Below are 57671 nucleotides of genomic sequence, written 5' to 3' on the forward strand. Positions count from 1 at the left end.
AGGAAAACGAATAAAGCGCGGCATATATCGTTCAGCAAATAAAACTTTAATTAATGCAGATGTAAATGCTGCGGCTAACATTTTACGAAAAGTAATCCCAAATGCATGGACAAATGGGATAGAGGGGTTAGGCGTGAAACAGCTCGCTAATGTGTTAACTCCCCTGACGTTAATCGTCCGTTAGGTCGAAACGTTAGAAACCCCCACTTCAAACTTTGTTAAGTGGGGGAGTGTTCATATGTTATAATGTAGAAACATATAGCTATAAGGAGATGTACGAAATGATTCCAGTAACAATATTAACTGGTTTTCTTGGATCGGGGAAAACGACATTATTAAATCGTATTTTATCAGAAAATCACGGTAAGAAATTAGCGGTGATTGTAAATGAAATAGGGAAAATTGGCATTGATAATCAGTTGATTATGAATGTGGAAGAAGAAATTATGGAAATGACAAATGGCTGTTTATGCTGTACTGTACGTGAAGACTTACTTGTTGCTTTAAAACAGTTATTGGACGTAAAAGCAGAAGGGAAAATGGATTTTGATGGTTTAGTAATTGAAACGACTGGCCTTGCAAATCCAGGCCCGATTATTCAAACATTCTTTTTAGATCCAGTCATCCAATCTGCTTACCAAATTAACGGTGTTGTAACGGTGGTAGATAGTTATCATATACATAAACATTTTGAAAAAGGATTAGAAGCAAAAGAGCAAATTGCGTTTGCTGATGTTGTTTTAGTAAATAAATTAGATTTAATTGAAGAGAATGAGAAAGAAAATCTCTTGCATGAAATTCAAGGAATTAACCCGACTGCAAAGTTAATTGAGGCGACTAACTGTGAGGTAGATATACCATCTTTATTACAAATCCAAACGTTTAAAACGAAAGATACGTTGCAAATTTACCCTCATAAAGAACATAACCACTTAGAAGGTGTGAAATCATTTGTATTACGTGAAGAACGTCCGCTGGATTTACAAAAGCTTAATGAGTGGATGTCAGCTGTCGTGCAAGAGCTAGGGGAATATTTATATCGTTACAAAGGAATTTTATCGATAGACGGAGTAGATAAACGTATCGTTTTCCAAGGTGTACATACGTTATTTGCTGCTTCGTACGATAGAGAGTGGCAAGAGGGCGAAGAGCGAGTAAGTGAAGTAGTTTTTATCGGAAGAGATATTAATAAAGAGTGGTTCCAAGAACATTTCGAGGAGTGTGTGAAATAAGTCTGCGTAAATTGTAGGCTTATTTTTTATGAGCATTCTATTAGATTGCAAAACAGAATTAAATAAGGGAAAGAAACTAAAAATTGATGACTGTATAATAAAAAGCCTGTTTTCACAGGCTTGTATTTTCGTCTATTAGTAACTCCATTACAACACCTACAACTGGACCTTCATCATCAATATCCCCATTTAAGCGGAAACCAAATGATTCATACAGTCCCATTGCAAGTTTGTTGTCTGGATGTAAACTTAAGTAAATTATTTTACATTCAAATTTTTCTTGTAAGACTTGAATAAGTAAGCGAAGGAAACGTTTTGCGTATCCTTTTCCTTGATATTGTTGGTCAATCATAAAGCGATCGAGCCATACACTTTTATGTTTTACTGAATACCATCCATACATTGCGTATCCTACAAGTGTTTCGCCATCATATAAACCTACTGACGTTCCGTTTCCTTCATATAATGATTCTGCTAAAGAAAACGCGTTACTTTCAATAAATTGTTGCTGATCTTTTGCGACGTCTAAAGCAACTACTGAACGCCAATTTTTTGCTGTTACTTCACAAATGTGAAGATTCATAATTCCAACTCACCTTCTAAATTAATATAGCTTTCAAGCTAATATGGATAATTTTACTTGTTATTTTGGTCAAGTCAAGGATAAATACATAAAAAGGCAGCTGAATAACAGATTCAGCTGCCTAGAAAATATAATGGATTAGTTTGTTGCTTCTTTCAATGTATTTACGTTTTCTTCCATTAAAGTGAAGTAATCTTTATTATTTTTTGCATCATCTTCAGAAATAGTAGCTAAGTGATTTAAGCGTAAAACTTTTGTACCAGTTTCTTTTTGAATTACGGATGCTACTTTTGGAGTAGAGAACGTTTCGAATAAAATATATTTTAGATTATGTTCTTTTACTGTTTTTGTAATGTCAGCAAGCTGCTTTTGAGATGGTTCATCAGAAGCTGAAATTCCAGCGATAGGAATTTGTTTTAGGCCGTATCGTTGTTCCCAGTAACCATAGGCAGCATGAGAAACTAAAATTTCTTTCGTTTTTGCGTTCGCTACAGCTGCCTTAAATCCATCGTCTAAATCAGTAAATTTAGTTTGAAGTGCTGCAAAGTTTTTTTCGAATTCTTTTTTATGTTCAGGTTGTAATTCTACAAGTGCATTTTTAATTTTTTCTGCTTGTTTCATTGCTAGAGTAGGATCTAACCAAACATGTGGGTCTTTATCGTGATGATGTTCATCTTCTTTATGGCCATCTCCATGATCATGATGCTCTTCTTCAGTAGAAGCACGAAGCTCAATACCTTTAGATGCATTTACAATTTTAACATTTTCTTTTTGTAATGTTTTTTCCATTTTTTCAGCAAATGGTTCTAATTCAGCGCCGTTATAAACAAATAAATCGGCTTTTGCAACTTGTACTGTTTGTTTTTGACTTGGTTCAAATGTATGTGAATCTGCACCAGGTGGGTAAATTGCTTCAACATTTACATAGTCGCCACCAATTTTCTTTGCGAAATCAGCAAGTGGGAAAATCGTTGTATAAACTGTTAGCTTTCCATCTTTCTTGGCATTACTTTCTTTTTTATTTGAGCAGCCAGCGAAAATTAAGGTAAAAATAAGTAAGAATGAAAATATAGTCAATCTTTTAGGCATGAAGTTCTCCTCTTTTCTTTTTTACGGATATATTTTCCCCAATTATAGAAGAAAAATATCATTTTAATACAAAACGGAATAATTACGTTTTAGTTTGCGAACTTAGTATAATACATCTTTAATAAAGTTGCAATAAATAATAATCATTCCGATTTGTTTTTGTTATAAAGTTGTCAAATATAGGTGTATTATTTTTGCAAATGCATGCATATGTGACAACGCTGTTTTCATATATTGAAAAGGAGGTAAAGAGGGGGATGAGCGCTTGGGTTACTTAATGGAAGCTATTTTATTAATATTAGCGGTAGTATTGCCATTATCTTTCGTATTAATTTTTTTAAGAAGATTAATAAGTAATTTAGGGGACGCTACAACAATAACGAAATTACAAGAGAGAAATGAGAAAAAAGAGTGAGTAAAGCACTATGCGTACGCATAGTGTTTTACTTGTGGTAAAATAAGAGCAGGAAACTCCTAAAGGTTGTATTTTACTGAAGGAGAGAAAAGTAAAATAAGAGGTATATGTATATATGAATAAGCGAACAGCGTTAATACTTGGTGCAAGTGGTTTAGTTGGACAAGAGATAACGCGTCTATTACTTGAATCAGATTACTACGATTCGGTTACTATTTTTGTAAGAGAGCCAATGCAATTGCAACATGAGAAGTTACAGCAGAAACAAGTTGATTTTTCGGTATTAGAGGAATATAAAGAGTTCTTTGCTGTGGATGATGTTTTTAGTTGCTTAGGAACAACAATAAAAAAAGCAAAAACAAAAGCAAATTTTAAAAAAGTAGATTATGAATATACGTTACGAGCTGCTTGTTTAGCTGAAAAACAAGGGGTACAAAATTTCCTTGTCGTGTCTTCTATGGGAGCGAATCCTAAATCATTTTTCTTTTATTCACAAGTGAAAGGGAAAATGGAAGAAGAATTGCAAAAGTTAGTGATCGGTGGTATTCACATTTTTAGACCATCATTATTAGTAGGAAATCGACAAGAATTTCGTTTCGGCGAACAAATGGCTGAAAAGTTATCTCGTATTATTCCTTTTATCTTTAAAGGGGCTTTCAAAAAGTATAAACCAATTTCAGCTAAAGATGTGGCGAAAGGGATGTATATAACCGCGCTGCGAGAAGAATCGGGTATCCATACTTATAATTCAAATGAAATTACAACGATAGAATAAATAAAACCGAGAAGAATGACTTCTCGGTTTTATTTATTCGTATGAATTTTCCCTGGCGCTCGCTTGTATTGATATGGTTCTTGCAATTCAAAGCCAAGTTCATTGGCCGCTATTCTCGGGAAGTACGGATTGCGAAGTAACTCACGTCCGATGAAAATTAAATCAGCTTCGTTATTGTTTAAAATTTGCTCTGCTTGTACTCCGGTCGTAATTAATCCAACTGCACCAGTTGCAATGTTAGCATGCTCTTTAATATGTTTAGCATATTGTACTTGATACCCAGGATAAACATCGATGTGTGCAGGGACAACAGCTCCAGAGCTACAATCGATTAAATCTACTCCTTGTTCTTTCATCCATTTTGTATACTGAACATAATCTTGAACTGTTAACCCTTCAGGATGATAATCATTTGCTGAAATACGGACAAATAACGGTCCGTTCCAAACTTCATTTATCGAGTCAATGATTTCGCGTAAGAAACGATAGCAGTTTTCAGGTGAGCCGCCGTATTCATCCGTCCGTTTATTAGTAAGTGGTGATAGGAATTCATTGATAAGGTAACCGTGAGCGCCATGTATTTCAATAACATCAAATCCAGCTTGTTTTGATCGTACTGCAGCTTGCTGAAAAGCTAATACAGTATTTTTAATTTGGTGTTTGCTCATTTCTATTGGCATTTTCATTGTTTCATTAAATGGAATGGCTGAAGGAGCTAACGCATCTGTTTCTAATTCTGCTTTTCTTCCGGCGTGAGCGAGTTGAATGGCAGCTTTTGCGCCGTTATCATGTATAAAAGTAGTCGTTTTATGTAAGCCTTCAATTAGGTTGTCATCCCAAATACCTAAGTCTTTGTTAGAAATTCGTCCTTCAGCTAACACCGCAGTTGCTTCAAGCATAACTAAACCTACTTGGCCAGCAGCGCGAGTTCCATAATGAATGAGATGAAAATTCGTAACGCTGCCATCCTCATTCCCCGAGGAATACATACACATAGGCGACATAACGATACGATTTTTTAGTGTAACGTTCTTAATTGTATAAGGTGAAAAAAGCTTGGAATTCATCAAATAGCCTCCTTGATTGAATTTTCTTATATTTTACCATTCTCTTTTTTGTTTCTCTAATAAAACGCTTATACGAAAAATTTTGTATATTCGTGTTACAATGACTAATATGAACTAAATTGGAGGATGGCATATGTACCAGGCTTATTATGAAAGCGAATTAGGTTTGCTTGAAATTACAGCGAATCAAGAAGGAATTACGTCTGTTATATTTGTTGATGAACGACAAGAAGAAAATAAAAATGAAATGATAGAACAATGTATAAATGAGTTAGATGAATATTTTAAAGGGAAAAGAAAAGAGTTTACGGTCCCGCTGTCTGCGGAGGGAACAGCATTTCAAAAAAATGTATGGGATGCACTTTATACTATTCCATACGGCGTAAGTGCTTCATATTTAGATATTGCAGAGAAAGTTGGAAATATAAAAGCTGTACGGGCAATAGGAGGGGCAAATAGTCGGAATCCAATTTCAATAATTGTTCCATGTCACCGTGTAATAGGAAAGAGTGGAAAGCTTGTTGGATATGCTGGTGGTTTATGGAGGAAAGAGTGGTTATTAAAACACGAAGGTATTTTGAAATGACGTATGGATGGGAAGAGGGATTGTTTTGAAATGTATAAATTGTGGGCAACCTTGCGAGGAGGAACAGTTAAATTGTGCAAGTTGTCAGCGAAACTTGGATAATGAACAAGAGGAAGGTAGCTCGTTAATAGATAAAGAACTGGAAGTATATGTAGGGAGACAATATCCGTATTACAAAAGGAAATGGGATCTTGAGAATAAGCGGATTGCTAGGTGGAGCTGGAATGGTTGGGCTGCTATTTTCAATATAGGCTGGCTAGGATATCGTAAGTATTATGTACCAGCTGCTTTATTTATGTTGTTATTAGTAGCGTGTGATGCATTTTCGTATTATATGGGATTTAATGTAGCGTTGCCAATCATTAATATGGTGCCTCTTACGTTTTTATTACTCATTTTTATTCTGTTTGGAATGGGGATTTTTGCAAATGGATTATACTATCAATTTGCGGAAAGACGTATATACCGAATAAAAGCAAGAGAAATAAAAGATAAATCAGTTGAAAACTATCTAATCAATGATAGCGGCGGAACGAGCAAAATGGGAGCGACAATTGTTACTATTTTAGCAGTTGCTAGCATATTTTTTAGTCATTTCTTTTTTCCGACTGATCGAGACGTTATTCAAAAGGTTCGTACAAGCTCGCTTTATGAATATCCTTTCTTTTCAATAGGTGAATCTTTCGAAAATTATTTTCAAAATTCAGGTTGGATATATTATCGTGGAACGGAAGGGTTAGAATTAGTAGAATTCCAAGGATATAACACCGGAACGCCAAGACAAAAGGTGAAGATTCAATTTGTTGTCGATTATAAATTAGGTGAAGTGGAACCATACTCACTTATGGTTAATGGTGAATCTAAAACTGAAGAAGAGTTTTTGAAGCTGATGGAAGAAATATTTAAAGTTCAAAATCCATTTGATATAGAGGATGGATTACAAGTAAATGCTATTCAAGAAAGCGGCTGGAAAGAAATTTCCGATCGCTTTTTTCTATGTTTGTTAAAATAAATATTTAAAATAATCAGAATCTTTTGTATAATGAAATATATTATATAGGATTTAACTTATACATATAGATTGGGGGAAGGAAGAATGAAGAGAAAGACAACAACAATTGCTGCACTTGCGTTAACGACAAGTGTATTGGTTGCAGGATGTGGGAATGGTGAGAAGGCTTCGACAACGAAGAAAGAATCGAATAAGGGAATGGCCGATAAACAAGTTTTAAATTTGCTAGAAACAGCTGAAATTCCTTCAATGGATACATCTAAATCAACGGATTCTGTATCTTTCCGTGTATTTGTAAATGCAATGGAAGGTTTATATCGTCTAGATAAAGATAATAAACCAACACCAGGTATGGCAAAAGATGTGAAGATTAGTGAAGATAAAAAGACATATACATTTGAATTACGTGATGCGAAATGGTCAAATGGTGATCCAGTTCGAGCACAAGATTTTGTATATGCATGGCAACGTACATTAGATAAAGCATTAGCGGCAGAATATGCATTCATTTTATTTGATGTGAAAAATGCACAGAAAGTAAATAAAGGTGAATTACCAGCAGATCAATTGGGTGTTAAAGCGAAGGATGATAAAACGTTGGTAGTAGAATTAGAGCAACCAGCACCTTATTTTCTTGAGCTTACGTCGTTCCCTACATTTTTCCCATTAAATGAAAAATATGTGAAAGAGCAAGGAGATAAATACGGATTAGAAGCAGATAAATTAGTATATAATGGACCATTTACAATGAGTCAATGGAAACATGAACAAAATTATCAGTTGAAGAAAAATCCTAATTATTGGGATAAAGATACTGTAAAATTAGACGAAATTAATGTAAGTATTGTGAAGGAAACAAGCACGGGAGTAAATTTATATGATAGTGATCAAGCAGATCGAGTTATTTTAACTTCTGAATTTGTTGATAAATATAAAAAGAATAAGCCAGATGAATTTAAAACGAAGTTAGATCCACGCATATATTTCTTACGTTTTAACCAAAAAAATGCAACATTTAAAAACCAAAAAGTACGTGAAGCGATTGATTTAGCATACGATAAAAAAGGAATTGCTGATGTCATTTTAAATGACGGTTCATTGCCAGCATATTTCTTAGTACCTGAAAAATTCACGACAGGTCCGGATGGAAAAGATTTCCGCTCTGTAAATAAAAACTTCCGTGATAGTAAAGATAATGCAGAGAAAGCAAAAAAATTATGGGAAGAAGCGAAGAAAGAGCTTGGTCAAGATACAATTACGGTTGAATTACTAAACGATGATAACGGTAGCCGGAAAAAAGTAGGCGACTTTATTAAGGAAGAACTAGAGAAAAACTTGCCTGGTATTAAAGTAAATTTGAAACAGCAACCATACAAGCAGAAGCTAGATTTAGAAAAGAAATTCCAATACGAATTCTCATTATCTGCATGGAGCCCTGATTATCCGGATCCAATGACTTATATTGATATGTTTGTTACTGGAAGCTCATTTAATGAAATGGATTATTCTAATCCGAAGTATGATGATTTAGTAGCGAAATCAAAAGGAGAGCTATTAAAAGATGATAAAGCACGCTGGAATGCACTTGCGGAAGCTGAAAAAATCTTAATTGGTCAAGACGCAGCAATTTCTCCTACGTACCAACAAAGTACAGCTTATTTAGAGAAGCCGTTTGTAAAAGGCATTGCTAACCATACGTTTGGCGGGGACTTCAGTTATAAATGGGCATATATTACAAAAAAATAGTATAATAAAAGGTGAGTGAATTTTCGCTCATCTTTTATTTGTATAAGGAGGAATTATAGTTGTTAAGGGGAATCAATCATATTTGTTTTTCGGTATCTAATTTAGAAAACTCTATTATGTTTTATGAAAAAGTATTAGAAGGAGAATTATTAGTTAAAGGAAGAAAATTGGCTTATTTTAACATATGTGGAGTATGGATAGCGCTTAATGAAGAGACGCATATTTCGAGAAATGAGATTCATCAATCTTATACGCACATTGCATTTTCTGTTGAACAAGAAGACTTTAAATGTCTAATACAGCGATTAGAAGAAAATGATGTTCATATTTTACAAGGAAGAGAACGTGATGTAAGAGATTGCGAATCTATATACTTTGTTGATCCTGACGGTCATAAATTTGAGTTTCACTCAGGGACACTGCAAGACCGTTTAAATTATTATAGAGATGAGAAACCTCATATGACATTTTATTAGGGAGGGATAGCATTTGCATGCACTTGTAATTGGTGGAACAGGAATGCTAAAGAAAGTTTCTATGTGGTTTTGTGAGAAAGGATTTTATGTTTCTATTATCGGGCGAGATGAAGTGAAATTAGAAAATGTTAAGCGAATGAGTTCTGCACCAGAAAATATTACATGCCTTTCGTTAGATTATCATAATGATGAAGATGTAAAGCTAGCTATTAAAAGTACAATTGAGAAAAATGGCCCAATCACATTAGTTGTTGCATGGGTACACACAAGTGCAAAGCATGTACTATCAAATATTTGTAAAGAACTAGATTTGTCGTCTAAAACATATAGTTTATTTCATATTTTAGGTAGTAAAGCATCACGTATGCCTGCACAAAAAATAGGGAGTACGCGATGTATTTATCATAGAATTATTTTAGGTTTTATTTTAGAAGATACATATGGAAGATGGCTTACTCATGAAGAGATAGCTGATGGAGTTATAAAAGGGATTGAAAGTAAACGAGCGGAGTGGATTGTAGGGAGAGTTGAACCGTGGGAATTACGACCAACATGGTGAGGGGGAGTAAGAAATGAAAACAACTATATATGTAACAAGGCATGGTGAAACAGAGTGGAATGTAGCGAAGCGAATGCAGGGACGGAAAAATTCTGCTTTAACTGAAAATGGTATAGTTCAGGCGAAACAATTAGGGAATCGAATGAAAGATTTACCAATCCATGCGATCTATAGTAGTCCGAGCGAAAGAACACTTCATACGGCAGAGTTAATAAAGGGGGAACGTGATATACCCATTATAGCGGATGAGCATTTCTATGAAATCAACATGGGTATATGGGAAGGACAAACAATCGCGGATATAGAAAACCAATTTCCAGAAGAAGTGCATCTGTTTTGGAATGAGCCACATCTTTTTCAGTCAACATCAGGCGAAAATTTTGAGGCCGTTTATGAAAGAGTAATTGAAGGGATGCAGCTTCTTTTAGAGAAGCATAAAGGACAAAACATATTGATTGTTTCTCATGCGGCAGCAGCAAAATTACTTGTAGGGCATTTCGCGGGAATTGAAATAGAAAATGTGTGGGATGATCCATTTATGCATAGTGCCAGTTTGAGCATAATAGAATTTGAAGAGGGTATTGGTAAAGTGAAACAATTTGCAGATATAAGTCACTTTCAATAAATGTAAAAAAGGCCGCAAAACGGCCTTTTTTGGGTGGTATAAAAACTAGCAGTTACGTTTTTTATACCAGAAGTGATCGAATTTCTTATTTTTGCAAGATGGGAATTTATGTCCGCCTTTGCAATCATTCCATTTGTGCCCGCTATCGTGACAGTCTTTACCATGATCACATGAATCATCGCAAGAGTGACCGTGTCTGTTAGGGAAGAATTCGCATTTTTTACAGAAACTTCGTTTTGTCCAGAAAAATTTCTTTTCAAAGCGTATGCATTTTGTAATGAATGTACAATGTTTTCTGCGAGTACGTTTTGTAACTAATACGCATTCTTTTCTACGCGTTACTTTCGTAACGAACGTCCATTTTTGAACACGTACACGTGTACATTTCGTAACAAATGTCCATTTTTTTACGTGCGTACATTTTGTAACGAACGTACAATGTTTCACGCGAGTACATCTTGTTCTTGGACATTTACCCCCAGTTGTACATTTACATCCAGTTGTACAATGATGATGAGTGAATTTATCATCATCGCATTCAAAAGTACTTGGATCTTGGTGTAAGAAATCCTCCATCCCAGCACTTTTGATTTCTTCAACAGCTTTTCTAATATCACGTTTCATAGAAATCCTCCTTATCATGTATTAAAGTGAAAAGGTATTCTTTTTCCTTAACATGATATGTATGTAGGCATCTTTCTGAACAGGACAAGAGTGTAATTTTATATAAATAGATGATTGCGGATGTATGGACAAGACAAGGCGCATACATTGAATGAAGAGAACTGAGAAGGGATGAGAAAACATGCTGCCTTCATATGATTTTTTTGTTCATCCAATGTACTTAGTGGAATTGAAAAAGGACATTTGGTCAGATAGTCCAGTGCCAGCAAAATTAACTTATGGAAAAAAGAAGTATGATATTGATATCGTATACCGAGGAGCTCATATTCGCGAATTTGAGAAAAAGTCTTATCATGTTATGTTTTATAAGCCTAAAAAATTTCAAGGTGCGAAAGAGTTTCATTTGAATTCGGAGTTTATGGATCCGTCTCTCATACGAAATAAATTATCTTTAGATTTTTTTCATGATATTGGTGTACTTTCGCCAAAATCACAACATGTATTTATAAAAATTAATGGTCAAATTCAAGGTGTGTATTTACAGTTAGAATCGGTTGATGAAAATTTTTTGAAAAATAGAGGATTACCGAGTGGTTCTATTTATTATGCGATAGATGATGATGCGAATTTTTCATTAATGAGTGAACGAGATAAAGATGTTAAGACAGAGCTCTTTGCGGGTTATGAATTTAAATATTCGAATAAAAATAGTGAAGAACAACTGAGTGAATTTGTATTTCAAGCGAATACTTTGACGAGGGAAGCCTATGAAAAAGAAATTGGGAAGTTTCTACATGTAGATAAATATTTACGATGGTTAGCAGGAGTTATTTTTACGCAAAACTTTGATGGTTTCGTTCATAACTATGCACTATATCATAACGATGAAACAAATTTATTTGAAGTTATACCGTGGGATTATGATGCGACTTGGGGGCGAGATGTACAAGGGAGACCACTTAATCATGAATATATTCGCATTCAAGGGTATAATACGTTAAGTGCAAGATTGCTAGACATACCTGTATTTAGAAAGCAGTATCGAAGTATTTTGGAAGAAATATTAGAAAATCAATTCACAGTTTCGTTTATGAGGCCGAAAGTAGAAGGGTTGTGTGAATTGATTCGCCCATATTTACTACAAGATCCATACATGAAAGAAAAATTAGAAACATTTGATCAAGAGGCTGATATGATTTATGAATATATAAATAAAAGAAGAAAGTATATACAAGACCACTTACATGAATTAGATTAATTTTGAAAGAGATTGAAACGTTATCAATCTCTTTTTTTTGTATAATAAAGATGTATCAATAAAAATGAAGTAATATATTTGATAGAGAATGGGGATGCGGATATATGACGATTAAATGGATTGATTGGGTAAAACAAATACAATCTATAGCTCAAGCGGGTTTAACGTATTCTAAGGATGTGTATGATATTGAGCGTTTCCAGCAATTACGAGATATTTCTATTTCAATGATGTCACATTACACGAAAACAGATTGGGAAGTCGTAGAGAAATTATTTGCACGTGAGACAGGCTATCAAACACCTAAAGTTGATATAAGAGCGGTTGTTTTTCAAAATGAAAAGTTATTATTTGTGAAAGAAAAAAGCGATGGGAAATGGGCATTGCCAGGTGGATGGGCTGATGTCGGTTATACGCCAACCGAAGTTGCAGCAAAAGAGGTTTTCGAAGAGACTGGTTATGAGGTAGATCATTTTAAGTTACTAGCTATATTTGATAAAGAAAAACATCAACCCTCTCCATCGGCGACGCATGTATATAAGATTTTCATTGGATGCGAGATTATTGGTGGAGAAAAGAAAACTAGTATTGAAACAGAAGAGGTGGAGTTTTTTGGTGAAAATGAATTGCCTAATTTATCAATTGCTAGAAATACAGAAGACCAAATTAAAGAGATGTTTGCCTACATGAAGGACCCGCAGAAAGAGAAATTAATAGATTAATCCTGCTTGAATTGTACATATTGTTAAAATGAAGATATTGGCAGATTGCAGCCTTTATGTAATAATGGGATGGTATGTGAAGAAAAAAGGAGATAAAAAAGAACATGTTAGCAAACATAATAGATCAGTTATTGCAATTTTTTGCAAGCTTAGGTTACTTTGGAGTAGCTCTTGCTTTAATGATTGAAGTAATCCCGAGTGAAATTGTACTTTCGTATGCTGGCTTTTTAGTAGCGAATGGTAAAATTAGTTTTGTGGGTGCAGTTATCGCCGGAACGATTGGTGGTACTTTAGCGCAAATCTTTTTATACTGGCTTGGATACTACGGAGGGCGTCCGGTTGTAGAGAAATATGGGAAATATCTACTTATTAATAAACATCATTTAGACATAGCGGAAGGTTGGTTTAAGCGTTATGGAGCAGGCGTAATATTTTCTGCGCGCTTTATCCCAGTAGTACGTCATGCGATCTCTATTCCAGCAGGGCTAGCTAAGATGCCATTAAAACTATTTACACTTTATACGGTTGTAGCGATCATTCCATGGTCAATTCTATTTATATACTTAGGTGAAAAACTTGGTGGGAATTGGCGACAAATTAAAGAGTATGCATCTGATTACACACATTACATAATTATAGGAGCTGTTCTTTTTATTGCTCTATACTTTGGTTTAAAGTATTTCAAAAAGAAAAAAGCAGCGCGTTAAAGTCAATGATTTTTCATTGGCTTTTTTTGTTTGTTTCGGTTCTAAAGAAAAGGAGTTGTCCATAATGTGTAATAATAAAGCGTAGCGGAGGAATGTGATGAAAGGGTCACCGTTTATACGTGGAACGATATTTTTAACGATGGCAACGATGATATCAAAAATGTTAGGGTTTATATATGTTATACCATTTACAGCGATGGTCGGTACGAGTGGTTACGTTCTATACACATATGCATATCGTCCTTATACCATCATGCTCAGTATAGCAACAATGGGATTACCGCTAGCTGTTTCAAAGATGGTATCAAAATATGATCAACTGAATGATTATCATACGGTTAAGAGAGTGTTGAAAAGTGGAATCGTGTTTATGTTTATAATGGGAGTCATTTCGTGTTTTACGTTATATATGCTAGCTCCGCATTTAGCTAAACTTGTCATCGATGGGAATGATCAAACGGGGAATAGTGTAGGAGCGGTTACTACTAATATTCGAATTGTAAGTTTTGCGTTAATACTTGTGCCAGTAATGAGTTTATTAAGGGGCTTCTTTCAAGGATTCCAATCGATGGGGCCTTCTGCATTAAGTGTAGTTGTAGAGCAATTTTTTCGGGTTTTAACCATTTTAATAGGAAGCTTTGTCGTTTTATATGTTTTAAAAGCTTCTGTTTCGCTAGCAGTTGGTATTTCAACGTTCGGTGCATTTATGGGAGCTGTAGGTGGATTAACTGTTTTAAGTGCGTATTATATAAGAAGGAGAAGGCACTTAAAGAAAAAAGAGATGGAAAGTATACCACAAACAACGAAATCTTTTTTCTCATTGTATAAGGAGCTCTTTACATATTCTATTCCTTTTGTTGTGGTGGGCTTAGCAATTCCGTTGTATCAGACGATTGATACATTTACAATTAATAAACTACTTATACAAATAGGGTATATGCAAGGAGAAGCGGAAAAAATTAATGCGATAATTGGTCTTGTTCAAATGGTTGTGCTTATCCCGGTATCCGTTGCGACAGCTTTTAGTATGTCTCTCGTACCAGAGATGACGAAAGCTTACACAGCAGGAAATACGAAGCTATTGTACAAACATTTTACGAGAACAAATGTATTAGTAGTAGCAATTACGGTACCGGCGGCAATTGGAATGATGGTGTTAGCCAAACCTGTATATACTCTTTTATTCGGTGCTGGAAATGATCCAGAGATGGGGAGAATCATTTTACAGTATTATGCTCCTGCTTGCATACTATTTTCTCTTTTTACAGTAACGGCTGCTATGCTACAAGGAATCAATCAACAGCAGAAGACGGTGCTAGGACTAGTGATTGGAATTATTGTGAAGATAGTTTTAAATATTGTATTGCTTCCGTATTTCGATTATGTAAGTTTTATCATTTCAACATACGCGGGCTATACGATTTCAGTCGGGTTTAACTTGTGGATGCTTTCTAAATATGTTATAAAGGCAACATAAGCTTTTAAGGCAGAGAGCACTCTGTCTTTTTCTATGTTTATCCCGCTTTAACGGGCAGTGAGACCCTCACCTCAAAATTCAGCGAAAAAAAGAAGTTTGGTTGGGGGCGGATAACCCGTAAAAGCCCGATTTGTAAGGGCTAATAATTGGTGAGGATGAAGCCCCCCACTGATTAAAGTTTCACTTTATAATATTTTTCTTATAAAAACGTTTTCAAAATAATTTTTCTATTGAAATTTAAACGTATGTTTCATATGCTGAGAATGGCGGTTTAAAAACTGTGATTTAAGAGAGGTAGATTCCTACATGTAAAAAGAATCGGGGTGATAGTATGTTAAATATATATTTAACAGACCGAAACGGAAAACTACAAGAGATTGAGGAAATGCAAAAGGGGTGCTGGATTAATGTACTTCATCCAACAGAAGAAGAAATTCAATATCTAGTACAAACTTTAAATGTAGACTTAGATTTCATTAAAGACCCTTTGGATGATGAAGAACGCTCTCGTATTGAAAAGGAAGACAATAATACTTTAATTATCGTGGATATTCCGACAGTTAGACATGATGAAGAAGGAAATTCGATTTATGACACGATTCCAATAGGTATGATTGTGATGCCGGATTGTTTTGTTACAATCTGCTTAGAAGAGAATCCAATTTTTGAACGTTTTATTAATCAACGTATTAAAGAATTTTATACGTTTAAGAAGACGCGCTTTGCACTTCAGCTCTTATATACGATTTCTACTTATTATTTAAGATACTTAAAGCAAATAAATCGAAAAACAATTGATTTAGAGCATCAATTAAATCAGTCAATGAAAAATAAAGAGATTTTCACATTGTTAGGCCTTGAGAAAAGTTTAGTATACTTTACAACGTCATTAAAGGCTAATAAAATTGTAATTCAAAAGTTAATGCGTAATAGTACATTTTTAAAAATGTATGAAGACGATCAAGATTTATTAGAAGATGTATTAATTGAAAATAAACAGGCTATTGAAATGGCGGAAATATATAGTCACATTTTAAGTGGAATGATGAATACTTTTAGCTCCGTTATATCAAATAATTTAAATAGTGTTATGAAACTGTTAACGTCAATTACGATCATTTTATCTTTACCGACGATGGTTTCTAGTTTCTTTGGAATGAACGTAAAGGTTCCGTTTGAAGGGGAAGCCCACGGTTTTGTAATTGTACTCATCATATGTGTAACACTATCTTTCACGTTAGCTTTTGTTTTTTGGAAGAAACGTTACTTTTAACGATAAGAAAGCTGCTCTAGCATAGTTATATAACTACGCTAGAGCAGCTTTTTTGCTATGAAATCTCAAATTTTGAATAGAATATAACTTGTACAATGTAATGTATATAAAGGGTATGTATGCCATATAAACCTTGTTCAATTAATGAAATGGGGTTAAAATTACATATTGTTAATGAAAAGTTGGAGGAAATACATCATGGAATTGTTTCAATTACCGAAAGCATTCCTGCAAATGAATACAATTTTTATCTCCATATTGATCGAAGCACTTCCTTTCGTGCTCATTGGTGTATTTATTTCAGGATTCATTCAAATGTTCGTGACAGAAGATATGGTGGCAAAATGGATGCCGAAGAACCGATTTCTGTCTGTTTTATTAGCTACTTTTTTAGGTATGTTGTTTCCAGGTTGTGAATGTGGAATTGTTCCGATTGTAAGACGATTAATTGGAAAAGGCGTTCCACCATACGCAGGGATTGCATTTATGTTAACTGGACCTATTATTAATCCAGTTGTATTATTTGCTACTTATGTTGCCTTTGGGAGTAGTATGCACATGGTATGGTATCGTTCTATTGTAGCGATTATCGTAGCCATTATCGTTGGAATTATATTATCCTTTATGTTTAAAGAACATCAATTAAGAGATGATCACTTCCCAGAAGTGAATAATAAGCGTCCACTGCGTAAAAAAATGTGGGATGTATGTACACACGCTGTTGAGGAATTCTTCTCAATGGGAAAATATTTAGTACTAGGTGCGTTAATTGCAGCAGCGGTACAAACGTTTGTACAAACTTCAACACTTCTTGCTATTGGACAAGGTCCGTTTTCTTCATCAGCTGTTATGATGGGACTTGCTTATATATTATCACTTTGTTCAGAGGCAGATGCATTTATCGCTTCTTCGTTCCAAAGTACGTTTTCAACAGCTTCACTTGTCGCGTTCCTCGTTTACGGACCGATGGTGGATATTAAAAATATGTTTATGATGCTTGCGACATTTAAAACTAAATTTGTAATTGTTGTTATAGTTACAGTTACTCTTGTTGTTTATGCAAGCTCACTACTCATTTATGCGATGGGGTGGTAGGTTATGTTTCGAGCATATATATTATTAGGTTTTACAATATTAATTGCGCAGCTTCATATTTCCGGTAACATTACGAAGTATATCAATATGAAGTATGCCTATTTATCAACAACAGCAGCAATTATTTTAGGTTTCTTAACGATTATACAAATTATCGTCGTTTTCCAAAAAGAGCACCAAAAGGAAAAAGAGAAAAATGATTGCAGTTGTGACCATGGTCATTGCGGACATGATCATTCAAAAGATGAGAATACATGGTGGAAAAAAGCATTTTCGTACTCCTTGTTTTGTTTTCCAATTATCTCAGGGTTATTTTTCCCAATTGCGACGTTAGATTCGGATATTGTTAAAGCGAAAGGATTTCACTTTCCTGTTGCACAAGCAGAAAGTAAGGATCCATTTATGACAAGACAATTTCTAAGACCTGATACGAGCATTTATTACGGGAAAGAAGGATACCGTGGTGTAATGGAAAAAGGGAAGAAAGAGTTTGTTACGAAAGACAATATTAATTTGAAAGATGAAGACTTCCTAAAGGGTATGGAAACAATTTATAATTATCCTGGCGAGTTTACTGGGAAAAAATTATCTTTTAAAGGGTTTGTTTTTAGGGATGATTCTTCTAAAAAAGAACAATACTTCTTATTCCGTTTCGGTATTATACATTGCGTAGCAGATTCTGGTGTGTATGGTATGTTAGTGAAAAAGCCAGAAGGCGTAGAGTGGAATAATGATGACTGGATTCAAGTAGAAGGAGAGATAACTACTGAGTTTTATCAGCCGTTTCATGCGAATATTCCTGTATTAGAAGTAACAAAATGGAATAAAGTTGAACAGCCGAAAGAACAATATGTATTTAGAGGAGCCGATTGATAAAATCGGTTCTTTTTTGTGGACTAAAAGTTCTGAATGTTGTTAATATTAAACGTGTAGTTCATTTAGTATAGTGATTATTGAAATATTAGGGATAAATCATTAAAGGGGTGATAACAATGACAGAAGTAAAGGGGAAAACAGCCAATGAGTCAAGGGTGTTCAAAACGAGCCGAGTATTCCCAACAGATTTAAATGATCATAACACGCTATTTGGTGGGAAGATATTAGCGGAGATGGATATGGTTGCTTCTATTTCAGCATCCAGACATTCGAGAAAGGAATGTGTCACAGCATCTATGGACTGGGTCGATTTCTTACATCCTGTTCGTTCTTCAGATTGTGTTAGTTATGAATCTTTCGTAATTTGGACGGGAAGAACTTCGATGGAAGTGTTTGTGAAGGTAGTAGCTGAAGATTTAATTTCAGGTGAGAAGCGTATAGCGGCAACGTCATTCGTTACTTTTGTGGCACTTAGTAAGGAAAATAATCCAGTTCCAGTACCGCGTGTTATCCCTGAAACAGAAGAAGAGAAAGAATTACATCGTATTGCTGTGTTACGTGCAGAACAGCGTCATATACGTAAGGCAGAGAGTAAGAAAGTAGCCACATTGTTAACCTTTTGAGATGAATATTTAGCCATTTAAGTTACTATAGCAGTCGGAAATGGTTTTAAAATGAAAAGCGGACACCTAAAAATAGGTGTCCGCTTTTATAGTTTTTTCATCCACATATCATATGACAGTAGCTACTTAGCAGAAGCAAGCAGCACCGACGATGATTAAGAGGATAAATAATACGACTAATAGCGCAAATCCATTACCATGTGCGAAGCCCATTGTTATTTCCTCCTTTTATTTTAAGATACAACATACAATATGCAAATGAGCTATTGTTTGATATGGACATATATCATGCAATGACATATTTTCTTGAATGATAATGTAATAAAAAAGGGAAGATATAGAAATAACAGTAAGTGGAGAAAGGAATTTATCCATGAAGCACTTTTTCGCTATAATCCTTTGTTTAATAGGTGTATTCATTTGGATGAACATCGATGTGGAAATGGGGAAGGAAATGGCTAGTGAATATGAATTAGGACAAGTTCGATTAGGTGAATTTCAATTATATACGAACGGTGAAGAGTTATATAGAAAATTATTTGAGGATATAAACGATGCAGAAAAGTATATATATATCCATTTTTATATTGTAGGAAAAGATGAAATAAGCCAAGAGTTTTTACAGTTATTAGAGAAAAAAGCATCTAGCGGAGTAGAAGTGAAATTGTCAGTCGATCGGATAGGTGGATATAAGCTGAAGAAAAAGGTAATTAGCCGATTAAAGGAAAACGGTGTGAAGTTTACATTTAGTAAAAAACCGAAACTGAAAAATGTGTTCTATTCTTTGCATCAACGGAATCATAGACGTATTGTTACGATAGATGGAAAGGTATCATACGTCGGTGGTTTTAATATCGGAAAGGAGTACCTTGGACAAAATCCAAAGTTTGGGCCATGGCGTGATTATCACGTGCGCATCCATGGTGAGGGTGCAGCGGATATGGAAAGAAAGTTCGCCGAAGATTGGAAAGAAGATACAGGAGAAAAAATGCCTATACATGAAAGTATACCTACATTAGGGAATGTGAAATATCAATATTTATTTTCAAATGGAAAAGGCTTATGGGAAAAATATGGGGCACTTTTAAAAAAGGCTAAAAAGTCTTTAATTATCGCTACACCATATTTTGTACCAAGTAAAGAAATGGTGAAAGAGTTAAAAGCTGCATTAAATCGTGGTGTTAATGTGAAAATTCTCGTGCCATTTAAAAGTGATGCCATATTGTTAAAACAAGCTGCCTATCCATATTTGAAAGATATGTTACATGCTGGAGCGGAGATTTATCAATATCGAAATGGATTTTTTCATGGGAAAGTAACAATTATTGATGGAGAAATTGTTGATATTGGGACAGCGAATTTTGATAATAGAAGTTTTTATTTAAATTGTGAGTCTAACTGTATCATATATGATAAAACAGTTGTTGATGAAGTATGGAGTCGATTACAGTTAGACTTTCATAAATCAAAACGATTTTCTGAAGAAGATTTTGAGAAAATTAGTAGATGGGATTGGTTTTTAGCGAGAATAGCGAATGTTTTAGCATCATATTTATAGTATATGGACAAAAGAGAAGGGAGGCGCTTTAATGGACTGTATGAAAGAATTAATGAAATATAGTTATATGCTAATATACAAGGTTGGAGAGTATGCTGGAAAGGTCAGAGACGAAGAATTAAAAAATCTATTACAGCACCATTTACCATATATGTTACAAGCATATAATGAACAAGTAAATTTTCAAGAAGGAGAGAATGTGCAGCATATAACCTGTGAAACAATGGAGTTTGATTTGCATGAAATGGGAAAGGAAACAGTTAGTAAATATACAGGGGATATTCATATTGCAACCAGTTATATTGCGCATTTGAAACGATTAGCTTTAAAGTTTGCTCAAGTTGCAGTGGAAGTTGCTAACCCAGAGTTTCGCTCATTTTTGGAAAATTGTTTCCTGAAAATGAACCGTTACGCTTATAGTGTGTGGCAATATGTTATGAAGAAGGAATATAAGATTACACATCTATATGAAAATGAAAAGTTTGCATGAGAAACTAAGGCGAAATGGTATGCGCCTTAGTTTTTTTTACGTCTATTGAGAGAAAAAACTAGTTTTATTGTGTATCGATTGGAAATGAAATATATAAATTAAAATTAGGTTTTGTTATCGGAAAATTTACAAAAATTTACCGTATATTTACTGTTTTTCAATCTCTCCTTTAAAAATAGAGAGTAATATGAGGTTGTACATATTCTATCACAAGGAGGAAACGCAAATGAACAAATGGGTTAAATCATTAACTGCTATGGCACTTGCAAGTTCTTTATTAATGGTAGGTTGTAGTAAAGGTGAGGACAAGAAGAAAGAAGACGACACAACAACACAACAAGAGGACAAAAAGGATAAAGAAACAAGCGGAACCGAGAAGTCTACTGATTCTAAAGAAAAGAAATAAAGTAATAATAAAGCTTCCTCTTATATATGAGGAAGTTTTTTTGTTGTAAATTGACTGAGATTATTGAAAAATAGAAAGAGAATGAAAGAGGGGGAAAACAAATGAAAGTATGTATATTGGGAGCAACAGGACGAGTAGGTTCAAACATAATTAATTTAGCATTAAAGGATTCAGCTGAAGTGACTGCATTAGCGCGTGATTTAAATAGAATAGAAATACAACATGAAAGGTTAAGAGTGATAGAAGGGAATGTATTGAACGAAAATGATATAAAGAAAGCGATAGAAGGAAGTGATATAGTAATTAGTGCACTTGGAACGGATCAAAATGGAACATTAGCGAAGAGTATGCCACAAATTATAAAGAAAATGGAAGAAGATGGGGTTCGTAGGATCATAACAATAGGAACAGCTGGTATTTTACAAGCAAGAACAGATCTAAATTTATATCGTTTTCAATCAACGGAATCAAAAAGGAAAACGACAACGGCAGCGGAAGATCATTTGGCTGCATATAAGGTACTAAGTAATAGTAATAATTTATGTTGGACAGTTGTTTGTCCGACACATTTAATAGATGGTGAGGCGACAGAGGTATATCGAACTGAAAAAGATATATTGCCAGAGGGTGGATCAAAAATTACAGTGGGTGATACAGCACACTTTGCATGGGATCTATGTAAGAAAAATATATATGAAAATAGTCGAGTAGGTATTGCATATTAAAAAACCATCCCGAAGTCGGGATGGTTAAAAGATGATATAACACAAGAAGATGATAATCATAATGATTTGGAGAATTGCTTTCGCTACTGTACTGCTTAAAAAACCAACTACAGTAGCGACTCCAACTAGAAAAGCATCTTTTGGCGATTTTTTATGTACTAGTTCTGTTATAAATACTGATAAGAACGGTATGATAATAAGTCCGAATGGTGGGAAGAAGAACGAGCCGACAATGATAGAAATCATTCCGACACGTTCACCCCATTTAGAACTACCGTATTTTTTTAAGAAATATCCATTTGCAATAAAATCAGCAACGAAAATGAAAAGAGTGAAAATGACTTGAATAATCCAAAAAGAAGTTGTTAATTCGCCTCCATTTATACCGAAATGGTAAATCAAATATCCAGCCCAGACAGCTAGTATGCCAGGGATAATTGGATAAATAAAGGCGAGAAATGAAACAACGAAACAGGCAATGATACAAATTGTTAATAAAACAGTCACTTTATAGCTCCTTTTTAATATCTAGTTTATGTACAGCAACTTTTTTGACTTGATGTCCATCAAGTTCTAATACTTTAAATTGAAAACCAGCGTATTCAATGGAATAGCCAGCTTCAATATTTAAGTCAACTGCTTGAGAGAGAAGCCATCCTCCGATTGTATCTAAATCACTATCATCAATATGTAGGCCAAACATATCATTTACTTCAGAAATAAGCACCTTTCCATCTAAAACAGTAAGCTTAGGTGTACGCTTTTCAATCATAGGTGATTCATCAGCATCGAATTCATCTTGAATTTCTCCAATGATTTCTTCAAGAATATCTTCCATCGTTAAAAGTCCGGCAGTACCACCATATTCATCCATAACGATTGCCATCTGAACGCGATTTTTTTGAAGGTGGACTAACGTTTTACGAATTGGAACTGTTTCAAATACAGTTAGAACAGGATGTATATAAGATTCAAGTGGTTTATAAATACCTTTCGTTTGATCATGGAATACTTCTTTCGTATTGATCATCCCAATGATATCATCTTTATCTTTTTCAATGATTGGATAGCGTGTATATTTTTCAGTAGCGACGATATCCATATTTTCTTCTAACGTATTTTCAGTAGACAAGCAAATCATTTCGGTACGAGGAACCATAATTTCTTTCGCAACTCGATCATCAAATTCAAAAATGTTATTTACATATTTATATTCGGTTTGGTTTATTTCACCGCTTTTAAAACTTTCACCTAAAATGAGTCGCAATTCCTCTTCAGAATGAGCAAGTTCACTTTCCTTCGCAGGTTCTAATCCGAGTAGTTTTGTGAAAAATATAGCTGTACTATTGAGTAGCCAAATGAATGGATACATAATTTTATCAAATAAAATAAGCGGTCTTGCAAATTTGAGTGTGATTGCTTCTGCTTTTTGAATTGCGAAAGACTTTGGAACTAATTCACCTAATACAACGTGGAAAAATGTAATAACACTAAAAGCAATAACAAAAGATAAAGTGTTAGCCATTGTTCCAGTAATATTAATTTTTTCAAAGAGCGGTCGTAGTATATGTTCCACAGTCGGTTCACCAAGCCAACCAAGCCCTAAAGAAGTGATTGTAATTCCGAGCTGACAAGCTGATAAATAAACATCTAAATTAGATAGGACGCTTCTTGCAGCTAAAGCTTGTTTATTACCTTCATTTGCAAGTTGGTCAATTCGACTTTTTCGTACTTTTACAACAGCGAATTCTGATGCAACGAAAAAGCCAGAAATAAGAATAAGTACAAAGATGAGAAAAATATTTAATATGTCCAAGCGTGTTCTCCATTCCAAGGTCTGGAATAAAGATGTCACCTCCTGCAATTATGTTATACTTTTATAATAAATCCAAATGAAAAGAATAGTCAAAGGAAAAGGGTAAATATTGGTATGTTTCTGTAATAGTTTTTGAATTTGCTGTTATTTTGTCCGCTATACAAAAGGAATAACCCCCTACTTTTAGATTATAGAGGGTTATTTTAAATTAAGGTTTTGGAACACTTCTCGTTAAAGTGTATGACTGTTGCTTGGAGTAGTTTGTGGTCCATAGTGTTTGAAGGAAAGAAAGTATGCTATATGGGATATAGAGTAGTAATAAGCCGATTGTAACAATTATAGGTGAATTTCCGCCAAATTGAACGATAAATTGTAACAGTCCATTTGCATGAAAAACGCATTCCATAAAAACGAATGAAAGAATAATGGAACCTAAAATTGATTTATGATTTGAAGTAAGCGCTAAAAACAATGTGTCTACAAGAAAAGAATCATGTTTTATTTCATATTCATTTGTGTTTTTTAAGAAAGGAATCCATTTTTTTACTGCTTGCATAACGATAATCATGGAAGTACTACATACGATGATAAATGATGAGTAGTAAGGAAGGTTTATAAATTGTGCGATGTATAGAAGTAGTAATAAGACTGAACATTGTAATACTACAGTGCAAAAAGAGTAAGGTATCCATTTCAATACAGTAGTAAACTTTTTAAACGAGTTAGGTACTTTGAAAAATAAATGGCCGATACCCAAACTTATGAAAAATCCGATCGCAAGGGTAAAAGTAAAACGAACAATCGATATAAAATATATTTCCCATATGTAAGGGAATAATGGTGTTGAATGATTAGAAGTATGTATCATTTGGTTTGCTGAGAAAAAGATAGATTCATGCATCCAATCAACCTTTGGAATTGATATAGAAGAAAGCTGTGCGAAGTTTTGAAAAATGCTAATAAATCCATTTTGATAAGAGTAATTGTGTGTAATAAAAAGAGCTGGAATAGGACTTATGGCAAAAATAACAATAACACCAATTATAAATTTACATATATGTGAGCGTAATAAGGACATATAACCACCTACTCTTAGAATATTCAGAAAATTCTTATTCTTATTTTAGCTTTTTTTGAAAGAAGTTACAATATATTTTTCATTTAGTAATTCAGAGAGAAGATTTGATAGCAAAAATATACAAGTGAAGGATTCATGAATAAATTATGACAAGAAAATGAATAATTTTCAGAAAAATAAAATAAATCATTTATTTTTTTCTGAAAATATAATATAGTTATGGCACAGAAAGTATTTTAACATAAGGAGGCTTTTTATGAGGATTAAAGGGAATTACGTGCCGAAAAGGGAAGTTTTACTGTGCTCAAGTTCGATTACGATTGGGGAAGCGTTAGAGCATTTAAATAAAACGGGGTATCGTTGTGTACCAGTTTTAGATGAAAAAAAAGAGAAATTTTTAGGGAATATATATAAAGTAGATATTTTAGAATATAAAGGATCACTTGATGAGAGTGTAATACAATTATTAAACGATAAAGAAGGATTTGTGAGAGAAGATTCATCTTTCTTTAAAGTATTTTTTACAATAAAAAAATTGCCTTATTTATCAGTAGTTGATGAAAAAGGGGTTTTCCTTGGAATTTTAACGCATAAAAAAGTTTTTGAGTTATTAGAGGATGCATGGGGCGTTCACTCTAGTAAATACTCTGTCATGATTGGAACGCAAGACTATAATGGAGCAATCCAAAAATTATCGACAGTTTTAAAGAAATACACTGGTATTCAAAGTTTGATGACTTTTGATAATGATGCCTTATTAGTTCGTAGAATTATGTTTACATTAGGAGAAGAGTTTAACGACGGTGAATTAGAGACATTATTGAAAGATTTAGAAGATCACGGATTTAGAGTTGTGTATGTGGAAGAGATGAAAAATCCACGTGAAGTTGAAACGATAGAGTAGCATACAAAAGCCATCTAATTATATATTAGATGGCTTTTGTATGTTACGTGTATAAAGTTATTTGAAAATAACAATTGAATAATAGGTGAGATTGTAACAATATTTGTGTAAGAGAATAAAAAATGTAGATAATTTCGATTTTCAAAAAAATCAATTTGAAAATATGTTTTTATTTTGCAACTAAATATGTTACTATATGTGTGATAAAAACAAAGAGGTCTGACATCTACACTCCACGTAATAACACTCTAATGATTTGAAAATTCAAAAAAATCAAAATTCAAAATAATAATTGTATTAATGATTAGAGTAAAAATAAGGGGAATGGAGAAATTATGGAGAAAGACACTGCTTTGTAAGGGGCATATTTTATCATCTTGAGCAGAGAGGAGGATGCATAGCATATTGTAAAATATAGAGATAAACAATGAAAAAGTGCTATGCAAATGAAGAGCATGAAGGGACGTTTAAGGCCAGGTGATACGGTAGCAATTGGTTTAATGCTATTTGCATTATTTTTAGGAGCAGGAAATTTAATTTTTCCGCCAGTTTTAGGTCAACAAGCAGGAGAGAATGTTTGGATTGCTACAATAGGATTCCTTGTAACGGGAGTCGGATTACCCCTACTAGCTGTAACAGCTGTCGCGTTTGTAGAGGGGGACTTGAAAGCGTTATCTTCTAGAGTCCACCCTATATTTGCGTTTATTTTCCCATTGATTAGTTATTTAGCAATTGGACCATTTTTCGCGATTCCTCGTACTGGAGCTGTTTCGTTTGAAATGGGTATGAAGCCGTTTTTATCAGAGGCAATGGTTTCAGAGTGGTACATGCTATTTCTTTTCACGATAGTTTTCTTCGGAATAACGTGGTATTTATCATTAAATCCATCTAAATTAGTGGATTGGTTCGGAAAGTTTCTTACACCATTATTAGTATTAATTGTCGCTGTTATTGTCGGAAAGGCAATTATTGATCCAATTGGAGAGCCAGCTGCGCCGTTAGCTGCTTACAAAGAAAATGCTTTCTTTGGTGGATTTATTCAAGGATATTTAACGATGGATGCAATTAGCGCGCTTGTATTCGGAATTGTCGTTGTACAAGTTATCCGCTCTAAAGGGATAAAAGAGAGTAGTCAAATTGCAAAAATAACAGTAGTATCAGGTATTATTGCTGTACTTGGTTTAACGTTAATTTATTTATCACTTGCTTATCTTGGTTCAACAAGTACATCACTTGGTATCTCAGAAAACGGTGGCCTTATTTTAACGAATGTTGTAAATGAGCTATATGGGACGAGTGGTAAAATTTTATTAGGGCTTGTTATTATACTCGCTTGTTTAACAACTTCTGTTGGGTTAACATCTGCGTGTGCAGGTTTCTTTACAAACTTATTCCCAAAACTTTCGCATAAAACGATTGTAACAATGGTATGTGTATTTAGTTTAATTGTATCTAACCTAGGTTTAACACAATTAATCGCAGTAACATTACCTGTGTTAATGATCATTTATCCAGTTGCAATTGTATTAATCGTACTTTCGTATTTCCATAAGTGGATTGGGAAGCGTAATACAATTTATATTGGAGCTATTTTAGGTGCATTGTTAATTAGTTTCTTTAACGGTTTAGAAAGTGCGAAAATTAAAATTGACGCGATTTCTAATGTACTACAAATGTTACCGTTATATAACGAAGGAATCGGATGGTTAATTCCATCATGTATTGGCGGGATTCTCGGTTTCTTCTTCTATAAATCAAATGAATCAAGTGAATTACAAAAGAAAGGTGCTTAGGCACCTTTCTTTTTTTGAAGGGGATTTTTGTATTTTGTCTAAGTAATAATTGGGGGGAATGATAAATGGCTAATTTTGAAGATTTTTTAAATTTGGATTTGAGAATTGGAACTGTAATACATGCAGAGGAATTTAAAGAAGCGAGAGTACCAGCGATTAAACTAGCAATAGATTTTGGAGAAATCGGGATAAAGCAGTCAAGTGCTCAAATTACGAAAAGGTATATTCCAGAAGATTTAATCGGTCAACAAATCGTTGCTGTTGTAAACTTTCCACCAAAGCGTGTAGCTGGATTCAAATCAGAAGTGCTTGTGCTTGGTGGTGTTCCTGAAGCTGATGATGTTGTGTTACTTCAGCCTAATATGGAATTGCCAAATGGAACAAAAATTAGCTAGGGTGAAGGTAGGGGCTAATATGGATATCGGACGAGAATATTTGCAATGTGCGATTTCGAACTTTAAAGCAACAAAGAAACAAGGGGAACGGGCACTTTCTCAATTATCATATGAACAAATACAATGGTCTTCTCATGAAGAAACAAATAGTATAGCGATTATTATTAAGCATCTGCACGGTAATATGCGTTCTAGATGGACGGATTTTTTAACGTCTGATGGTGAAAAAACAGATCGTAATCGAGATGGTGAATTTGAAGGATGCTATCATTCAAAAGAAGAAACCCTTATAGCTTGGCAAGAAGGATGGAAATATGTTTTTAATACGATGAATACTTTAACGCCAGAACACTTATTGAAGACGGTATACATTCGCGGTGAAGCACATACTGTCATGCAAGCAATTGAAAGGCAAATTTCTCATTATGCATTGCATATTGGTCAGATTATTTACATTGGGAAGATGTTAAAAGAAAATGAGTGGGAATGTTTAAGTATTCCGAGAGGTCAGTCTGCGTGTTATGTAGAGAAAAAACGTTCAACATAATAATAAGAAAGCAACCGATAAAAAATAGGAAAAAAGAAAGTCAGCCAAATAATAGATGGTTCTGTAATCATAAGAATACTGCCAAAAATAAGTCCATATATAATAAGAAAGAAATTGAAAAGTGTATTCACAGGGAGAAATCGTGAGATGAACACTTGCTGTCGTTTAAAACAATCACTGTGAAATAAATAAAAGCGGAAGTACCATGTGGCTGTAATAAGGTCTTTCTTTCTCACAATTTTTTTTTTGCATGTATGACAGATAAATGGTGGTTGCATTTCATTACGCTCCATTTTTTATTTTCATAATAATGTGAGACAAAAGTAGGTACAAAGTGTATGTTCCTATATACGCTCCTGCAATAAGGAAAAATGGATTCAGTAAAATTCCATGAATGCTCGTCATGAAAACTAAATCTTGTATTAAAACATCGTATATATTAATGGAAATAATTGTACCAAGTACATATAGTGCCAAGTACGCAGAAATATGTAGCACAATAGAGATTTTTGGTTGCTTAGCGGACAAATAAAAAATGAATGATAGAGCGATTGGTAATATTCCTATTAATAGCTTCAATTCATTTCACCTCATTAACAATATAGCCGAAATTTTAACGGTCTATTCTCTAGGGCTTGTACATAACTTGAAATAGAGAGGTGATAGTATGAATCGGGGCTTTTTTTTTATGAAGTTTACAAATATGCGTAAGTTAGTTTTATTTGTTATTACTACAGTGCTAGCGACTTTTTTTCTTATTAGTCTGATGGTAACCTCTATGAAAGAGACAAAGTCAACGTATTTATATAATTGGTTAAATGAGTTATCGATGAATGGTTACATGTATGTACTTGGAAAAGAGAATCATTATTTTACACAGGAGTATCGAAATTTGAATCAAGATTTTTCAATTTCTTCTTTTCTCTTTTCTATGGCTACAAATATTCGCTTTAATGATGTACGCAGTTTTGTCGGGAAAGAGCTCCCGGGATTTGGTAAGTACGATACAGAAATTGTTATTGCGGGTGAGGGTACAAATTATTCTAACTTACCGATAGAGTCGAGTGTTCCTCTTGAAGAAGTAGTGAAGGAACGGACTAGTGGAACTGGACAAGCACCTAAACAAGATACGAATAAAGAGAAAAAACAGCCGTCCCAAACGACTGGGAAGAGACAAGTTGCGTTTATTTATCATACACATAGCTGGGAATCTTATTTACCTTTACTTAACTTAACGAATGACCCGAATCCGAATAAAGCAACGAGTTCTGTGTCGAATATTTCTATATTAGGAGATCGTTTCCGTGAACAACTAGAAGGTGAAGGGATTGGGGCTACTAACGATAAGAGTGATGTTGGTCAAAAGTTAATAAGTAAAGGTTTAAACAGTAATAGTTCGTATAAAATGTCACGAGAAATTGTGCAGCAAGCTATGGCTGGAAATAAAGATCTTCAATACTTTTTTGATTTGCATCGTGATAGTGCCCGAAAGAATGTAACGACAAAAACAATTGGAGATAAATCATATGCAAAGCTTGCATTTGTAGTAGGGAAAGGAAATAAAAACTATGAAAAAAACTTACAATTAGCGACAGCTTTACATGAGGCGATTAATAAGAAATATCCAGGAGTGAGCCGTGGGGTCATTCAAAAAGGGTTCCAGACAGGAAATGGAATCTATAATCAAGACCTATCAGGACAAGCGATATTAATAGAAGTTGGCGGTGTAGATAATACAGAGGAAGAATTGAATCGATCAATTGATGCACTTGCTAAAGCATTTGGTGAATATTTTTGGCAGGCAGAAAAAGTGAATGGATAAAGTGAAATTTAAATTGGTGAGAGACCTCACCTGATGAGGAGGAATTCACAGTATTTTTGAAAAAACGTAAGTGTAATGCTTGCGTTTTTTCTTTGTAATGATGAGACGTCACAGAATAGACATAATTTGTCGTTGTTATAGTAATATCGAAATTTGTCAATTTATAGCAGGAGATTTACAAAGGGATTTTCAGGAAAGTAGAGAAAATCTTTTTATAAGGAAAACTTTTTATGATGAAACTGGTAGGGTGATTGAAGTGATTAGGGAGATCGAAATAGAAGATGCATCATCATTTTTGCAATTAAGTAAGCAATTAGATGAAGAAACGAAGTTTATGTTATATGAACCAGGAGAAAGAAAAACTACAGCTGAGCAACAAGAAAAAATGATCCATCGCTTTATAGAAAATGAATATGCAACAATATTTGTAGCAGTTGAAGATGAGAGGATAGTAGGTTTTATATTAGTGAATGGAAATAACATTCAAAGAAAGAGGCATGTGGCAACCATTGTAATTGGTATTTTACAAGAGTATAACGGGCGAGGTATTGGGACGAGATTGTTTAAAGAGGTTGAGAAGTGGGCAAAATTACATGATGTATGGCGTTTAGAATTAACAGTAATGGCCCACAATACAAGAGCTCAGGCACTATATAAAAAAGCTGGATTTGAGAAAGAAGGTGTCAAAAAAGCTGCTCTTATTATCGATGGAAAGGGCATCGATGAGTATGAAATGGCCAAATTATTAAAATAAGAGGTCGTTATATGAAAAAAAGATGGGCACTACTTGGTATTGTAGCTGCAATAATTATTATTGGAGTAGCAGGAATCAATTATAAAATGTATAAGGATAAGCAGGCGCGGGAAGTAAGTGTAAATAGCATATTTCCGAAAGCGAAAGAAACGATTGCTAATATGGATGGGGATATTGCGGTAATTAATAATCCGAATTCAATGCTTGTACTTGTAAATAAAAGTAGGCGTTTACCAGATGGGTATAGACCGCCAGATTTAGTTATTCCGAAAGTGCGCTACTCTAGTGAAGGGGATCAAGAAAAGAAAAAGATGAGAAAAGAGGCAGCGAGGGCGCTTGAGGATATGTTTCAGCAGGCTGACAACGAGCGTATTTTTCTTTTTGCAGTTTCTGGATTTAGATCTTTTGATCGACAAAAAGCATTAAATACGATGTATAAAAAACAAGACGGGGAAGCAAAAACAGCAATGTCTAGCGCGGTTCCTGGCACAAGTGAGCATCAAACTGGACTAGCTATGGATATTACGTCTCAATCTGCTAAATTTCAGTTAGAGACAGTTTTTGGGGAAACGAAAGAAGGTCAGTGGCTTTCTGAAAATGCCCATAAATTTGGTTTTGTGGTTCGATACACAAAAGCGAAAGAAACGATTACGGGCTATCGGTATGAACCATGGCACGTAAGGTATGTGGGAAATCCACAAGCTACATATTTGTATGATAATCAACTGACACTTGAAGAAGTAACAGAGTGAACAATTGAGGGGAGAGACGTACAATGACGATGTTATATAAGAAAAAAGTACATGCATATATTACAAGAGAACAAGAGGGGGTTATGCAATTACTTGTTTTTAAACATCGTGATATACATGAAGCTGGTATTCAAGTGCCAGGGGGAACGGTTGATGAAGGTGAAACGTTAGAAGCTGCTATATTGCGTGAAGTACAGGAAGAATCCGGATTGCGTCATTTATGCATAGAGCGTTTTTTAGCAGATTACATTATACATATGAAAGAAAAACAGGAGTATGAAAAACGCCACTTTTTCCATGTAACTTTACTAACAGATGTAAAGGATACTTGGGAACATATTGTAAGTGCTGGTGAGGAAGATAAAGGATTAGTATTTTGCTACGAATGGGTTGATATTGCAAAATGCCCTGAATTAGCTGGAAAACAAGGTGAGTTTTTACATTTATTAGATGAAGTATACGCACAGTAATGTAAGAGTCTGAAGCGAAGGTTAATCCGTTTCAGACTTTTTTTATTTTTCGGGAAATTAAAGGTGTTTAAATAAGGATATTGAATTTCTTTAAAGGGATATTAATTTAGGATGTGTTGAGATGAAAAATTGAAAAAGTAAGGGGTATATGCTAAAAAAAGTTCATATAAGGGAGAATATAAATGGAAATTCAGTTTAATCCAATCTTAAAAAAGGAATTAACAATTCAAGATATTCAAAATGAAATGGAATCTGGAAAGCTAACTTCAAAAGAGCTAGTGATGTATTATCTCTATAGAATCGCAAAGTATGATCAAGACGGGCCGAAAATTAATTCAATTTTAGAAATCAATCCAGATGCTATTTTTATTGCAGAAGCGTTAGATTATGAAAGAAAGATAAACGGCGTAAGGGGACCATTGCATGGAATACCTGTTTTGCTTAAGGATAATATTGAAACGAATGACTTCATGCATACAAGTGCAGGTACAATAGCTCTAGAACAAAATATAAGCAGTGAAGATGCATTTCTCGTTACTAAACTGCGAGAAGCAGGGGCAGTGATAGTAGGAAAAACGAATATGACAGAATTAGCAAATGCAATGTCTTTTGACATGTGGGCTGGATATAGTGCAAGAGGTGGTCAAACAATCAATCCATATGGAACTGGCAAGGATCATATGTTTGTTGGCGGATCTAGTACAGGATCTGCAATAGCAGTTGCTGCTAACTTTACAGTAGTATCTGTTGGGACAGAAACCGATGCTTCTATTGTGAGCCCCGCTGTTCAAAATTCTGTAGTAGGTATTAAACCGACTGTCGGTTTAATTAGTCGTAGAGGAATTATTCCATTTACTTATTCGCAAGATACAGCTGGACCATTTGCTAGAACGGTAACCGATGCTGCTATTTTGCTAGGAAGTTTAACTGGAGTGGATGAGAAAGATGTAGTTACTCACAAAAGTGACGGTAGGGCATATCGGGATTATACATCTTACCTTGATGCAAATGGTTTAAATGGAGCGAAGATTGGTGTGTTTAACGATGCACCAAAAGATTATTACGAAAATGGTGAGTATGATGAAATCTTGTTTAAGGAAACGATCCAAGTATTACGTAATGAAGGAGCGACAGTAGTAGAAAATATTGATATTCCTTCTTTTCATAGAGAATGGAGCTGGGGAGTTCCGCTTTATGAGCTGAAGCATAGTTTAGATAACTATCTTTCTAAATTACCTTCTACTATCCCGGTACATTCTATTTCGGAGTTAATGGAGTTTAATAAAAACATAGCAGAAAGAGCTTTAAAATATGGACAAACTAAGTTAGAGGGAAGAAAAGATTTTCCTAATACGTTACGAAATCCAGAATATTTAAATGCGAGATTAGAAGATATATATTTTTCTCAAGAACAAGGCATTGATTTTGCATTGGAAAAATATAATCTTGATGCGATACTGTTTCCTTCCTATATAGGTTCTACTATATGTGCGAAAGCGGGTTATCCGTCTATAGCAATACCGGCAGGGTATATGGAAAGCGGGAGGCCTTTTGGAATTACCATTGCAAGCACTGCCTTTAGTGAAGGGATATTAATTAAATTAGCTTATGCTTTTGAACAAGCGACAAAGCATAGAAAAATCCCCAACTTATCATGAATAGAATAAACGAAGAGGACAGGAATCCCTGTCCTCTTTGTTTTAGTGATTAAATTGAAATATCGTTCTGCTCTGTCTTATGATATTTTAATAAACTAAAAGATAAACAAGCGGAACATAAAATAAGAATAGAAGCGATGATATAAATTGTACGAACACCGAACATATCAGTAATAATGCCAATGATAAGCATAGATAGTCCAGAGGCTGTTGAAAGAAGTGCGCCATGTGCTGTATACATTTTTGATAATAAAGAAGGGGCGACACTTGATTGTAAAACAGTCGTTTGGGAAATATCTCTAATTTGATAACAGGGTCCCATTAGAACACATAGAAAAAGCGCAATAAATCCGCTGCTTGTCATACCATATAAAAATGTAAGAATGCTAAATATAAGAGAGCCAATCGACATAGATCGTATTAAATTGTTTTGAATATAGGAACTCATTTTCCAGGCTAATAGACCACCGATTAACGTGCCAACATAATAACTTGTATTAATATACCCCCACCATTCTTCGCCCTTATGAAGGATAGTCGTAACGTATGCCATCGTAATAGCGCCAATCCATATTGTCCCTGCGAAAGTTTCGATTAAGTCCATATATGTAACGGTACGGAGAGAAGGATTTTGAAATAGGAGTTTCCAACCTTCCAATAAAACAGTACTTTTGGAAGAGGGAGAATCTGCTATTCTTTCAGTATGTATGGAACGTAATGAAAAATGTAATGCAATGCATCCGAAAATCATTAAAATGTTATTAATCATGAGTGTAGAAGTAGCGCCAATGAGAAGAACGACAATACTCGTAAATGAATAAGCAACGGCTTGCACAATTTGTGTTGAAAAGGAAAAGATACTATTTACTTTTACTAATTTTTCTTTCGGTGTAAGGCGCGGAAGAATACCGTATAATAATGGAGCACTCCACCCACTACATAATGAAATGACAAAAATAAAAGTTAATAGAGCTATAATGTTTGTGGATAAGACCGGGAACAAAATCATTAATAATAGTAAAAAGACTGTTTTCAGCCATTGGAGCGTATATAACAACGTATAAGATGGAAAACGATTTATTATAAGTGGTGCAGAGATGTTAGCAATTAGATTTGTGATAACTTGTAATAATGGAAAAAGAGCAGTAATAGTAGCTGATTTAGTTGCTATATAAATATGAGTTGTAATAATCATTACATATACGATGTCAGCGAGAGTAATGCATATTTTGGAACCTAAATAGTAGATTAGTGACAGGTTTCTCAATAAGAATATCACCTCTATAAAAAATAGTATTTAGTAATTTGAATAATTATAATTTAAAAATTAAAATTTTAAAAGAATTTAATTTTTTGTCACTTTTTGAAAGGGATTTTCATGTATAATGAAGAATATATTGATATAGTATTATATTAATGATCATTGTAACAGTGAATATGTACAATAGCTTGTAGCAAACGCCCAAGTGTAAGAAAGGGCGGATAAACCATTCTTTTCTTCATATACATATAGAAAATGAGAAAGAAAGTGAGGGTTGCATATGGCTGCTTGGGTAATTTGGTTTATAATAGCTGGTATTTTATTTATCGCGGAAATGTTGTCGATTACATTTTACATGCTTTGGCTTGGAATTGGAGCTGTTGTCGGAGGTCTTATTGCTTTGTTTGCTCCTGATGCACTACTGTTACAAGTTACTGTTGGTGCAATTGTAAGTTTAACTTTGACATTCTTTACGAAAAGAATTTCAAAAAACTTTCGAGAAGCAAAAGGTTTTACTGATACAGTAGATATGCTTGTTGGTAAAAGAGGGCTTGTTATGCAAGCGATTACAAATGAAGCGAATGGTATTGTGAAGGTGGATGGAGATACTTGGACAGCTATTGCAGATTCTTCAATTGATGCTGGAGAAAAAGTCGTTGTTATAAAGAGGCATAGTACTATATTACAAGTGAAAAAGGAGAGTGAATAAATATGGTAGCATTAACGTTAACGATTATATTCGCACTAATTGTAGTTACATTTATCGCATTAACAATTAAAATTATTCCTCAGCAAAAAGTTGGGGTTGTTGAAAGATTTGGTAAGTTTCAACGTATAATGCACCCAGGGTTAAATATTTTAATACCAATTGTAGATCGTGTTCGTGTATATCATGACTTACGCATTCAACAAACGAATGTACCACCGCAAAAGGTAATTACGAAAGATAATGTTCAAGTAGAAATTGATACAATTATTTTCTATCAAATTGTTGAACCAGAACTTGCGACATATGGTATTTCAAACTATGAATATGGTGTTCGTAATATTACTTCAGCAACGATGCGTCAAATCATCGGTAAAATGGAACTGGATGAAACGTTATCTGGTCGTGAAAAAATTTCAACAGAAATCCGCTTAGCGCTTGATGAAGCAACAGAAAAATGGGGCGTACGTATTGAACGTGTCGAAGTTGTTGATATTAACCCGCCAAAAGATGTGCAAGCATCAATGGAAAAACAAATGAAGGCTGAGCGTAATAAACGTGCGATTATTTTAGAAGCTGAAGCAGCAAAACAAGATAAAGTCCTTCGCGCTGAAGGAGAAAAGCAAAGTAAAATCTTGATGGCTGAAGGGGATAAAGAAGCACGTATTCGCGAAGCTGAAGGTATAAAAGAAGCAAAAGAATTAGAAGCACAAGGGGAAGCACGAGCAATTGAAGAAATTGCAAAAGCAGAACAAAATCGTATTGAATTGCTTCGTGAAGCGAATTTGGATGAGCGTATACTTGCTTACAAATCATTTGAATCATTAGCTGAAGTTGCAAAAGGACCAGCAAATAAAGTCTTTATTCCGTCTAATGCAATTGAAACACTTGGTACTCTTGGGGCAATTGGAGAAATATTTAAAGAAAAACAAGCGAAGAAACTACTTTCAAATGATACAGGAAAAGAACAATAAAAGTGAGGAAGAGAAATGGTATACCATTTCTCTTTTTTTGTGTGTATATTCTGAAAAGCTTGTACATATCCATGTATAAAGAAGGTGATGCAGTGAAAAAGTATGCAATTCGAATACATGGGAAGAAGCTGATTTCGTTACTCCTTTTATATGCGCTAATAGTAATTATAATAGCGTCGATTTTGACGTCATTTTTACATACAATGAAATCGAATTATGCAAATCAATGGTTTGGAAAAGTATCGATGCAAGGTTTTGTTCAAATGATAGAAAGTGAGAATCGCTATTACGGATTTGATTATTTTAAGAAGAATAAAAGAGAGTCAGTTGGGAATTTAATGTTCTCTATCGCGACAGATTTGAAAATTAAAGATTTAAGAACATTCGTCGGTAAAGAAGTACCTGGTATGTCAAAGTATTATTCTAATATTATCGTAGCTGGGGAAGGGACAAACTTGACGAATATCCCAAATGAATCTAGTGTACCGATTGAAGAAGTAACGAAAGAACGGGAAATAGCAAAAGATAAAGTTACAGAAGCGGAAAAGAATAATCCGGTTCAGAAAAAGAACGGAGCGAAAAAAGGTGAAAGTGCAGTATATATTTATCATACACATAGCTGGGAATCCTTCTTTCCATTATTACCAGGGGCAACTGATCCATCTAGCCCAGATGTAAATGTGTCTTTACTAGGGAAACGTATGAAAGAGCAACTTGAAGGACAAGGAATTCCGGTAGTTCATGATAAAACGAATATGGGTGATTTATTAGCGAGTAAAAAGTGGGTATGGTATCAGTCATATAAAGCGTCTCATGAATATGTAAAAGAAGCATTAGCACAAAATAATAAAATTGCGTTTCCGATTGATATACACCGTGACGATCAGCGTAAGAAAGTAACAACAAAAGTAATTAACGGAAAATCGTATGCAAGATTATATTTTATAATTGGGATGGAAAATGAAGGCCGTGCTGAAAATGAAAAAATTGCAAGAGCGATCAATAGTTATTTAGATGAAAACTATTACGGATTAAGTAGAGGGATTTTTCCAAAGTATAAAAAAGATGGAAATGGCGTTTATAACCAAGATTTATCGAAAAATGCGATGTTAATTGAAGTTGGTGGTGTTGATAATACGTTAGATGAATTATATAACACAATTGATGTGTTAACAGAAGCGTTTAGTAAATATTATTGGAATGATGCGGAAAAAGTGAATGGATGAGGGACGGGAGACCGTTCCTTTTTTATTTTGGAATCTTAAAATGTGATATAATGGAATTTTATGAATATTAAATAAAGGGAGAGAGAAACATGCAAATACTACTAATACGCCACGGAGAATCAGAAGCTGATATTTTACATGTGCATGAAGGTCGAGCTGATTTTGAGTTAACTGACAAAGGGAGACAACAAGTACAAAGACTTGTACAGAAAGTGAAAAAAGATTTTTCACCAGATTTCATTTGGGCAAGCACATTAAAACGCGCTCGTGAAACGGGTGAAACATTAGCAGAAGCAATTGGTTGTCCAATTCAATTAGAAGAGGAATTAATGGAGTTTAATAATGGAGTGCAAGCAGGCTTATCATTTGAAGAAGCAAAGAAATATCCAGAGCCAAAGTTTCTTCATGATCGTTTTCAAAACGGGGAATCGTTTATTGAGTTTCGAATGAGAATAGAAGGAATCTTTTCTAAAATCTTGACAGAGAATACATATGACCGAATTGCAATTGTTGCCCATGGAGGCGTAATTAATAGTCTATTACGTGCATTTTTCAAAATGCCAATTTCAATGGACTACTATTTCAAAATGGGAGATACGGGAATAAGTTTAATTGAAATTGAGGGTGAACAAAAAACGGTGCATTTCATTAATGATACGAATCATTTGGACGGGATGTAAAGACTTATGTACAAAGTTGTATTTTTCGATGTTGACGGTACGTTATTAAGTGAGATTGATAGAAGCATGCACGAAAGTACAAAAGAAGCGGTACAAAGATTAATAGATAAAGGAATTCACGTAGTTGTTACAACTGGAAGACCATATAGTTTATGCTCACAATTTAAGGAACTAGGTATAAATACGTTTATTTCAGCAAATGGTGCACATATAAAATGTGGGAAAGAAGTTATACATAAATCAGTACTTTCAAGCGAAATCGTTCATGATATTTCAAATTTTGCTGAATTACATGGTCACAGTGTTTCTTACTTTACAGAAGAATTTGCAATGAATAATATTGCTTCCAAAGATGAACGTGTCATGCGAGCGTTAAATGAAACTTTAAATTTAGAGCAGTATCCTGACAAAGTTAGAAACTTATCAGATGAAATGTATTGCATATGTCTGTATGCTGATGACACAGAAGCTCAAAAATTCATTGAAAGATATCCAGCACTTACGTTTGAGCGTTTTCATGGTTACGTTATAAATGTATTGGAAGATAGTAAAGTATCGAAGCTAACTGCAATTCAAAAAGTATTGGAACATTTAAATATTAGTAAATCAGAAGCCATTGCCTTTGGCGATGGTGGAAATGATATTGAAATGTTGCAGTATGTAGGATTAGGAGTTGCGATGGGAAATGGTGGAGAGGAGTTGAAGAGAAGGGCTGATTTCCTTACAACGAAGGCGAGTGAAGGCGGAATTTCTTATGCGTTAAAGAAGTTGCGCATTATTTAAAACTAATAGTTAGTCAGTGTGAAAAATCCTGTTTTAATAATGGCTTTTGTTAATATGTATACTGTTTTAGGGAATTATTTGAGCTCTCCTACTTACAATTTAACTGCAGAACAAATCCTTTATTTTCGCTTAGCAGGGCTGTTTGGTATGTTGCTGTCACCACTTGCAGGTCGTTTAACAAAGAGGTTTGAAGTAAGGAAAGTTCTTCAAGGAGGATTGTTGATTGCTATTTTTAGTCTAAGTTCAATGGGCTTTGTTTCGTATCTATCTCTACTTGTAATGATGAGTGTCTGTTTTGTAATAGGTATTGCTATATCCGTTCCGTCTTTAGTTTCTCTTGTAGGTCAATTAGGAGGGAAAGCAAGGGGAATAGCAGTATCTATTTATACTTTTATTTTATTTTTAGGTACTAGTATAGGACCTGTCATTTCTATTTATCTTATGAAAATAGGCGGTTATGCTCAAACATTTATTTTATTAGGAATGATACTTTTTATTGGTTTTGTAGCTTCTCTATTTATAATTAATGAATGAGTGGAAAATCACTCAAATAAAGGAATGCGAGGATCTTTCATATGCTCGCATAATAAAATATGAATTTGTCCACGATGATGATAAAAGTGTGCAACGATTTCAAGTAACCATTCAAAGCGCGAATAAGAAATACCCCAATAGGCAGTCATAACTTCTGCTAATTCTATTTGGGAGTAGGAAAGAAATGTTTTAGAGAGAAGGTTGTATCCTTCAATCATCGTTTGTTGCATGTGAGCAACTGTTACGGGCGTATGTTCTATATAAAAGGTATGTAATTCTTTTTCTGAAATACCATTTAAAATGAGTAAATCAGCATGACAAATAAGAGAAAGATGTGCACACATTTCAAATAATGATCGTTTTGAGTGAATCGGTTGTATTTTTAAATCGTTTTCACTATATTGGTTAAGCATATAAATAGAAGTATCAATAGCAACTTTTAGTTGATGCAATGCAGATTGAACAAACATTGTAATTCTCCTCGTCTCCGTATATAATAGTTTCTTGAGGATATTATATCATACTCAAAATTCCGAAAATTCTAGTAGTTTGACTAGCATAATGAAAAGTATTATATTGTAAAAGGTCATATGAAACGTGAAATAGAATGGAATGCAATTATTGAGTTAGGAGTTAGACCAATGAGTTTGAAATATGGAAGAGATACAATTGTAGAAATTGACTTAAATGCTGTAAAACATAATGTAAAAGAATTTAAAAAACATGTAAATGATGAAGAAATTAAGATGATGGCTGCTGTAAAAGCGAATGGGTATGGCCATGGGGCAGTTGAAGTTGCCAAAGCTGCAATTGAAGCTGGGATACATCAACTTGCAGTTGCATTTGTAGATGAAGCAATAGAATTAAGAGAAGCAGGAATTACTGTGCCGATTTTAATTTTAGGATACACACCAGTAGCGGCTGTAGAAGATGTAATTCAATATGACGTTATGATGACTGTTTATAGAGTAGAAGATTTACATGGTATAAATGAAATTGCAAACCGTCTTCAAAAGAAAGTACAAATTCAAGTGAAAATTGATACAGGAATGAGTCGTATCGGTTTACAAGAAGAAGAAGTTAAACCATTTTTAGAAGAATTAAACCGTATGGAGTATGTAGAGGTAGTAGGGATATTTACGCATTACTCTACGGCAGATGAAATCGATAAATCATATACGAATATGCAAACAAGTTTATTTGAAAAGGCTGTTAATACAGCGAAAGAATTAGGAATTCAAATACCATATATTCATAGTTCAAATAGTGCGGGATCAATGGAATTAAGTAACACATTTCAAAATATGGTACGCGTTGGAATAGGCGTGTACGGTATGTATCCGTCAAAAGAAGTGGATCATTCAGTCGTTTCTTTACAGCCTGCGTTGTCGTTAAAATCAAAAGTAGCTCATATTAAACATGCGAAGAAGAATCGTGGTGTAAGTTATGGGAATACGTATGTAACAACTGGTGAAGAATGGATTGCGACTGTACCAATTGGTTATGCTGATGGTTATAATCGTCAATTATCTAATAAAGGCTATGCGTTAATTAACGGGGTTCGAGTACCTGTTATTGGCCGTGTTTGTATGGATCAGTTAATGTTGGATGTTTCAAAAGCGATGCCAGTACAAGTAGGAGACGAAGTAGTATTCTACGGTAAACAAGGTGAAGAAAATATCGCAGTAGAAGAAATAGCGGATATGTTAGGTACAATAAACTATGAAGTTACATGTATGCTAGATAGAAGAATTCCGCGTGTCTATAAAGAAAATGACGAAACAACTGCAGTTGTAAATATATTAAGAAAAAACTGAATCATTTCGATTCAGTTTTTTTATTCATATCAAATGCGAATATACCCTCGTTATGTAATACGGAGTAAACTTTGTGAAACACACTTTTTAGTTCATCTAAATTAAACTATCACCGGCAGAGATGACCAGTCCCGCAACAAAGATCTAATATACGAGAGTAGGGAAGAGCATCTTGTAAAACGAGGCTGGGTAGGAGTGTTAAACAAAATGTCTCCAATGTTTATTATAGATGTTTGCTAAAATATCATAATTAGAATAAATTGTTTTTTTAACATATGTATTCACCTAAAAATTCATTAAATTATAATAGTCATGCCTCGTTTTAATTTCAAAACCACATTGTGTATATAGTTTTAAAGCGTGGATATTTTTCGTTTCGACGTCTAACTCAATTGTTGAAACTCCTTCTGTAATAAGGGTATGTACTATATTACAAAGAATATCTTTTCCGTATCCTTTACCTTGATAAGAAGGATGAACGGCGAATCCTGATAGTGTAGTAGATTGCTCTTGTTTAGAAACTGTAATTGTTCCTATCACTTTTTGAGCAATAAGGGCACTGTAAACTTGATGGGAAGATGAATTCATCATTTTTTGTAACCATGTAGCCGTATTTTCTACTGAATCACCAAAAGCTTTACTAGAAATTTTAATAAGGTCAAGAAGTGATTCTGAAGGTGCAAGAGTAAGCTGTATATTATTATCTGTTGTTTTTTGAATTTCGTTTGTTTTGAACGCCATACTATATTCACTATATAAATATGGTAACTTCATATGTTTTACAAATGCATTCCCAGAAATAGAATCCCCATTAATAATAAGAAGAGCTTCATCTGTCGCTCTATTTTGTATTTCTTTCATTGCAGTTTGTAAAAGGATAGTTCCGAAATGTTGTTTTCTAAAATGAGGATGTACAAAGCCTATTAGTTCAAGCTTTGTTGGTCTTTCGAAATCATACATATTTAAAGCGCCAATTAATTGAGTACCGTTATAAAGAAGAAAAACGTTTATATAATCTTCATTTCGATTTTTTAAAAAGTTGATATGTAAATCTGAAGAGTAATCAAGATTATCTTGTTGTCAGCAAATATAAGCTAAATCCTTCATTTGCTGTATTTCACTTTCTGTTACAGAACGCTTTTTCTGAATATCCGTTGTATACTCCCTCTCATTTGTATTTAAAAATAGGATGGGTGACTTAACCATTTCTTTAATTCCACATTACCTTGCACAGATAACAGTCGGTATAAATAACGATAAGGCTGTCTATATTCTTCTAAGTGAGGAATAGACATAATTGTTTCGTAACCACTTTTAAAGGCATGTGCTTCTTTTTCGGTAAGTACATATTCTAGTCCGATAAAATCAAACTCTCGCGGAGCAACAGCGTAAGCTTCAGTATCTACTAAACCCGTAATAGTTGTACCGTCAGATAAAAATTGAGTAGGATCCATATCAATTAAGACGAGTGTAGATTCCTTTGGTACGGACAGGGAAGAAAGTTGTGATTCAAAGGTAGGGAGTGCATTTTTTATGCTTTCATCATCGGAATAAAACATATTCACAAGCTCTTTACTCACGTTTAAAATATGTGATTGGAATTCATCTAGTGGAACTTGGAACGTGCCAGACGGATTTCCTATGAAATCGGCTTTAAATTTATGTATTTCTGCAAGTCCTTTTCCTAGGCTGAATAAAATAGAATCTGGTTGCTCGATAAAAGATTGAACTGTGTTACCTACTAACTTTTCGACCACCACAAATTCACGGCTATTTAAAACATGTTTTTCTAATATTGTTGGGATAGGAAGATTCGTATGTTCTTGCAGCAATGTATGTACAGTTTCTAAATGATGGACGTTCCTTGGATCAATTCCAAATAGATTTTTACATCCCCACCAAAAATCATTATTTGGTTCTTCATTCATTTTAGAAGCACGAACGATAACTTCTGTATCTTCTGTTTGAACGAGAAAAACATCACTTGCATGATCTTCATAACCTGGGTGCAAGGCTTGAACGGATAGAATAGGTGAATTGAATAGTTGTTGTAACATGAAAAGACTCCTTTTTCTGTAAATTCCATAAATTCATTATATAACAGATGATGAGTTATGAGGATAAAGATAAAAAGATTGAAAGCATACTTACATTTATAGTGAAAACTCATTAAAAATATTATATTTCTCTATTTTTGTATGAATTGTCTAAAAATAATGGTGGTAATACTTGAATGTAAGACTCGTATCTTTAAATCTATGAAGAGTAAAAGTAAAATTAAGCATTCATTTATAAGATTGTGAATCACAATAATGTAGACTATAGAAAATATTTCTCAATAATAAAATGAAGAGAAAAGCATGAAGAAGTAGAATGCATTCATTTATAATAGACTTAAATTAATTAATATAATTAATTGTTAATTTTATTATATTAATTGGATAGGAGAGAATGTTATGGCAAATGTACTCGTAATAAATTTTCCTGGGGAAGGTCATATTAATCCGACTTTAGCTATTGTAAGTGAGTTAATTCAGCGAGGGGAAACAGTTGTTTCTTATTGTATTGAAGATTATAGAAAGAAGGTTGAAGCAACAGGTGCGGAATTCCGAGTGTTTGAGAATTTTCTCTCTCAAATTAATATTATGGAACGAGTAAATGAAGGTGGGAGCCCTTTGACGATGCTATCTCATATGATTGAAGCATCAGAGCGTATTGTTACTCAAATTGTAGAAGAAACAAAAGAGGAAAAATACGATTATTTAATATATGATAATCATTTTCCAGTAGGACGTATTATAGCGAATATTTTACAATTACCAAGTGTTTCATCCTGTACAACGTTTGCTGTTAATCAGTACATTAATTTTCATGATGAGCAAGAATCGAGACAAGTAGATGAAATGGATCCATTATATCAATCTTGTTTAGCGGGAATGGAAAGATGGAATAAGCAGTATGGAATGAAATGTAATAGTATGTATGATATTATGAACCATCCTGGTGATATTACGATTGTATATACTTCAAAAGAATATCAGCCACGTTCAGAGGTATTTGATGAATCGTATAAATTTGTAGGTCCATCAATTGCTACTCGAAAAGAAGTGGGGAGTTTTCCTACCGAAGATTTAAAAAATGAAAAAGTGATTTTCATTTCTATGGGAACAGTTTTTAATGAACAACCTGCTTTGTATGAAAAATGTTTTGAAGCTTTTAAAGATGTTGATGCGACAGTCGTATTAGTCGTTGGTAAGAAGATAAATATAAGTCAATTTGAAAATATCCCGAAAAACTTTAAGTTGTATAATTATGTCCCGCAATTAGAAGTTTTACAGCATGCTGATGTATTCGTGACACATGGTGGTATGAATAGTTCGAGTGAAGCGTTATATTACGGTGTTCCATTAGTTGTAATTCCGGTAACAGGAGATCAGCCATTCGTTGCAAAACGATTGACTGAAGTAGGGGCAGGAATAAGACTTAATCGCAACGAGTTAACTTCTGAATTGTTACGTGAGGCTGTAAAGAAAGTAATGGATGATGTGACGTTTAAGGAGAATAGTCGTAAAGTGGGAGAGTCGCTTAGAAATGCCGGTGGATATCAAAGGGCAGTTGAGGAAATATTCAAATTAAAAATGAAGCCGTACGTAAAGATTAAATAGATGTTAAAAACACACTTACTTTTAATTTGTAAGTGTGTTTTTAGTATTACGCGTTACATGTGTTACATAAAAATAGCGATAAAGGAGAAACTTTTCTGTATATAAATCGATACCTTTGAATTAGTAGTAAAATTACGTTAAAATAATACTAAGAAAATATATAAGTTTTGGGGGTAATGAATGAAGAAAGTATTTGAATACGTATTATTAACAATTGGCTCAATTATAGTAGCAGGTTCATTAGAGCTTATTTTAGCACCTAATGGATTAGTAGATGGCGGGGTAACGGCTATTGCTATTATGGCAAATAAAGTCGCAGGATTGCCGCTTTATGGTGTGTTCTTAGGAATTAATATCCCAATTTTATTATTTACTGCAAAAGTAATGGGAAAGAAATTTTTTATCCGTACATCTTATGCGAATGTAGTTACAACACTCGGATTAATTTATTTAAAACCATTTTCAGCAATTACGACTTCTGAGTTATTAATTGTACTTTATGGTGGAGTACTGTTTGGAATTGGTGTTGGGATTGTTGTTAAAATGGGTGGAGCAATTGACGGTTCGGAAATGTTGGCAGTTTGGATGAATAAACACTTTAATGTACCGATTAGTACATTTTTACTTGCAGTAAATGCAGTTATTTTCATTTTTGTTGCCATTTTATTTTCAATCGAACAAGCGATGTTCTCGTTAGCAATTTTCTATATTGTTACGAAGATGATTGATTTTATACTAGATGGTATTAATCAAGGTAAGAGCGTTATGATTATTTCTGGTAAGAATAAAGAAATAGGCGATTTACTTATGAAAGAATTGCAACTATCTGTTACGTATCTACATGGAGAAGGTGGTTTTTTAGGGGAGCATAAGAGAATCATTTATTGCATTACAAACCGATTCATTTATCCGAAAATGAAAGATCTCGTTCTCTCTGTAGATCCAACCGCTATAATTGAAGCTTCCTATTCAACAGAAACGACTGGTGTGAAACGTCCGGGAAGGAAAGTTAGGTCAGGTGAATAACTAGAAGAAGGCTGTCCAAAAAGTTATTTTGGAACAACCTTCTTTTTTATTTTGTTGAATTGTTAACATGTTACAAGTTAAACCCAATGTTAACAAGTTTCCTTGCAACTAGGAAACCAAGCGTCTTTCAATAATATAGCCAACGTTTCAATTTTATTTTCCGGAATACTACCAAAGCCGAGTAATACGTATGATTCCTTACGTAAATCATTCACGAAATCATATGGAGAAAGTGGGTATAATTTAACGCTTTGTTTTTTAGCGGATTCAATCAGTTCATTTTCATTCATACTGTTATTTACACATAAAACAATATGAAGTCCGGACTGTTCGCCAAGAATTTGAACATTAGCCCCCATTTCTTTCGTAATGGATTTTACTAACGTATGATGTTTTCTTTTATATAGTGTACGACTCCGATTAAGGTGACGTTCCCAATTCCCGTTTTGTATAAAGTTAGCAAAAGCAAGTTGTTGTATTGTAGAGACTGTTTGTTTGAAAATTCCATGCAGTTCTTGATATGTTTTTAAAAGATGTGGTGGTAAAACAACATATCCCATTCGTAAAGAAGGTAAAAAAGATTTTGAGAAAGTTCCCATATAAATAACGCGTTCATTTGAATCAAGACTTTGTAAAGAAGGAATCGGCTTACCAGCGTAGCGAAACTCTCCGTCATAGTCATCTTCAATAATGTATCCATTGCAATCATTAGCCCACTTTAACAATTCTAATCTTCTAGATAAAGGCATAATAATCCCGAGTGGAAATTGGTGTGATGGTGTAACGTATGCGACATTGGAATTTGTATTGTATAAACTAGAAATATCAATCCCTTTTTCATCCAATAGTATGGGATGAATTTGTCTATCACAGCTTTTAATAATTGCGTGTATACGGTGAAATCCAGGGTTTTCAATGCCGTATTCTTTTGTAGGGCCAAGCAGTTGAAGTAGTAGCCAGAGAAGTGGCTGTGTTCCGGCGCCGATCACAATTTGATCAGGTGAAGAATGTACACCGCGAGAATGATATAAATATGTTGATATATGCTCTCGAAGAGCGAATTCACCTTGAGGATCTTCTTTGGCAAATAGTGCATTTTCGTATGTAAGTATGGATTCTTGTAATGCTCGTTTCCAATTTGTAATCGGAAATGCATTTTGATCAATAAGCCCTTGGCTACAATCATATTCAAATTTTTCTTCTATCAAATTGTTCGTCTTCTTTGCTGCATTTCGTTTTTTATTTGGGATAACGTCAATATCGAAATTTGCTACAAAAATACCACGTTTCGGTTTACTTTCTGCATAACCTTCAGCTAATAACTGTTGATAAGCTGATTCAACAGTAATGCGGCTAATATTAAGTTGTGATGCTAAATTTCTGTGTGAGGGTAGACGTGTGCCAACAGAAATAGTCCCTTGTATAATTTCAGCTTTTATATATTCGTAAATTTGCAAGTAAATAGGTGTGTTACTTTGTAATTGCAATGGGATAGTAAAATCCATATAAAACTCTCCTTTAAAACTGGCCTTATAAAAAACACTTAAACTGCCACTTAAGTAAAGGGCAGTTTCTTTCTATAATAATGATATAACATTTAGAAAATTATTTAAATAGTTAAGGGAGAGTTAAAAATGAATGTTAAAGAAGTAGTAACAGAAGAGCAATTACATGAAGTATTACCTGTTTTACAGCAATTAAGAACGAAACTTTCAAAAGAGGAAACAAGCTCTTTATTTCGAAATATGAAAGAAGAAAATTATAAACTATTTTCGCTGCGTAATGAGGATGGTGAAGTTGTTAGCCTTGCAGGTGTAGCAATTTGTACGAACTTTTATAATAAGAAACACGTTTTCGTATATGACCTTGTAACAGCAGAAGCACATCGTTCAAAAAGACATGGGAAAGTATTACTTTCGTATATAGAGAACTGGGGAAAGGAAAACGAATGTGAGTCTATCGTCCTCACGTCAGCATTTTCAAGAATTGATGCTCATCGTTTTTATGAAAGAGAAGGGTATGATAAGGTGAGTTATTCTTTTCATAAAGAATTATAAAAAATAAGAAGAAGTTGTCCCGCAAAAGTTGGGAACAGCTTCTTCTTATTTTTTAAGTTATTATTAAACCGTAAATAGGTTGTAAGTTATGGTATATGTATTTGAAAAGGTTATATAGTGTATTTTGTCGAATTGTTTTAATTTAATAAAGAGAATGATTGGAGCGCTTATACTTGAAAAAAATAAAGGAACTATCAATCCCTAATGATGCTAGAGTTATCGTCATATCTGATATTCATGGAGAATTAAATCTTTTAAAAGAAGCACTACATAAAGTTAACTTTAAAGATGAAGATTATTTAATTATTAATGGAGATCTTTGCGAGAAAGGACGAGATAGCGTAGGCGTAGTAAACTACGTTATGAATCTTGTAAAGAACAATTCAAAGGTTCACGTTGTTGAAGGGAATTGTGAAGTTATAGTTGATGCTCTTCTAAATGAAAATCCTGATCTTATTAATTATTTATGTATGAGAAAGCACTCGATTTTTAATGAATGGCTAGAGCAATTGGGTTTTTCAGTTCATGAGGGCACTTCAATTCGTGAAGTGAAAGAAGCATTGTTAAGTGAATTTTCACAAGAACTATATTGGCTAACAGAGTTGCCAACAGCGATTGAAACAGAAGATTATATTTTTGTGCATGCCGGTCTAGAAGATAGAGTAGATTGGAAACAAACTGAGCGCAAAAATGCGATAGCAATGCCACAGTTTTTTAATAAATCACATAAAGCAAATAAGTATGTAATAGTTGGTCATTGGCCTGTCGTGAACTATTCTGAAGAAGCACCGTCTAACAATCCAGTTATTGATAAGGAGAAAAAAATTATTGCAATTGATGGAGGAAATGCAATTAAAGAAGCAGGGCAATTAAACGTATTTATTATTCAGAGGAAACAAACGGGCGATACGTTTTCTTATACATATGTAGACTATTTTCCGGAGTATGAAGTAATAGCGGATTTTAATGCGAATTCAGAAATGCAGGGCGGAGTGACATATCCGTATTATTACATAGAGCCTATCGAGAAGATGCAAGATTACACCGTATGTAAACAAAAGGAAACGAATAATTTACTCACTGTAAAAAATGAATATATGAAACAACTTGAGTCAGGTGAATATACAGTGAAAACCGATATTTCTTGTGCGCAAATAAGCGTTAGGAAGGGAGATATCGTTTCTCTCATTGATGATAGCTGTTCAGGATATGATTTAATTAAAAAAGATGGCGTAGAGGGTTGGATAGGGAAAGGGATTTTAGTTGAGATAGAAAAAGTGAAAAATAAAACATTAAGCTGAAATAGGAGGGATATAACCTCCTATTTTTTTAAAGGAGTAGATTGCTTGCTGTCTTTAATAAGTAAATAAATCGTACTCGGCAGAATGATAAGCGTCATTCCTAAAAGAATTGCTAGTATAGCATAACCTCTATAGGGAGCAGAAACGATAAAAGGAAGTATCGCTAAAAAAATACCTGCTATCATCATTGAAATACTACTAATATTTGAAGCTCTTTTTTCAAGGTGCTTATCATTCCATTCTAATGAAACGGTTGATTTAGTCGTATCAATTTTGGAACTGAAATAACCTATTAATATAAATAAAAGCCCTAATGCTAAAAATATGAAATGATCAAGAGGAAGTGAAAAGCCAAGAGCGATGAGGGCGATGACAATATCGACAAAAAATAAGAATAGTAACATTGTGTTGCCGATCCAATGGAGAAATTTCTGGTTACTCGCTGCTTTAGATAAAGCTAAAAATACAAAGAATAAGAAGGAACATATAATTATATTTACGATTACAAAAGTGCTTTTATCCATTGTTGATGTAGGCGTTCCATTGAAGTCCCATTTCGTAACAATATTTGATGGTAAGAAGAAATATAGAATAATATTTGTCGTAATAATAGTGAGAAATATAGCAATACTAAATCGATTATTCACTAAATCACCAGCTTTCTAAATCAATAATTGGTATCTAATAACAAAATTATACAATATAATAAATGATATTAGTTTTGATTTTTCTGAAAAAATATTATAATTATATATGAAATAAAGAGGAATGCAGGAGGGAATTATGCAAAACGTTGTATTAAAGGGGAAGAAAGTTACAATTCGTACAATAGAAGAATCGGATATAAAAACATTATGGAATATCATATTTAAAGAAGAAAGCCCAGAATGGAAGAAATGGGATGCGCCATATTTCCCGTTCTCAATGCAAGAATACTCTTCCTATAAAGAGAAGATGCAAACTCGTTTGCAAGAAGAACCACTGTCAAATTTAATTATAGAAAATAACGGTCAAATTATAGGGACGGTCGGATTTTATTGGGAGCATAAACCGACGCGTTGGTTGGAGATGGGAATTGTTATTTATAATCCAACTTACTGGAATGGTGGCTACGGTACAGAAGCGTTAACGTTATATCGAGATTTATTATTTGAAAAGATGGAAATTGGTAGAGTAGGGCTCACGACTTGGTCTGGTAATGAACGAATGATGAAAGTAGCGGAGAAAATAGGAATGAGCTTAGAAGGTAGAATGCGAAAGTGTCGTTATTATAACGGAACATACTATGATTCTATTCGAATGGGCATGATTCGTGAAGAATGGGAAGCGCTATGTGTAACGAAGGGGTGAGAAAGATTGTACGCTATTATTGCTACATTTGATGGTGTGTTTACTAATAAAATTACAGAACTGCAAAATGAATTAACAAATGTAATTGGAACAAATCAATTAGCTGGAGTAGAACCTCATATAACGATTGCGGATTATAATGAGTTAGATGTTCATTTGTATACGGAGAAACTAGGGGAGTTTGTAGCTATTCAAGAAAATATAGACGCAGTAACTTTTCCTTCTGTTGGAATTTTTCCTACTAATGGAACGGTCTTTCTAGCGCCGACCGTTACCGATGAATTGTTAAAACTTCATTATTCTTATCATGATTATTTTAAAACTTTTCATGACAACCCAAATTCATATTACGTACCGGGAAAATGGGTTCCGCATTGTACAATTGCAAATAGATTACATACAAAGCAGTTTTTAAGTGTAATGGAATATATTTATGGAAAGTTTAATTTTGCAACAGCTTCAATTGAGAAATTAAAATTAATTAAGGTGAATTATGAAAATGGTTTTGCCGTTTCTTCTAGTATATTAGCAGAATATAATTTAAAGAGAATGGAGACATCGAGATGACATATATAATTAGAGAAATGAAGCAAGAAGACATTCACGCTGTACAATCAGTAGCAAAAATAGCTTGGCATGATACATATGAAGGCATTATTCCGAGAGAAATTCAAGATAGTTTTTTAGACGAGGCATATTCTGATGAAAAAATGAAATATCGTCTTAAAAATACACATTTATTCGTTGCGGAAGAAGAGGGGGAAGTAATAGGGTTTGCGAACTTTTCACCTGTTAGACTACAAAACGAAGCGGAATTAGGTGCGATTTATTTGTTACCAGATCAGCAAGGAAAAGGAATCGGAAGTGCTTTATTACAAAAAGGAATTAAAGCATTAAATGGGATACGGAAATTGTACATACATGTAGAAGCAGCAAATGAAAAAGGAAAACGCTTTTATGAAGCGAAAGGTTTTGCTGAATTAGAGCAATTTGAAGAAGACTTTGAAGGACATATGATGCAGACAGTAAGGATGGTTTTATACGTATAAGGAGAACTAGTAATGAAAATTTTTGATTTTAGTGAAAAAGTAGGAAAGCACCTATCAGTATTTCAATCTAATTTCATCATGTCGAAAATATTAAACCATCGAGGAAATATACATATCGGTGCTATGCATTTACACGAGAATGGAATCATCGGTAATCATGAAGCAGTTGTATCTCAACTGCTTCTTATTGTGGACGGGACAGGATATGTATGTGGAGTAAATAAAGAAAAGATAAAGATAGAGGCGGGACAAGCTGTGTTTTGGGAAAAGGGAGAGCTCCATGAAACAAGTACAGAACACGGATTAACGGCAATTGTTATGGAAGCGGAGAATCTTGAACAAGCGATAGTAATGCCTATTATTCAAGGGGAGTTGTGAAAAATGATAATTAAGGCGAATCAAGAAGATACCAATGAAATATTAAAATATGCGGCTCAATCGCTTTTTGAAGGGACGAGAGGCAATTGTCAATTAAGTACCAAGAAAGCAATTGAGATTACAAAGCCGATTGTAGAAAAAGGAGCATACTATTTAATTATTAAAGAAGAAAATAAAGTAATGGGATGGATATTAATAGGGGAAAATACAGACTATTTTTCTCGTGAAAAACTTGGATTTATATATGAATTGTACGTTTTCCCAAAATATCGCGGGAGAGGATTATCGCGAGAACTGATGGAAGCTGGTATTAAGGAATTAAAGGAGAAGTATTCAGAAATTCGGTTGAATGTATTTGCTGGGAATTTTGCAAAAGAGATGTACGAAGAGTTTGGGTTTGTTGAAAGGCAGGTAATTATGACTTTGAAGTGAGTATTATAGTCTGAATGGGAGGAAAATAATGATTTAGTGGCTACTTTATCGCTGGGATTTAAAGTGAATAAGTCCTTATAAATATATAAAATAGATGGTTTGCCTTTATTTTATAGTAGATTTATAGAGTGTGCTTAAAAAACAAATAAATTAGTATTATACAATATATCGTTATTATAGTAAAAGAGAAATTTTGGAAAAATATCATTTTTTTGTTTAGAAATTTTTAAATTATTGATATAATCAATTTGTAGAATTGATTATTGGTTAATTTTACTATTTTTTAATTTTAAGGGGGATTTAATAATGGCAGGACAAATTCGTATGTCACCAGAGGAGCTTAAATCGAAAGCGACTCGATATGGACAAGGTGCAAATCAAATTGAGGACATTTTACGTCAACTACAAAACTTACAAAATGAATTAAGAGGAGAATGGGAAGGTCGTGCTTTCGAAGGTTTTGACCAACAGTTCAATCAATTAAAGCCAAAAGTACAAAACTTCGCACAGCTATTACAAGAAATTAATATGCAGCTTAATAAAACTGCAGAAGCTGTTGCTAGACATGACGAAGATCTTTCTCGTAATTTCGGTCTACAATAAGACAGATAAAAAGAAATATATAATTTAGCCATGCAACCATATGTTGTATGGCTAAATTACTTTAAAACTAGAGTAAGATACGAAGTCTTTCATCAGATAGACTCGCAGTCGCAGGAGTGATAAGTAGTGAAAAAGTTCAAATGGAGCATCTTGTTGTTTATTATTTTAGCTCTTGTACTATCGACAGGGGTCTCCTATTTAGCATTAAATCAAAATGTTAAGAAAGCTAATGAGAATACTACACCAAAAATGACAGTTGCGTTGGTAAATGAAGATCAGGGCACTGTATTTGAGGGCAATAAAATAGCGTTTGGAGATCAATTTGTTAAAAATGTAAATAAAAATACGAAACAAGAATGGTACGTAGTTAGTCGCGGGGTAGCGGAAAATGGATTAAAAAATAATAATTACAATATGATGATTGTTATTCCAAATGATTTTTCTAGGAAGGCAGTTGCGATTGATTCAGAGATTCCAGAGAAATTAACGTTAAACTACAAAGTAAATGCAACTGGGAATAAGGATTTGAAAGCTGAGGCAGAAAATACAGCTTCTGTTATTTTAGAAGATTTCAATAAGCAAATAATCGACGTTTATTTTGCGAGTATTATCGGTAAGCTACAAGGTGCACAAGATAATATAGGTAAAATAATTGAAAAAGGAAACGTTCAAACAACTATGTATAAAAAAGATATACATAGTCCGTTAGCAAATTACACAAATCAATTTAAAACAGTACAGGATTATACAGGTGTTTCTGTTAATAGTTTCAAAGGATTTCAGGATGTTTTAAAAGGTTTCGGTCAAGCATTAGATGAAGGGAATAAATCTAACAGTACGTATTTAGATGGTTTTAATAACTTTCAAAAAATGCAAACTGATAACAATTTGTTAGCGAATAATTTCACAAATCAATTCAATCAATATATGAATGATATGAATACAGGCGATGCTTTAAAGCAATTAAGTGCATTGGAATCCGCTAATAAAATTATTTCAAATCAATTTACGTTTTCAGAGAAAGAACCGAATATTTTAACTGATGCTGCAGCGATTCAAAAATATTTAGCAGATGTAAAAAAACAAGTGTCTGAATATGATACAGAACTTGCAGGGAAGTTAGAAAGTGATATTCAAGAGACGGTAATTAAGAAATTAAAGCAATCTATGTCGAATGATGGAAAGCAAGAAATCTTCATAAATACATTAATGAAACAACCAGATGCTCGAATAAAGAAACAAATCGAGAATTTAATTGCGAAATTACCTAGTTTAAACATGGAAGAAATCGTTCAAAGTGATTTGCCAGATACAACGAAATTACAACTGCAAAATGTAATTCAATTTACAAAAAAATATAATAAAGAAAATAATTTTTATTATGATCCTGTAAATAAAATATCTTTAGGAAACGCAATTAAAGAAGTAAAGGATAGACTTTATACAGAGGGAATTACATTTAGTGATACTGCGAAAGTAATTAAAATGGAATCTCCGCAAATTTTGAAGATAAAGATTCCAGAAGAATTTAAACTAGATGGAAGTACAGGATTCTTACATATTGATGATGTGGATCGTACAAGTGACTTTCTTCAAAGCGAAGCAGGAGAAATTACAATAGCTCCTCGTAATGAAGGGGATATAAAGATTAGCTTGGATGTGAAGTTAAAAGATCCAAACATCAATATAGATGTTTTCTCTCCTGTAACATGGCAGTGGGAATTGAGTGGGACTCATACAAAAGAAACTAGTCCTGAAAAAGAAAAACCTAACAAAGAAGATAAAGGAACACAAACGGAAAATAGCAAAGTGGAAAATGTGGTTCATAAATCACAGTATGGCATAATGCCGTTAGTACACAATGCTAAAACGCCTATTATTCAAAAAACAGAACAGAGTAATAATGGTGACAGTGTCAAGCCTGATGCAGGAGGAAAACCTGATACGGGAGGAAATCCAGACACAGGAGGAAAACCTGATACAAACCTGATACGGGAGGAAAACCTGATACAGGAGGAAAACCTGATACAGGAGGAAAACCTGATACAGGAGGAAAACCTGATACAGGAGGAAATCCAGACACAGGGGGGAAACCTGAAACGACAAGCACAGGAGGGAAACCTGATACAGGAGGGAAACCTGATACAGGAGGAAATCCAGACACAGGAGGGAAACCTGATACAGGAGGAAATCCAGACACAGGAGGGAAACCTGATACAGGAGGAAATCCAGACACGGGAGGAAACCCTGATACAGGAGAGAAACCTGATACAGGAGAAAAACCTGATACAGGAGAGAAGCCAGACACTGGGACAGATAACGGTAGCAATTCAAAAACTATTGAAAGTACAACGAATCAAGTTGTACATCAAAAAGCAGAAGTATTAACAAAAAATATATCTAGTTTATTAATTAAAGAAGCAGTAGATACAGTCGAAAGTTATCAAGGTTTAATGAGCCTTTACGAAATGTATTATGGGATTGATTTAAGAACGAAAGATGTAGGTCCTAAGTTAGAAGAGGGAAGTTTAGATGCAATTGCGACGGATCAATCTTTGTACTACGTATTAAATAAACAAAGCTTAATTGATTTAATTTCAAATCTTGTTTCATCAAGTATTACTACAGAAATAAAGCAAGATATGTCAGGTTTAAAACAAAAAATAAACTCTTATCAACAATCTATTACTAGTGCGGATCAAAATTCTATGCTACTAGCGGAGAAATTAAATGGAACGACGCAACAAGCAACTAGTATGAATGAAAATTTAGGAGAGTATGTAAAAGGTTTAGCGAAATGGCGTGAGAATAGCTTAAAGCTAGTTGAAGAGCAGCAAGTATTAACAACAAATCATGCTGGTGAGCAAACAGCTATTTTATCGTTAGATTCTGGTATTAAATCATTAATGATGCAAAGTCAGTCATTGGTCGAAAGTTCGAAGCATAGTTTAGCAACTTCAGACGATGTATATAAAACATTTGATCAAATTAATGGACAAGCAAAAGAAATTCAAGACAGCGGAACGACAATTGTTTCGAAAGCTGATTTATTATTAAACGACTTTACGAAGAAAATGGAAGATGATAAATCATTCTCCAAAAACTTTACGAAAATTTTAGCGAATAGTCGTATTGGAGATCGTCAAAATGAAATGCTATATGACTTTTTAGCTAGTCCAGTTCAAAAGCAAAATGATGGAGTAATTGTAGCAGGTAATGCTTTTACACCATACTTAATTGTATTAACTTGTTTCATTGTTGCATTATTTACAGCATACGCAATTGCGAATCAAGAAAAGAAACGAATGCAATCAGATCATTTTGAAGAGAAATTCTCATTAATTGATATGAATGTACCAACTACAGTAGTAGCTTTCGGTATATCAATTGTGGAAGGGATTAGTATAGGTATCATTTCTGGGCGTCTTTTAAAGTTCGGTCAGGATCAAAGTTTACTATGGATTGCGTTCATCACATTTATTATGATGGCGTTTGTATTGGTCTCAACCTACTTATTAAGACAAATAAAAATGGTAGGTATGTTTATACTATTAGTATTTTTAAGCATGTACCTATTTTTAACTGAGGCAGTTGGAAGTAAAGTAGATCAAATGTCCTCTGTCGGAAAGATACGTCAATTCTCACCGCTTCAGTATATAGAAAGTTTTCTAAATGATTTTATTAGTGGTAAAGATACTGGGAAAGTTATTTTTGTCGTATTGTTTGTAATTGCCATTATTGGATTGGTTAGTAATCTATTTGTATGGCATAAGAAATGGGAGGAAAAAGAAGTAAATGATCAAACAATGGAGCATAGTGGCTAAGTTATCATTTCTCTCTA

62 protein-coding genes and 5 pseudogenes (1 of these 67 running past the window's edge) are annotated in these 57671 nt (G+C 33.9%); 50 read left to right on the plus strand and 17 right to left on the minus strand.

The window, feature by feature from the left end; genetic code table 11:
- Together DN404_RS18950 and DN404_RS18955 are read left to right on the plus strand one after the other, a co-directional pair.
- Positions 1-184, plus strand: a pseudogene (locus tag DN404_RS18950) (RNA-guided endonuclease InsQ/TnpB family protein); the annotation flags it as partial.
- A 97-nt stretch (positions 185-281) separates the two neighbouring features.
- Complete coding sequence (locus DN404_RS18955) at positions 282-1232, plus strand: CobW family GTP-binding protein (RefSeq protein WP_000613418.1); 951 nt, start codon at positions 282-284, stop codon at positions 1230-1232.
- 112 nt (positions 1233-1344) lie between these two features.
- Here DN404_RS18955 and DN404_RS18960 read toward each other — a convergent pair whose 3' ends face one another.
- Entirely contained in the window at positions 1345-1815 is a 471-nt protein-coding gene (locus DN404_RS18960) for a GNAT family N-acetyltransferase (protein WP_149215333.1), read from the minus strand.
- A gap of 138 nt (positions 1816-1953) precedes the next feature.
- Entirely contained in the window at positions 1954-2904 is a 951-nt protein-coding gene (locus DN404_RS18965; protein WP_001126148.1) for a metal ABC transporter substrate-binding protein, read from the minus strand.
- A 265-nt stretch (positions 2905-3169) separates the two neighbouring features.
- Between DN404_RS18965 and DN404_RS30605 the strand changes: the two genes are divergently transcribed.
- Together DN404_RS30605 and DN404_RS18970 are read left to right on the plus strand one after the other, a co-directional pair.
- Positions 3170-3319: a hypothetical protein gene (locus DN404_RS30605; RefSeq protein ID WP_000540933.1), complete on the plus strand. Its 150-nt coding sequence runs from the start codon at positions 3170-3172 to the stop codon at positions 3317-3319.
- A gap of 115 nt (positions 3320-3434) precedes the next feature.
- A complete protein-coding gene (locus tag DN404_RS18970; protein WP_001042735.1) occupies positions 3435-4094 on the plus strand; it encodes an oxidoreductase in 660 nt (219 codons plus the stop codon).
- 29 nt (positions 4095-4123) lie between these two features.
- On the opposite strand, the gene namA is transcribed toward DN404_RS18970, so the two are convergent.
- Entirely contained in the window at positions 4124-5161 is a 1038-nt protein-coding gene (namA, locus tag DN404_RS18975; RefSeq protein ID WP_149215334.1) for an NADPH dehydrogenase NamA, read from the minus strand.
- 133 nt (positions 5162-5294) lie between these two features.
- Between namA and DN404_RS18980 the strand changes: the two genes are divergently transcribed.
- The 6 genes from DN404_RS18980 (at position 5295) to DN404_RS19005 (ending at position 10165) form a co-directional block, all read left to right on the plus strand.
- Positions 5295-5747: a methylated-DNA--[protein]-cysteine S-methyltransferase gene (locus tag DN404_RS18980; protein ID WP_000283907.1), complete on the plus strand. Its 453-nt coding sequence runs from the start codon at positions 5295-5297 to the stop codon at positions 5745-5747.
- 7 nt (positions 5748-5754) lie between these two features.
- Entirely contained in the window at positions 5755-6759 is a 1005-nt protein-coding gene (locus DN404_RS18985) for a DUF2628 domain-containing protein (protein WP_002023926.1), read from the plus strand.
- Positions 6760-6843: 84 nt separating this feature from the next.
- A complete protein-coding gene (locus tag DN404_RS18990) occupies positions 6844-8505 on the plus strand; it encodes a peptide ABC transporter substrate-binding protein (RefSeq protein ID WP_000824278.1) in 1662 nt (553 codons plus the stop codon).
- 59 nt (positions 8506-8564) lie between these two features.
- Positions 8565-8981, plus strand: coding sequence for a FosBx1 family fosfomycin resistance bacillithiol transferase (gene fosB, locus DN404_RS18995; RefSeq protein WP_000943774.1), 417 nt, complete (start codon positions 8565-8567; stop codon positions 8979-8981).
- A 13-nt stretch (positions 8982-8994) separates the two neighbouring features.
- A complete protein-coding gene (locus DN404_RS19000; protein WP_000543106.1) occupies positions 8995-9540 on the plus strand; it encodes a short-chain dehydrogenase in 546 nt (181 codons plus the stop codon).
- A 13-nt stretch (positions 9541-9553) separates the two neighbouring features.
- Complete coding sequence (locus tag DN404_RS19005; protein WP_000858832.1) at positions 9554-10165, plus strand: phosphoserine phosphatase 1; 612 nt, start codon at positions 9554-9556, stop codon at positions 10163-10165.
- A 45-nt stretch (positions 10166-10210) separates the two neighbouring features.
- Here the strand turns inward: DN404_RS19005 and exsB are convergent, their stop codons facing one another.
- Positions 10211-10789, minus strand: coding sequence for an exosporium protein ExsB (exsB, locus tag DN404_RS19010; protein ID WP_000817498.1), 579 nt, complete (start codon positions 10787-10789; stop codon positions 10211-10213).
- 181 nt (positions 10790-10970) lie between these two features.
- Here exsB and cotH point away from each other — a divergent pair, with 181 nt between their 5' ends.
- The 8 genes from cotH to DN404_RS19050 all read left to right on the plus strand — a co-directional run bounded on the left by cotH (position 10971) and on the right by DN404_RS19050 (position 18820).
- On the plus strand, positions 10971-12047 hold the full coding sequence (gene cotH, locus DN404_RS19015; RefSeq protein ID WP_000938001.1) for a spore coat protein CotH: 1077 nt from the start codon (positions 10971-10973) through the stop codon (positions 12045-12047).
- A gap of 104 nt (positions 12048-12151) precedes the next feature.
- A complete protein-coding gene (locus DN404_RS19020) occupies positions 12152-12769 on the plus strand; it encodes an NUDIX hydrolase N-terminal domain-containing protein (RefSeq protein ID WP_000153583.1) in 618 nt (205 codons plus the stop codon).
- Between the two features lie 104 nt (positions 12770-12873).
- Positions 12874-13476 carry an undecaprenyl phosphate transporter UptA gene (gene uptA / locus DN404_RS19025; protein ID WP_000880691.1) on the plus strand — a complete coding sequence of 201 codons (603 nt, stop codon included), beginning with the start codon at positions 12874-12876 and terminating at the stop codon, positions 13474-13476.
- Positions 13477-13573: 97 nt separating this feature from the next.
- Positions 13574-14953 carry a putative polysaccharide biosynthesis protein gene (locus DN404_RS19030; protein ID WP_000678845.1) on the plus strand — a complete coding sequence of 460 codons (1380 nt, stop codon included), beginning with the start codon at positions 13574-13576 and terminating at the stop codon, positions 14951-14953.
- A gap of 331 nt (positions 14954-15284) precedes the next feature.
- Positions 15285-16226 carry a magnesium transporter CorA family protein gene (locus tag DN404_RS19035; protein ID WP_000932389.1) on the plus strand — a complete coding sequence of 314 codons (942 nt, stop codon included), beginning with the start codon at positions 15285-15287 and terminating at the stop codon, positions 16224-16226.
- A gap of 198 nt (positions 16227-16424) precedes the next feature.
- Entirely contained in the window at positions 16425-17321 is an 897-nt protein-coding gene (locus DN404_RS19040; protein WP_000418716.1) for a permease, read from the plus strand.
- A gap of 3 nt (positions 17322-17324) precedes the next feature.
- Positions 17325-18194: a TIGR03943 family putative permease subunit gene (locus tag DN404_RS19045; protein ID WP_084064636.1), complete on the plus strand. Its 870-nt coding sequence runs from the start codon at positions 17325-17327 to the stop codon at positions 18192-18194.
- A gap of 119 nt (positions 18195-18313) precedes the next feature.
- Positions 18314-18820, plus strand: coding sequence for an acyl-CoA thioesterase (locus tag DN404_RS19050; protein ID WP_000141164.1), 507 nt, complete (start codon positions 18314-18316; stop codon positions 18818-18820).
- A 126-nt stretch (positions 18821-18946) separates the two neighbouring features.
- On the opposite strand, the gene DN404_RS19055 is transcribed toward DN404_RS19050, so the two are convergent.
- Complete coding sequence (locus DN404_RS19055; protein ID WP_000505094.1) at positions 18947-19033, minus strand: YjcZ family sporulation protein; 87 nt, start codon at positions 19031-19033, stop codon at positions 18947-18949.
- A gap of 160 nt (positions 19034-19193) precedes the next feature.
- Here DN404_RS19055 and cls point away from each other — a divergent pair, with 160 nt between their 5' ends.
- From cls to DN404_RS19075, 4 genes are all read left to right on the plus strand, one after another.
- Positions 19194-20378 (plus strand): cardiolipin synthase, encoded by a 1185-nt coding sequence (gene cls / locus DN404_RS19060; RefSeq protein WP_149215335.1) that lies wholly within the window; start codon positions 19194-19196, stop codon positions 20376-20378.
- A gap of 31 nt (positions 20379-20409) precedes the next feature.
- On the plus strand, positions 20410-20868 hold the full coding sequence (locus DN404_RS19065; RefSeq protein WP_000340527.1) for a spore coat protein: 459 nt from the start codon (positions 20410-20412) through the stop codon (positions 20866-20868).
- A gap of 226 nt (positions 20869-21094) precedes the next feature.
- Complete coding sequence (locus tag DN404_RS19070; RefSeq protein ID WP_001045960.1) at positions 21095-21274, plus strand: hypothetical protein; 180 nt, start codon at positions 21095-21097, stop codon at positions 21272-21274.
- 101 nt (positions 21275-21375) lie between these two features.
- The gene (locus tag DN404_RS19075) at positions 21376-21999 is read left to right on the plus strand and encodes an NAD(P)-dependent oxidoreductase (RefSeq protein ID WP_000861645.1); all 624 of its coding nucleotides are present in this window, start codon (positions 21376-21378) and stop codon (positions 21997-21999) included.
- A gap of 24 nt (positions 22000-22023) precedes the next feature.
- On the opposite strand, the gene DN404_RS19080 is transcribed toward DN404_RS19075, so the two are convergent.
- From DN404_RS19080 to DN404_RS19090, 3 genes are all read right to left on the minus strand, one after another.
- Complete coding sequence (locus tag DN404_RS19080) at positions 22024-22506, minus strand: DUF456 domain-containing protein (RefSeq protein WP_000217339.1); 483 nt, start codon at positions 22504-22506, stop codon at positions 22024-22026.
- A gap of 1 nt (position 22507) precedes the next feature.
- On the minus strand, positions 22508-23815 hold the full coding sequence (locus DN404_RS19085; RefSeq protein WP_000353738.1) for a hemolysin family protein: 1308 nt from the start codon (positions 23813-23815) through the stop codon (positions 22508-22510).
- A gap of 208 nt (positions 23816-24023) precedes the next feature.
- Positions 24024-24893, minus strand: a complete 870-nt coding sequence (locus DN404_RS19090; RefSeq protein ID WP_000055268.1) for a hypothetical protein — start codon at positions 24891-24893, stop codon at positions 24024-24026.
- 256 nt (positions 24894-25149) lie between these two features.
- On the opposite strand from DN404_RS19090, the gene cbpA reads away from it, so the two are divergent.
- The 4 genes from cbpA (at position 25150) to DN404_RS19110 (ending at position 28532) form a co-directional block, all read left to right on the plus strand.
- Positions 25150-25797, plus strand: coding sequence for a cyclic di-AMP binding protein CbpA (gene cbpA / locus DN404_RS19095; protein ID WP_001220526.1), 648 nt, complete (start codon positions 25150-25152; stop codon positions 25795-25797).
- 455 nt (positions 25798-26252) lie between these two features.
- A complete protein-coding gene (gene brnQ4 / locus DN404_RS19100) occupies positions 26253-27590 on the plus strand; it encodes a branched-chain amino acid transport system II carrier protein BrnQ4 (RefSeq protein WP_011110049.1) in 1338 nt (445 codons plus the stop codon).
- 65 nt (positions 27591-27655) lie between these two features.
- The gene (gene csaA, locus DN404_RS19105) at positions 27656-27985 is read left to right on the plus strand and encodes a chaperone CsaA (protein WP_001263013.1); all 330 of its coding nucleotides are present in this window, start codon (positions 27656-27658) and stop codon (positions 27983-27985) included.
- The gene (locus DN404_RS19110) at positions 27966-28532 is read left to right on the plus strand and encodes a DUF1572 domain-containing protein (RefSeq protein ID WP_149215336.1); all 567 of its coding nucleotides are present in this window, start codon (positions 27966-27968) and stop codon (positions 28530-28532) included. The genes csaA and DN404_RS19110 overlap by 20 nt, the downstream gene beginning before the upstream one ends.
- On the opposite strand, the gene DN404_RS19115 is transcribed toward DN404_RS19110, so the two are convergent.
- Positions 28505-28810, minus strand: coding sequence for a hypothetical protein (locus DN404_RS19115; protein WP_033686733.1), 306 nt, complete (start codon positions 28808-28810; stop codon positions 28505-28507). The two genes, DN404_RS19110 and DN404_RS19115, sit on opposite strands and share 28 nt — an antisense overlap.
- A gap of 4 nt (positions 28811-28814) precedes the next feature.
- Positions 28815-29111 carry a hypothetical protein gene (locus DN404_RS19120; RefSeq protein WP_000770738.1) on the minus strand — a complete coding sequence of 99 codons (297 nt, stop codon included), beginning with the start codon at positions 29109-29111 and terminating at the stop codon, positions 28815-28817.
- Between the two features lie 88 nt (positions 29112-29199).
- On the opposite strand from DN404_RS19120, the gene spoIIP (DN404_RS19125) reads away from it, so the two are divergent.
- From spoIIP (DN404_RS19125) to DN404_RS19145, 5 genes are all read left to right on the plus strand, one after another.
- Positions 29200-30354 (plus strand): stage II sporulation protein P, encoded by a 1155-nt coding sequence (gene spoIIP, locus DN404_RS19125; protein WP_001079278.1) that lies wholly within the window; start codon positions 29200-29202, stop codon positions 30352-30354.
- A 256-nt stretch (positions 30355-30610) separates the two neighbouring features.
- A complete protein-coding gene (locus DN404_RS19130) occupies positions 30611-31108 on the plus strand; it encodes a GNAT family N-acetyltransferase (protein ID WP_000617576.1) in 498 nt (165 codons plus the stop codon).
- A gap of 11 nt (positions 31109-31119) precedes the next feature.
- Positions 31120-31860, plus strand: coding sequence for a M15 family metallopeptidase (locus DN404_RS19135; RefSeq protein ID WP_000747647.1), 741 nt, complete (start codon positions 31120-31122; stop codon positions 31858-31860).
- Between the two features lie 23 nt (positions 31861-31883).
- On the plus strand, positions 31884-32330 hold the full coding sequence (locus DN404_RS19140) for an NUDIX hydrolase (RefSeq protein WP_000178293.1): 447 nt from the start codon (positions 31884-31886) through the stop codon (positions 32328-32330).
- A gap of 182 nt (positions 32331-32512) precedes the next feature.
- On the plus strand, positions 32513-33988 hold the full coding sequence (locus DN404_RS19145) for an amidase family protein (RefSeq protein WP_149215337.1): 1476 nt from the start codon (positions 32513-32515) through the stop codon (positions 33986-33988).
- Positions 33989-34037: 49 nt separating this feature from the next.
- Here the strand turns inward: DN404_RS19145 and DN404_RS19150 are convergent, their stop codons facing one another.
- A complete protein-coding gene (locus tag DN404_RS19150) occupies positions 34038-35255 on the minus strand; it encodes an MFS transporter (protein ID WP_001245229.1) in 1218 nt (405 codons plus the stop codon).
- Positions 35256-35529: 274 nt separating this feature from the next.
- Between DN404_RS19150 and DN404_RS19155 the strand changes: the two genes are divergently transcribed.
- The 6 genes and pseudogenes from DN404_RS19155 to DN404_RS19180 all read left to right on the plus strand — a co-directional run.
- On the plus strand, positions 35530-35958 hold the full coding sequence (locus DN404_RS19155; protein WP_000741977.1) for an NfeD family protein: 429 nt from the start codon (positions 35530-35532) through the stop codon (positions 35956-35958).
- Between the two features lie 2 nt (positions 35959-35960).
- Positions 35961-36929: an SPFH domain-containing protein gene (locus DN404_RS19160; RefSeq protein ID WP_000226251.1), complete on the plus strand. Its 969-nt coding sequence runs from the start codon at positions 35961-35963 to the stop codon at positions 36927-36929.
- Between the two features lie 20 nt (positions 36930-36949).
- Positions 36950-38155 (plus strand): stage II sporulation protein P, encoded by a 1206-nt coding sequence (spoIIP, locus tag DN404_RS19165; RefSeq protein WP_308808350.1) that lies wholly within the window; start codon positions 36950-36952, stop codon positions 38153-38155.
- 89 nt (positions 38156-38244) lie between these two features.
- A complete protein-coding gene (locus DN404_RS19170; RefSeq protein ID WP_149215338.1) occupies positions 38245-38835 on the plus strand; it encodes a histidine phosphatase family protein in 591 nt (196 codons plus the stop codon).
- Positions 38836-38841: 6 nt separating this feature from the next.
- A complete protein-coding gene (locus DN404_RS19175) occupies positions 38842-39618 on the plus strand; it encodes a Cof-type HAD-IIB family hydrolase (protein WP_000278974.1) in 777 nt (258 codons plus the stop codon).
- Between the two features lie 30 nt (positions 39619-39648).
- Positions 39649-40152, plus strand: a pseudogene (locus DN404_RS19180) (MFS transporter); the annotation flags it as partial.
- 8 nt (positions 40153-40160) lie between these two features.
- On the opposite strand, the gene DN404_RS19185 reads toward DN404_RS19180, so the two are convergent.
- Entirely contained in the window at positions 40161-40622 is a 462-nt protein-coding gene (locus DN404_RS19185; protein ID WP_000498002.1) for a DinB family protein, read from the minus strand.
- 171 nt (positions 40623-40793) lie between these two features.
- Here DN404_RS19185 and alr point away from each other — a divergent pair, with 171 nt between their 5' ends.
- A complete protein-coding gene (gene alr, locus DN404_RS19190; protein WP_002182683.1) occupies positions 40794-41969 on the plus strand; it encodes an alanine racemase in 1176 nt (391 codons plus the stop codon).
- A gap of 22 nt (positions 41970-41991) precedes the next feature.
- Here the strand turns inward: alr and DN404_RS31010 are convergent.
- The 3 genes and pseudogenes from DN404_RS31010 to DN404_RS19205 all read right to left on the minus strand — a co-directional run.
- Positions 41992-42254: pseudogene (locus tag DN404_RS31010) on the minus strand (class I SAM-dependent methyltransferase); the annotation flags it as partial.
- Positions 42255-43175, minus strand: a pseudogene (locus DN404_RS19200) (GNAT family N-acetyltransferase).
- The gene (locus tag DN404_RS19205) at positions 43148-44026 is read right to left on the minus strand and encodes a nitrate reductase (protein ID WP_088363311.1); all 879 of its coding nucleotides are present in this window, start codon (positions 44024-44026) and stop codon (positions 43148-43150) included. Before DN404_RS19205 ends, DN404_RS19200 begins: the two are co-directional and overlap by 28 nt.
- Before the next feature lie 399 nt (positions 44027-44425).
- On the opposite strand from DN404_RS19205, the gene DN404_RS19210 reads away from it, so the two are divergent.
- Both DN404_RS19210 and DN404_RS19215 read left to right on the plus strand, forming a co-directional pair.
- Positions 44426-45634, plus strand: a complete 1209-nt coding sequence (locus tag DN404_RS19210; RefSeq protein ID WP_006923787.1) for a macrolide family glycosyltransferase — start codon at positions 44426-44428, stop codon at positions 45632-45634.
- Between the two features lie 180 nt (positions 45635-45814).
- A complete protein-coding gene (locus DN404_RS19215) occupies positions 45815-46660 on the plus strand; it encodes a YitT family protein (RefSeq protein WP_149215340.1) in 846 nt (281 codons plus the stop codon).
- An 89-nt stretch (positions 46661-46749) separates the two neighbouring features.
- Here the strand turns inward: DN404_RS19215 and pdxR are convergent, their stop codons facing one another.
- Positions 46750-48165 carry a MocR-like pyridoxine biosynthesis transcription factor PdxR gene (pdxR, locus tag DN404_RS19220; RefSeq protein WP_006923789.1) on the minus strand — a complete coding sequence of 472 codons (1416 nt, stop codon included), beginning with the start codon at positions 48163-48165 and terminating at the stop codon, positions 46750-46752.
- Between the two features lie 129 nt (positions 48166-48294).
- On the opposite strand from pdxR, the gene DN404_RS19225 reads away from it, so the two are divergent.
- Both DN404_RS19225 and DN404_RS19230 read left to right on the plus strand, forming a co-directional pair.
- Positions 48295-48717: a GNAT family N-acetyltransferase gene (locus DN404_RS19225; protein ID WP_001101118.1), complete on the plus strand. Its 423-nt coding sequence runs from the start codon at positions 48295-48297 to the stop codon at positions 48715-48717.
- Positions 48718-48890: 173 nt separating this feature from the next.
- Entirely contained in the window at positions 48891-50018 is a 1128-nt protein-coding gene (locus tag DN404_RS19230) for a metallophosphoesterase (RefSeq protein ID WP_016122366.1), read from the plus strand.
- Positions 50019-50038: 20 nt separating this feature from the next.
- Here the strand turns inward: DN404_RS19230 and DN404_RS19235 are convergent, their stop codons facing one another.
- Positions 50039-50665: a DUF1648 domain-containing protein gene (locus DN404_RS19235; protein WP_006923794.1), complete on the minus strand. Its 627-nt coding sequence runs from the start codon at positions 50663-50665 to the stop codon at positions 50039-50041.
- A gap of 136 nt (positions 50666-50801) precedes the next feature.
- On the opposite strand from DN404_RS19235, the gene DN404_RS19240 reads away from it, so the two are divergent.
- From DN404_RS19240 to essA, 8 genes and pseudogenes are all read left to right on the plus strand, one after another.
- Positions 50802-51368: a GNAT family N-acetyltransferase gene (locus tag DN404_RS19240; protein WP_001181857.1), complete on the plus strand. Its 567-nt coding sequence runs from the start codon at positions 50802-50804 to the stop codon at positions 51366-51368.
- 6 nt (positions 51369-51374) lie between these two features.
- Positions 51375-51935 carry a 2'-5' RNA ligase family protein gene (locus tag DN404_RS19245; RefSeq protein ID WP_006923797.1) on the plus strand — a complete coding sequence of 187 codons (561 nt, stop codon included), beginning with the start codon at positions 51375-51377 and terminating at the stop codon, positions 51933-51935.
- Positions 51932-52417 (plus strand): GNAT family N-acetyltransferase, encoded by a 486-nt coding sequence (locus DN404_RS19250; RefSeq protein ID WP_000221048.1) that lies wholly within the window; start codon positions 51932-51934, stop codon positions 52415-52417. The genes DN404_RS19245 and DN404_RS19250 overlap by 4 nt, the downstream gene beginning before the upstream one ends.
- 12 nt (positions 52418-52429) lie before the next feature.
- A complete protein-coding gene (locus tag DN404_RS19255; RefSeq protein WP_000688074.1) occupies positions 52430-52795 on the plus strand; it encodes a cupin domain-containing protein in 366 nt (121 codons plus the stop codon).
- Positions 52796-52798: 3 nt separating this feature from the next.
- Positions 52799-53227, plus strand: a complete 429-nt coding sequence (locus DN404_RS19260) for a GNAT family N-acetyltransferase (protein WP_000584245.1) — start codon at positions 52799-52801, stop codon at positions 53225-53227.
- Positions 53228-53533: 306 nt separating this feature from the next.
- Positions 53534-53830, plus strand: a complete 297-nt coding sequence (locus DN404_RS19265; RefSeq protein ID WP_000918601.1) for a WXG100 family type VII secretion target — start codon at positions 53534-53536, stop codon at positions 53828-53830.
- A gap of 126 nt (positions 53831-53956) precedes the next feature.
- A pseudogene (gene esaA / locus DN404_RS19270) lies at positions 53957-57654 on the plus strand (type VII secretion protein EsaA).
- Positions 57626-57671, plus strand: partial view of a type VII secretion protein EssA gene (essA, locus tag DN404_RS19275; RefSeq protein WP_000595653.1) — the beginning only. 458 nt of this gene lie beyond the right edge of the window; the window shows 46 of its 504 coding nt (coding positions 1-46); it begins with the start codon at positions 57626-57628; its stop codon lies off the right edge, out of view. Before esaA ends, essA begins: the two are co-directional and overlap by 29 nt.

This window comes from Bacillus sp. TE8-1 (genome assembly GCF_008368855.1).
Classification (GTDB): domain Bacteria; phylum Bacillota; class Bacilli; order Bacillales; family Bacillaceae_G; genus Bacillus_A; species Bacillus_A cereus.

Coding starts and splice junctions, on each gene's coding strand:
- DN404_RS19205 (WP_088363311.1), bottom strand. CDS start 44,026: ATGTTACAACAACTATTCAATTCACCTATTCTATCCGTTCAAGCCTTG.
- spoIIP (WP_001079278.1), top strand. CDS start 29,200: ATGAATCGGGGCTTTTTTTTTATGAAGTTTACAAATATGCGTAAGTTA.
- DN404_RS18990 (WP_000824278.1), top strand. CDS start 6,844: ATGAAGAGAAAGACAACAACAATTGCTGCACTTGCGTTAACGACAAGT.
- DN404_RS19145 (WP_149215337.1), top strand. CDS start 32,513: ATGGAAATTCAGTTTAATCCAATCTTAAAAAAGGAATTAACAATTCAA.
- DN404_RS18955 (WP_000613418.1), top strand. CDS start 282: ATGATTCCAGTAACAATATTAACTGGTTTTCTTGGATCGGGGAAAACG.
- uptA (WP_000880691.1), top strand. CDS start 12,874: ATGTTAGCAAACATAATAGATCAGTTATTGCAATTTTTTGCAAGCTTA.
- DN404_RS18960 (WP_149215333.1), bottom strand. CDS start 1,815: ATGAATCTTCACATTTGTGAAGTAACAGCAAAAAATTGGCGTTCAGTA.
- cotH (WP_000938001.1), top strand. CDS start 10,971: ATGCTGCCTTCATATGATTTTTTTGTTCATCCAATGTACTTAGTGGAA.
- DN404_RS19250 (WP_000221048.1), top strand. CDS start 51,932: ATGACATATATAATTAGAGAAATGAAGCAAGAAGACATTCACGCTGTA.
- DN404_RS18965 (WP_001126148.1), bottom strand. CDS start 2,904: ATGCCTAAAAGATTGACTATATTTTCATTCTTACTTATTTTTACCTTA.
- DN404_RS19175 (WP_000278974.1), top strand. CDS start 38,842: ATGTACAAAGTTGTATTTTTCGATGTTGACGGTACGTTATTAAGTGAG.
- DN404_RS19030 (WP_000678845.1), top strand. CDS start 13,574: ATGAAAGGGTCACCGTTTATACGTGGAACGATATTTTTAACGATGGCA.
- DN404_RS18980 (WP_000283907.1), top strand. CDS start 5,295: ATGTACCAGGCTTATTATGAAAGCGAATTAGGTTTGCTTGAAATTACA.
- DN404_RS19240 (WP_001181857.1), top strand. CDS start 50,802: ATGCAAAACGTTGTATTAAAGGGGAAGAAAGTTACAATTCGTACAATA.
- DN404_RS19160 (WP_000226251.1), top strand. CDS start 35,961: ATGGTAGCATTAACGTTAACGATTATATTCGCACTAATTGTAGTTACA.
- DN404_RS19135 (WP_000747647.1), top strand. CDS start 31,120: ATGAAAAAAAGATGGGCACTACTTGGTATTGTAGCTGCAATAATTATT.
- cls (WP_149215335.1), top strand. CDS start 19,194: ATGAAGCACTTTTTCGCTATAATCCTTTGTTTAATAGGTGTATTCATT.
- DN404_RS19045 (WP_084064636.1), top strand. CDS start 17,325: ATGTTTCGAGCATATATATTATTAGGTTTTACAATATTAATTGCGCAG.
- exsB (WP_000817498.1), bottom strand. CDS start 10,789: ATGAAACGTGATATTAGAAAAGCTGTTGAAGAAATCAAAAGTGCTGGG.
- DN404_RS19050 (WP_000141164.1), top strand. CDS start 18,314: ATGACAGAAGTAAAGGGGAAAACAGCCAATGAGTCAAGGGTGTTCAAA.
- csaA (WP_001263013.1), top strand. CDS start 27,656: ATGGCTAATTTTGAAGATTTTTTAAATTTGGATTTGAGAATTGGAACT.
- DN404_RS19210 (WP_006923787.1), top strand. CDS start 44,426: ATGGCAAATGTACTCGTAATAAATTTTCCTGGGGAAGGTCATATTAAT.
- DN404_RS19215 (WP_149215340.1), top strand. CDS start 45,815: ATGAAGAAAGTATTTGAATACGTATTATTAACAATTGGCTCAATTATA.
- namA (WP_149215334.1), bottom strand. CDS start 5,161: ATGAATTCCAAGCTTTTTTCACCTTATACAATTAAGAACGTTACACTA.
- DN404_RS19005 (WP_000858832.1), top strand. CDS start 9,554: ATGAAAACAACTATATATGTAACAAGGCATGGTGAAACAGAGTGGAAT.
- DN404_RS19140 (WP_000178293.1), top strand. CDS start 31,884: ATGACGATGTTATATAAGAAAAAAGTACATGCATATATTACAAGAGAA.
- DN404_RS19070 (WP_001045960.1), top strand. CDS start 21,095: ATGAACAAATGGGTTAAATCATTAACTGCTATGGCACTTGCAAGTTCT.
- DN404_RS19155 (WP_000741977.1), top strand. CDS start 35,530: ATGGCTGCTTGGGTAATTTGGTTTATAATAGCTGGTATTTTATTTATC.
- DN404_RS19185 (WP_000498002.1), bottom strand. CDS start 40,622: ATGTTTGTTCAATCTGCATTGCATCAACTAAAAGTTGCTATTGATACT.
- DN404_RS19265 (WP_000918601.1), top strand. CDS start 53,534: ATGGCAGGACAAATTCGTATGTCACCAGAGGAGCTTAAATCGAAAGCG.
- DN404_RS19055 (WP_000505094.1), bottom strand. CDS start 19,033: ATGGGCTTCGCACATGGTAATGGATTTGCGCTATTAGTCGTATTATTT.
- DN404_RS18985 (WP_002023926.1), top strand. CDS start 5,755: ATGGGAAGAGGGATTGTTTTGAAATGTATAAATTGTGGGCAACCTTGC.
- DN404_RS19225 (WP_001101118.1), top strand. CDS start 48,295: ATGAATGTTAAAGAAGTAGTAACAGAAGAGCAATTACATGAAGTATTA.
- DN404_RS19075 (WP_000861645.1), top strand. CDS start 21,376: ATGAAAGTATGTATATTGGGAGCAACAGGACGAGTAGGTTCAAACATA.
- DN404_RS19020 (WP_000153583.1), top strand. CDS start 12,152: ATGACGATTAAATGGATTGATTGGGTAAAACAAATACAATCTATAGCT.
- DN404_RS18970 (WP_001042735.1), top strand. CDS start 3,435: ATGAATAAGCGAACAGCGTTAATACTTGGTGCAAGTGGTTTAGTTGGA.
- DN404_RS19260 (WP_000584245.1), top strand. CDS start 52,799: ATGATAATTAAGGCGAATCAAGAAGATACCAATGAAATATTAAAATAT.
- DN404_RS19170 (WP_149215338.1), top strand. CDS start 38,245: ATGCAAATACTACTAATACGCCACGGAGAATCAGAAGCTGATATTTTA.
- pdxR (WP_006923789.1), bottom strand. CDS start 48,165: ATGGATTTTACTATCCCATTGCAATTACAAAGTAACACACCTATTTAC.
- DN404_RS19110 (WP_149215336.1), top strand. CDS start 27,966: ATGGAACAAAAATTAGCTAGGGTGAAGGTAGGGGCTAATATGGATATC.
- brnQ4 (WP_011110049.1), top strand. CDS start 26,253: ATGAAGGGACGTTTAAGGCCAGGTGATACGGTAGCAATTGGTTTAATG.
- alr (WP_002182683.1), top strand. CDS start 40,794: ATGAGTTTGAAATATGGAAGAGATACAATTGTAGAAATTGACTTAAAT.
- cbpA (WP_001220526.1), top strand. CDS start 25,150: ATGAGGATTAAAGGGAATTACGTGCCGAAAAGGGAAGTTTTACTGTGC.
- DN404_RS19115 (WP_033686733.1), bottom strand. CDS start 28,810: ATGCAACCACCATTTATCTGTCATACATGCAAAAAAAAAATTGTGAGA.
- DN404_RS19040 (WP_000418716.1), top strand. CDS start 16,425: ATGGAATTGTTTCAATTACCGAAAGCATTCCTGCAAATGAATACAATT.
- DN404_RS19065 (WP_000340527.1), top strand. CDS start 20,410: ATGGACTGTATGAAAGAATTAATGAAATATAGTTATATGCTAATATAC.
- DN404_RS19035 (WP_000932389.1), top strand. CDS start 15,285: ATGTTAAATATATATTTAACAGACCGAAACGGAAAACTACAAGAGATT.
- DN404_RS19255 (WP_000688074.1), top strand. CDS start 52,430: ATGAAAATTTTTGATTTTAGTGAAAAAGTAGGAAAGCACCTATCAGTA.
- DN404_RS19090 (WP_000055268.1), bottom strand. CDS start 24,893: ATGTCCTTATTACGCTCACATATATGTAAATTTATAATTGGTGTTATT.